Source organism: Methylobacterium sp. FW306-05-D (genome assembly GCF_058782155.1).
In genome coordinates this window covers 55574-98758 of the sequence record NZ_JBYSXL010000008.1, presented here as the reverse complement: position 1 = coordinate 98758, position 43185 = coordinate 55574, and the positions used below count along the sequence as shown (strand labels likewise).

General features: G+C 69.3%; 34 protein-coding genes, 2 tRNA genes and 2 pseudogenes (1 of these 38 running past the window's edge). 18 read left to right on the top strand and 20 right to left on the bottom strand.

Annotation, left to right across the window (positions count from 1 at the left end; genetic code table 11):
• Window positions 1-98: 98 nt before the first annotated feature.
• The 3 genes and pseudogenes from AC3WLN_RS05445 to AC3WLN_RS05435 form a co-directional block, all read right to left on the bottom strand.
• A complete protein-coding gene (locus AC3WLN_RS05445; protein WP_492480060.1) occupies window positions 99-608 on the bottom strand; it encodes a hypothetical protein in 510 nt (169 codons plus the stop codon).
• A gap of 209 nt (window positions 609-817) precedes the next feature.
• A pseudogene (locus AC3WLN_RS05440) lies at window positions 818-946 on the bottom strand (DUF6538 domain-containing protein); the annotation flags it as partial.
• Window positions 947-1045: 99 nt separating this feature from the next.
• A tRNA-Ser gene (locus AC3WLN_RS05435) sits at window positions 1046-1135 on the bottom strand.
• Between the two features lie 262 nt (window positions 1136-1397).
• On the opposite strand from AC3WLN_RS05435, the gene AC3WLN_RS05430 reads away from it, so the two are divergent.
• From AC3WLN_RS05430 to AC3WLN_RS05415, 4 genes are all read left to right on the top strand, one after another.
• Entirely contained in the window at window positions 1398-2453 is a 1056-nt protein-coding gene (locus tag AC3WLN_RS05430) for an HD-GYP domain-containing protein (protein WP_492480056.1), read from the top strand.
• A 210-nt stretch (window positions 2454-2663) separates the two neighbouring features.
• Window positions 2664-3131 carry a MarR family winged helix-turn-helix transcriptional regulator gene (locus tag AC3WLN_RS05425; protein WP_492480055.1) on the top strand — a complete coding sequence of 156 codons (468 nt, stop codon included), beginning with the start codon at window positions 2664-2666 and terminating at the stop codon, window positions 3129-3131.
• A gap of 367 nt (window positions 3132-3498) precedes the next feature.
• A complete protein-coding gene (locus AC3WLN_RS05420; RefSeq protein WP_463773312.1) occupies window positions 3499-3957 on the top strand; it encodes an NUDIX hydrolase in 459 nt (152 codons plus the stop codon).
• Between the two features lie 159 nt (window positions 3958-4116).
• Window positions 4117-4191: transfer RNA gene (locus tag AC3WLN_RS05415), tRNA-Thr, on the top strand.
• Between the two features lie 133 nt (window positions 4192-4324).
• Here the strand turns inward: AC3WLN_RS05415 and AC3WLN_RS05410 are convergent.
• Window positions 4325-6229, bottom strand: coding sequence for a right-handed parallel beta-helix repeat-containing protein (locus tag AC3WLN_RS05410; RefSeq protein WP_492480054.1), 1905 nt, complete (start codon window positions 6227-6229; stop codon window positions 4325-4327).
• A gap of 718 nt (window positions 6230-6947) precedes the next feature.
• Between AC3WLN_RS05410 and AC3WLN_RS05405 the strand changes: the two genes are divergently transcribed.
• The 3 genes from AC3WLN_RS05405 (at window position 6948) to AC3WLN_RS05395 (ending at window position 11092) form a co-directional block, all read left to right on the top strand.
• Entirely contained in the window at window positions 6948-8474 is a 1527-nt protein-coding gene (locus AC3WLN_RS05405) for a GumC family protein (RefSeq protein ID WP_492480053.1), read from the top strand.
• Between the two features lie 25 nt (window positions 8475-8499).
• The gene (locus tag AC3WLN_RS05400) at window positions 8500-9846 is read left to right on the top strand and encodes an O-antigen ligase family protein (RefSeq protein ID WP_492480052.1); all 1347 of its coding nucleotides are present in this window, start codon (window positions 8500-8502) and stop codon (window positions 9844-9846) included.
• 118 nt (window positions 9847-9964) lie between these two features.
• Complete coding sequence (locus AC3WLN_RS05395) at window positions 9965-11092, top strand: acyltransferase family protein (protein WP_492480051.1); 1128 nt, start codon at window positions 9965-9967, stop codon at window positions 11090-11092.
• Here the strand turns inward: AC3WLN_RS05395 and AC3WLN_RS05390 are convergent.
• Window positions 11069-11779 carry an SGNH/GDSL hydrolase family protein gene (locus AC3WLN_RS05390; protein WP_492480050.1) on the bottom strand — a complete coding sequence of 237 codons (711 nt, stop codon included), beginning with the start codon at window positions 11777-11779 and terminating at the stop codon, window positions 11069-11071. The two genes, AC3WLN_RS05395 and AC3WLN_RS05390, sit on opposite strands and share 24 nt — an antisense overlap.
• A 419-nt stretch (window positions 11780-12198) precedes the next feature.
• Between AC3WLN_RS05390 and AC3WLN_RS05385 the strand changes: the two genes are divergently transcribed.
• Complete coding sequence (locus tag AC3WLN_RS05385; protein WP_492480049.1) at window positions 12199-13593, top strand: polysaccharide biosynthesis/export family protein; 1395 nt, start codon at window positions 12199-12201, stop codon at window positions 13591-13593.
• Window positions 13594-13833: 240 nt separating this feature from the next.
• Window positions 13834-15489 carry an acyl-CoA synthetase gene (locus AC3WLN_RS05380; protein ID WP_492480048.1) on the top strand — a complete coding sequence of 552 codons (1656 nt, stop codon included), beginning with the start codon at window positions 13834-13836 and terminating at the stop codon, window positions 15487-15489.
• A 32-nt stretch (window positions 15490-15521) separates the two neighbouring features.
• Here the strand turns inward: AC3WLN_RS05380 and AC3WLN_RS05375 are convergent, their stop codons facing one another.
• From AC3WLN_RS05375 to AC3WLN_RS05360, 4 genes and pseudogenes are all read right to left on the bottom strand, one after another.
• A complete protein-coding gene (locus AC3WLN_RS05375; RefSeq protein ID WP_492480047.1) occupies window positions 15522-18365 on the bottom strand; it encodes an Eco57I restriction-modification methylase domain-containing protein in 2844 nt (947 codons plus the stop codon).
• A 568-nt stretch (window positions 18366-18933) separates the two neighbouring features.
• A complete protein-coding gene (gene typA, locus AC3WLN_RS05370; RefSeq protein ID WP_492480046.1) occupies window positions 18934-20754 on the bottom strand; it encodes a translational GTPase TypA in 1821 nt (606 codons plus the stop codon).
• Between the two features lie 157 nt (window positions 20755-20911).
• Window positions 20912-21700: an MFS transporter gene (locus AC3WLN_RS05365; RefSeq protein ID WP_492480045.1), complete on the bottom strand. Its 789-nt coding sequence runs from the start codon at window positions 21698-21700 to the stop codon at window positions 20912-20914.
• Window positions 21701-21833: 133 nt separating this feature from the next.
• Window positions 21834-22226 (bottom strand): annotated as a pseudogene (locus AC3WLN_RS05360) (MFS transporter); the annotation flags it as partial.
• A 179-nt stretch (window positions 22227-22405) separates the two neighbouring features.
• Here AC3WLN_RS05360 and AC3WLN_RS05355 point away from each other — a divergent pair.
• The 3 genes from AC3WLN_RS05355 to AC3WLN_RS05345 all read left to right on the top strand — a co-directional run bounded on the left by AC3WLN_RS05355 (window position 22406) and on the right by AC3WLN_RS05345 (window position 26538).
• Window positions 22406-23305, top strand: coding sequence for a LysR family transcriptional regulator (locus tag AC3WLN_RS05355; protein ID WP_492480044.1), 900 nt, complete (start codon window positions 22406-22408; stop codon window positions 23303-23305).
• A gap of 242 nt (window positions 23306-23547) precedes the next feature.
• Window positions 23548-24963 carry an aspartate ammonia-lyase gene (aspA, locus tag AC3WLN_RS05350; RefSeq protein WP_492480043.1) on the top strand — a complete coding sequence of 472 codons (1416 nt, stop codon included), beginning with the start codon at window positions 23548-23550 and terminating at the stop codon, window positions 24961-24963.
• A gap of 249 nt (window positions 24964-25212) precedes the next feature.
• Window positions 25213-26538 carry a dicarboxylate/amino acid:cation symporter gene (locus AC3WLN_RS05345; RefSeq protein ID WP_492480042.1) on the top strand — a complete coding sequence of 442 codons (1326 nt, stop codon included), beginning with the start codon at window positions 25213-25215 and terminating at the stop codon, window positions 26536-26538.
• A 4-nt stretch (window positions 26539-26542) separates the two neighbouring features.
• On the opposite strand, the gene AC3WLN_RS05340 is transcribed toward AC3WLN_RS05345, so the two are convergent.
• The 5 genes from AC3WLN_RS05340 to AC3WLN_RS05320 form a co-directional block, all read right to left on the bottom strand.
• Window positions 26543-28048, bottom strand: a complete 1506-nt coding sequence (locus AC3WLN_RS05340) for a hypothetical protein (RefSeq protein WP_492480041.1) — start codon at window positions 28046-28048, stop codon at window positions 26543-26545.
• A gap of 96 nt (window positions 28049-28144) precedes the next feature.
• On the bottom strand, window positions 28145-29437 hold the full coding sequence (locus tag AC3WLN_RS05335) for an ArgE/DapE family deacylase (RefSeq protein WP_492480040.1): 1293 nt from the start codon (window positions 29435-29437) through the stop codon (window positions 28145-28147).
• A gap of 52 nt (window positions 29438-29489) precedes the next feature.
• Window positions 29490-29828, bottom strand: coding sequence for a DUF3325 domain-containing protein (locus AC3WLN_RS05330; protein WP_492480039.1), 339 nt, complete (start codon window positions 29826-29828; stop codon window positions 29490-29492).
• Window positions 29825-31363: a PepSY-associated TM helix domain-containing protein gene (locus tag AC3WLN_RS05325; protein WP_492480038.1), complete on the bottom strand. Its 1539-nt coding sequence runs from the start codon at window positions 31361-31363 to the stop codon at window positions 29825-29827. Before AC3WLN_RS05325 ends, AC3WLN_RS05330 begins: the two co-directional genes overlap by 4 nt.
• The gene (locus AC3WLN_RS05320) at window positions 31360-31698 is read right to left on the bottom strand and encodes an iron transporter (RefSeq protein WP_492480037.1); all 339 of its coding nucleotides are present in this window, start codon (window positions 31696-31698) and stop codon (window positions 31360-31362) included. The genes AC3WLN_RS05325 and AC3WLN_RS05320 overlap by 4 nt, the downstream gene beginning before the upstream one ends.
• Window positions 31699-32113: 415 nt before the next feature.
• On the opposite strand from AC3WLN_RS05320, the gene minC reads away from it, so the two are divergent.
• Window positions 32114-32779 (top strand): septum site-determining protein MinC, encoded by a 666-nt coding sequence (minC, locus tag AC3WLN_RS05315; RefSeq protein ID WP_492480059.1) that lies wholly within the window; start codon window positions 32114-32116, stop codon window positions 32777-32779.
• Window positions 32780-32782: 3 nt separating this feature from the next.
• Here the strand turns inward: minC and AC3WLN_RS05310 are convergent, their stop codons facing one another.
• Window positions 32783-33592 carry an enoyl-CoA hydratase/isomerase family protein gene (locus tag AC3WLN_RS05310; RefSeq protein WP_492480036.1) on the bottom strand — a complete coding sequence of 270 codons (810 nt, stop codon included), beginning with the start codon at window positions 33590-33592 and terminating at the stop codon, window positions 32783-32785.
• 96 nt (window positions 33593-33688) lie between these two features.
• Window positions 33689-34618: a polyphosphate kinase 2 gene (gene ppk2, locus AC3WLN_RS05305; protein WP_492480035.1), complete on the bottom strand. Its 930-nt coding sequence runs from the start codon at window positions 34616-34618 to the stop codon at window positions 33689-33691.
• Between the two features lie 187 nt (window positions 34619-34805).
• Here ppk2 and AC3WLN_RS05300 point away from each other — a divergent pair, with 187 nt between their 5' ends.
• Entirely contained in the window at window positions 34806-34934 is a 129-nt protein-coding gene (locus AC3WLN_RS05300; protein WP_055945825.1) for a hypothetical protein, read from the top strand.
• 120 nt (window positions 34935-35054) lie between these two features.
• On the opposite strand, the gene AC3WLN_RS05295 is transcribed toward AC3WLN_RS05300, so the two are convergent.
• The gene (locus AC3WLN_RS05295) at window positions 35055-36680 is read right to left on the bottom strand and encodes an ABC-F family ATP-binding cassette domain-containing protein (protein WP_492480034.1); all 1626 of its coding nucleotides are present in this window, start codon (window positions 36678-36680) and stop codon (window positions 35055-35057) included.
• Between the two features lie 138 nt (window positions 36681-36818).
• The gene (locus AC3WLN_RS05290) at window positions 36819-38012 is read right to left on the bottom strand and encodes a patatin-like phospholipase family protein (protein ID WP_492480033.1); all 1194 of its coding nucleotides are present in this window, start codon (window positions 38010-38012) and stop codon (window positions 36819-36821) included.
• Between the two features lie 414 nt (window positions 38013-38426).
• On the opposite strand from AC3WLN_RS05290, the gene AC3WLN_RS05285 reads away from it, so the two are divergent.
• Together AC3WLN_RS05285 and AC3WLN_RS05280 are read left to right on the top strand one after the other, a co-directional pair.
• Window positions 38427-39548, top strand: a complete 1122-nt coding sequence (locus AC3WLN_RS05285) for a histidine kinase dimerization/phosphoacceptor domain -containing protein (protein ID WP_492480032.1) — start codon at window positions 38427-38429, stop codon at window positions 39546-39548.
• Window positions 39545-39985: a response regulator gene (locus AC3WLN_RS05280; RefSeq protein WP_492480031.1), complete on the top strand. Its 441-nt coding sequence runs from the start codon at window positions 39545-39547 to the stop codon at window positions 39983-39985. Before AC3WLN_RS05285 ends, AC3WLN_RS05280 begins: the two co-directional genes overlap by 4 nt.
• A 6-nt stretch (window positions 39986-39991) precedes the next feature.
• Here the strand turns inward: AC3WLN_RS05280 and AC3WLN_RS05275 are convergent, their stop codons facing one another.
• A complete protein-coding gene (locus AC3WLN_RS05275) occupies window positions 39992-41848 on the bottom strand; it encodes an ABC transporter ATP-binding protein (protein ID WP_492480030.1) in 1857 nt (618 codons plus the stop codon).
• Between the two features lie 215 nt (window positions 41849-42063).
• Here AC3WLN_RS05275 and AC3WLN_RS05270 point away from each other — a divergent pair, with 215 nt between their 5' ends.
• On the top strand, window positions 42064-42756 hold the full coding sequence (locus tag AC3WLN_RS05270; RefSeq protein WP_492480029.1) for a helix-hairpin-helix domain-containing protein: 693 nt from the start codon (window positions 42064-42066) through the stop codon (window positions 42754-42756).
• 88 nt (window positions 42757-42844) lie between these two features.
• Window positions 42845-43060: a hypothetical protein gene (locus tag AC3WLN_RS05265; protein WP_056178740.1), complete on the top strand. Its 216-nt coding sequence runs from the start codon at window positions 42845-42847 to the stop codon at window positions 43058-43060.
• Between the two features lie 49 nt (window positions 43061-43109).
• Here AC3WLN_RS05265 and AC3WLN_RS05260 read toward each other — a convergent pair whose 3' ends face one another.
• A protein-coding gene (locus AC3WLN_RS05260; protein ID WP_492480028.1) for a GNAT family N-acetyltransferase crosses the window boundary here: on the bottom strand, window positions 43110-43185 show its 3' portion. 533 nt of this gene lie beyond the right edge of the window; the window shows 76 of its 609 coding nt (coding positions 534-609); its start codon lies off the right edge, out of view; the stop codon is at window positions 43110-43112.

Below are 43185 nucleotides of genomic sequence, written 5' to 3'. Positions count from 1 at the left end.
GCACCACCTGCTCCGCACCCGTCTTCTGACCTCGCCGCATGTCCAGCTCCTTCGGTCCTGGCTGATCCTCTCAATCAGCCCGGTCCAAAGCCAGCCAGTCACGTCACTTTCGGAGCCGCGAGGTACACGTCCCTCACCGTCAAAGGGCTCAAGCCGTATGCCGTGCCCATCATCCTGTCGCGCCAGCGAACGACGTCGGCGGTCGTGATGCGCCGGACGTCCTCGGTGCCGACGAAGGCCATGAATTTCCTCAGGATCGGGTACCACCGCTTGACGGTGGCCTCGCTCGGCTGGACCGAACGTCGGCACTCTGCCCAAACGTCAGCGAATTTGAGGGGTCCCGCCGAGGTGAAGGGCAGCGGGAAACGCTTGGCATGCTCGTCGGGCGTATAATCGCCCTCGGCGTTCCGCAGCAGGCTTCCGTGCGCCAATCCGTTCGCTTCCGCGGCGGCGAGGATGATGCGCCGACGGTCGCCCTCCGTGACGACGAGGCCCTTGTCCGAGATGATCTTGTCAGTGGCTTGCCCGTAGCGCGCCCGCACCAACGCCTCCGCCTCGGACCAACCCGTCGCGAGCCGCAATGCCGACGGACTGCCAGAGGTGCGCATCCGGAGCTTTTCAGCCCATTGTCCGCCACAGCCTCCCGACACCATTGCTCGGCTGCGCCCGAATCGTCTGCGTGTTCGGCGACCTTGCTGCAATAGATTTCGCCGGCAATGGCCTGGACCTGGCGATTGGTGAGCGGCTGCAGGCCCTTCCTCAGGTTGGCCCAGCGCTCCTCCAAGGCGGTGTTCTCGGCGAAGTGGCGGGCCCTGGCCTCGGCCGGGTCCTTGGTTTTCAAGGAAAACTTCACCTCCACCTTGCCAACGAGCTTCACCAGGTCCTCGGGTACGCGCCTGCGGAGTTGGTAGACGCCGGTCTTGGCATGCTTCGTGGGGCGGGGCATGGGCAACGGCACTGTGTACCACCTGTGTGTATCACCAGGCGGATAAAAAAGCCTTACTTGCCAATAGGTTGTGTAGGATCAAGCACTTAGGTAGGTGTGTGGCGGAGAGGGGGGGATTCGAACCCCCGATGCCCTTGCAGGCATGCCGCATTTCGAGTGCGGTGCATTCAACCGCTCTGCCACCTCTCCGCGAAGGCGCCTCGATGAGACGGGCGGTCACTAGCACGAGTGGTTCGGCTTTCACAAGCGGCGGATCGCGGGAAAGCGTGCTCGGGGTAGGGGACACTGAGCGGGGACGGTCTCACTGGTCCGCTCCTCCTGGGTTGCCCCTTCGGGATCGCGGGGCCTTCAGCGTTGCTTAACCGGACCGGTGCGACGCTCGACGCGCGGGAATCGGAACTGGTCGGTGCCGGGGCGGCGGCGGGCGGAATCCTGAACTGGGAATCGAGGGATGGCATTGGACGCCGGCACTGCCCTGATCGCCATCTTGGCCGGCTCCGCTCCGCTGCACCTCATTCGCGCCCTGTCGACCCTCGACTGCGTGATCCGGCCGATCGTCGGGCCGTCGCCGGATCTCGCGCCCCTCCAGGCCTGCGACCTGATCCTGGTCGAGGCGGGCGTGCAGGCGCACGGGGATGTCCTGTCGCTCGTCGCGCGCGTGCGCGCACTGACCGAGCATGCCCGGACGCCGATCCTGCTGGTTGCGGCCGAGGACGCCGCACAGGTCCGGCGCGAGGCCGCGGCCGCGGGAGCGACCGATATCATGGTCGACCCGGTCGATGCCTTCGACCTCAGGATCCGGGTCGGCAACCTGCTGGAACTCGCCCTCGCCCGCCGGGCCGCCGAGCACCAGGGTCGCCTGGCAGCCCGCACCGTCGAGCGGGCGGTGGTCGAGGCGGCCGCCCGCGAGCGCGAGATCATCCGCCGGCTGATGCTGGCCGCCGAGTTCCGCGACGATCAGGCCGGGGGCCATCTCACCCGCGTCGCCGGCTGCGCCATCGCGATCGCCGAGGGCCTCGGCCTGTCGGAGCAGGAGGCAAACGACATCGCGTTTGCCTCGACCATGCACGACATCGGAAAGATCAGCATCCCGGACCACATCCTGATGAAGCCGGGCGCCCTCACCGAGGCCGAGCGCGAAGAGATGAAGCAGCATGCCCTGCGGGGCTATCGCATGCTCAACGACAGCCCCTCCCACCTGCTGCAGCTCGCGTCCGACATCGCCCTGACCCACCACGAGCGCTGGGACGGCAAGGGCTATCCCCAGGGATTGCGGAGCACGGAGATTCCCCTGGCGGGCCGGATCATCGCGGTGGCCGACGTGTTCGATGCCCTCATCTCCGAGCGAGTCTACAAGAAGGCCTGGTCCCTGGAGAAGGCACGCCAGCACATCGAGACGCATGCCGGCACCCACTTCGATCCGGACTGCGTGGCCGCCTTCGTTTCGCGCTGGACCGACATCGTGGTGCTGATCGCGGAGCATCCGCCCGAGAGCGTCGCGGCCTGAAGCCGGCCGGAGACCGGCGCACGTACAGGCAGGCGGATCCAGAAGGTCCGGCACCCGGCAGAACGCCGTGATCCTGTTACCGCTGCGGCGAAACAGGCATATACTAGAGCCCTCTAGGTCCGCTATCCTCGATTGCCCGCATTGGGTTCCTGGTCGTCATCCTGGGACGCTGCGGCCGCGGGCTTCGGGAATTTCAGTGGCATGGCATGCATGACGGACGCTCCCCGCGAGACAACTACGCCTCTCGTCGATCCGCTGCTGCTCGACAATCAGCTTTGCTACGCTCTCTATGCTGCCGCCCATCGGATGACGAAGTCCTACCGGCCGATGCTGGAGCGCATGGGTCTGACCTACCCGCAATATCTCGTGTTGCTGGTGCTCTGGGAAACCGATGGCATCACGGTCTCGGAGATCGGACGGCGTCTGCGTCTCGATTCCGGCACCCTGACCCCGGTGCTGAAGCGCCTGGAGGCGGCGGGCTTCCTCGTGCGCAGCCGCCGTCGCTCCGACGAGCGCGAGGTCGAGATCGCGCTGACGCCGCATGGACGGGACCTGCGCGCAGAGGCGAGCGCCGTGCGGGAATCCGTGATGTGCCAGCTCAACATGTCGGAGCCGGAGGTCCAGGCGATGCGCGCCGACTTGAACGCCCTGATCGAGAATCTGAGCGCGGCCGGTTGATGCGCTGCGACGGCGTCGATCGGGTGTCGCCCGGGGCTACTCCTTGCCCCCTGCGCGAGGCTGAAACTTTGCCGGGTAAGTTTCACTTGTCTGAGACGGGATGGTCCCGGTAAGGCGGTACGTTCCGACGCGTCGTGACGCGGACAAGCCCTCGTTCACACCTGTACGGGATTGAGCGTAACGTGGATGCCCATCGATCGGTCCAGTTGGCTCTCGCGACGCCATTCCGTCTCGACGCGAGCGATGGCCGGACCGTCCTTCTGACGGCTGCGCCGAACCGGAACGGCGTCGCGCGGAGTGCCGTCGACCTTTGTGGTGTCGTCCTGGCCGACGTCGAACTCGCCCGGGCTCAGGGCGTTTCCGATCGATGAGTGCGCATGCGGGCGAAGCGGATCTGGCCCCGCGGCGGCAGGTTGGTGTTCTGCCGTTCCGGCGGATGCCCGACGGCAGTTTCATGGTCATGCTCATCACCTCGCGGGAGAGCCGGCGCTGGGTGATCCCGAAGGGCTGGCCCATGAAGGGGCGCAAGCCCTACGACGCGGCCGCGCGCGAGGCCTACGAGGAAGCCGGCCTCCTCGGCACCGTCGGCAAGCGCCCGCTCGGCTTCTACCTCTACGAGAAGCGCCTGAAGAGCCGCGATGCGGTGCTGTGCCAGGTGAAGGTGTTCCCCCTCGAAGTGCGCAAGCAGCTCAAGCACTGGCCGGAGCGTCACCAGCGCGAGGATCGCTGGTTCCGGCCCTCGGAGGCGGCAGATGCCGTGGCGGAGGCGGGGCTCGCCGCGATCATCCGGGCCGCCTGCAAGCGCGAAGCCGGGGCCCTCGCCTGAGGTCGCTCGGCAGCCGATCTGCCGGCGGCATCGGGATTCGGACATCGGCCCGCGAGAAACCCAGACAATTCGCTGCGATGCGATTGCCAAGGGCATGATGATCGGCTAATTGCCCCTCCGTCCGGTTCGCACGGCCCTTGCCGCAACCCAGGACGTTTGGCTGCTGTAGCTCAGTGGTAGAGCACCTCATTGGTAATGAGGAGGTCGACAGTTCAATCCTGTCCAGCAGCACCACTCTCCTTCTCGATCGACACCGATTTGGGGACGGCGGTGCCCGCTTCGAGCGGCGCGATGTCCCCGGTACATTCGACCACGCGGCGCCATGCGCCCCCGGGCCTTCCCGGATTTCGTTCGGTCTTCTTCCGCGTCAGCCCCGTGGCACGATCCTGGGAACGGGAGCCGAGGGAAGCGTCGAGCGGCGCATCCGGCCGACATCCAGCCGACCGGCATTCGCGGCGGGGGGTGAGGCGAAGGAAGCCGGATCGGTACCCGCGCCCGGCGGATGGTCCGGCGTCACGACGACGTTGCGCTGGACGGTCTGGTCGCTCGCGCGGGCCGGAGGCTCGTATCGGAACGGGTCGCTCAGCCAGAACACGTTGTCGGTGATCCGGTTGTCCCGAGCTGCCCCCGGCGTTCGCTCGAGGATCTCCGCCAGGTTCGGGTAACGGCGGCGCCATAGGGGCGAGGACACGGGCATCGCGGCGAGCGCCGTCCGGATCTCGGAAGTCGAGTCCATCACTGAGCCGGACGCCCAGTCCAGACCTCGCGCGTCGATGTGGACCGCCGGACTCGATGCCACGAAGGTGTTGCCCGTGATGGCATTGTCGCGCCCTCCACCGACGAAGACCGGCTGCTCCACCCGCAGAAAGAGATTGCCGGTGACGGTGAGGCCGCTCGCCATATCGTCGAGGTAGACGCCTTTCACCTCGTGACCCGGGTCGGTCGCGAGGTCGTGCAGAAAATTGCCCCGGATGGTCGATCCGCGGGCGGTCCAGTCCCGCCCGGCATAGATCGCGCCGCTATCCGTCGCGCCCTGGAGCAAGCGGGCGACCTCGTTATCGGCCACGAGGTGGTCGTTGCCCCGCAGGTGCACGGCGTAGTCGAGGGCGTCGTGGATGTAGTTGCCGGTGACCTGCGCTCCCACGCCGTCGAGCTCGACGGCGGGACTCTGGGTGCGGGACAGCCGCGCGTAGCGTGTGATGCGGCTGTCCTTCAGGAAGAGCCCACCCGGCCGGAGGGACGGCCTGTCTCCGCCGGAGAGGCGGACCGCCCCGAATCCCGTATCGGCGATGCTGCAGGCCTCCAGGCCTCCGCCCTCGATGTCTTCGAAGACCGCCGCGCGAAGCCCGCTCCAGGCCAGCGCGCTGTTGCGCACGACGACGTCGTGCCCCCCGCGGGCCGTCAGCAGATCGCCACGACTGCGCGCGAGGTGCAGGGTCTCGATCCGGACATGGGCGGCCCCCTCGAGGGTCAGGAGCGTATCGGCGACGGCCACTTCGATGGCCCCCGCCCCCTCGCGCGGCCAGACCAGGAGCAGGTTGCGCGCACGGTCGCGCCACCACTCTCCGGGCTCGTCGAGTTCCGCCAGGGCATGGACGACACGCGCCCGCGCACCGTCGCGGATCCCCTCATAGGGCCGCGTGCCCAGGCGCAGGGGCATCGCCCGGCCCGAAATCCGCAGCGGGATCGTCTCGAACAGCCAGTCCCACCGCCAGTACCCCTCGGCCCATAGATCCGTCTCACCGAGCCAGCGCTCGGGCCGGGCTCCCACGAGGCGGAAATTCGCGCCATCGCCGCCCGGACCGGCCTCGACCCGGGCGAAGCCGCCGTTCGGCCAGCGCGCCGGAGTCAGCGCACCGCGCTCGTCATAGACCTCCAGCGTGAGCGGCGGCGGCGGCGGACCGAGGAGGCGCTGGGATCTGATGGGCGCGTTCGGCACCACGCCGGCCGGCAGGCGGTAGGCCCGGACATGGCGGCGGGCGATGGCGGGCAGTCGGTTCGCGAGCTCAGCCGGCACGGCCGCGGGCGAGACCGGGACGCTCCCGACGAGGTGCGTGCTTCCGTCCGGGGCCCCGCGAAGCACCAGCGGCGCACCCGGCGTGCCGCTGTGCTCGGGGCCGATCCGCAGGGCCGCGGGCAGATGATAGACCCCGGATGCGAACTCGACGGCCAGCGGTTGCCCGGGCTGGCGGGCACGCATCGCCGCGACCCGCTCCAGCGCCTCGGCCGGACCCGAGAGGGCGCCGGGGCCGGGCGGCGGAACGCGGATCACCTGCTCGGCCGAGGCTGGAGTTCCATGTGACGCGACGACCGGCACGGCGGCGGCAGCCAGGACGCGGACGAGTCCGATCCCGACCGCAGCGTTCCGGATCGACGCAATCCACGCGCCCAGGTCCCTGTACGGCCGCGCAAGACCGGCCGAGGCGAGACGACGGAGCCGACGGGCAGCCGGGTCGCGGACAGGCATGACGGGAACACCGAAGACGAGCGCCTGACGGCGTGACAGCGGACGGGAGCCCGACTGGCGCGGCGACGTTGCCGGAACCTGCCCCGATCCACAAGCGGGTGCCGCGCCGCCATCGCCGGGCGCAGCGACCTGGGCCGCTTCCGCCGCCTCGGCCCCGATGCCAGTCTCCGGGCATCCGCTTCGGGCGAAGCGCCCTTAGATCGTCGACGAGGTTAGCGGGGATAACACCCGGGAGAGGTGTTCCGCGCTGGGACTCCCATCCTTTTCCGACCCGGAATTAACGGGGCTCGAAGGTTCGCCATGCTCTCGAATGAGGGCTGACCCGTATTCCGCCGGGGTTGCGCGACGGCGGATTTGCGGAGGGCTCGGGGGCGGGCGCCCGGGAGTTGCGGGTCCGTCCCGAAATGGCACGGACCGGGTGGCCACGACCTTGCAGCGCCCGGGACACACCCGCGTGGAATCGGATGAGGGTGGCACGGACACACGCACAGGGGGGTGCTGTCGTGAGATCGCAGGTTTCGAGATGACGAACCACCCGATGGCGCACGGCCCCGTGCCGCTGCATCCGATCGAGTGGCAGGACGACTCCGCTGGGCGTGCGCGCACCATCACGGCGAGCCAGGCCGTCGCGCTGGTCCGGCGCCGGAGCTGGATCGTCGTGCTCGGGCTGATCCTTGGCTTCGCCGGGGCGGTGTTCTTCGTCGCCTCGTCCGAACCGCGCTACATCGCGACCAGTCAGGTCATCATCGACCCGCGCGGCCTTCGCGTCGTCGAGCGGGAGGTCAATCCGAGCACCGACAACGCCGACGGTCAGGTCGCGACCGTCGAGAACGAAATGCGGGTCTTGAAATCGAGCGAGGTTCTCGATGCGCTGATCACCCGCCTCGGGCTCGACAAGGACCCCGAATTCGTCGGCGATCCGCCGGGGGCCCTGGGCCGACTGAAGAGCACCGTCCTCGACCTGTTGCGGACCCCCTCCACGACGCGCGAGCCGGCACCGCGCATCGCCGCGTTGCAGGCCCTGGACCGCAAGATCGCCGTGCGCCGCGCCGAGCGAAGCTTCGTGGTCGAGGTTACCGTGGCGAGCCGCGAGGCCGAGAAATCGGCCCGGATCGCCAACGAACTGGTGGCCATCTACATCGAGCAAGCGAACAAGACGCGGGCCGAGTTGGCGCGCCGCTCGGGCGTCTCGCTGGACGGCCGCCTCGCCGAGCTGCGCGCGGCGGCACGGGAGGCCGAGGACCGGGTCGAGGCCTTCAAGGTCCGCAACGACCTGGTCCGGGCCGACGGCGTCCTCACCCGTGACCGGCGCCTGCGCGACCTCAACGAGCAGCTCGTGGCCGCTCAGTCTCGTGCAGCCGAAGCGCGCGCGCGCCTGGAACAGGTGACGGCACCGGGCGACAAGCTCGGCGGCTCGCCGGAGGCGATGCAGTCCCAGACGGTGACGCAGTTCCGCGGCCAGATCGCGGAGGCCAAGCGACGGCGGGCCAACCTCGCCAACCTTCTGGGCCTTCGCCACCCGGAGCTCACCTCGCTGAACCAGGAAATCACCGAGCTGCAGGAGCAGCTCGACCAGGAGCTGCGCCGGATCGTCGATGCCGCGCGGGCGAATTACCAGCGGGCGAAGCAGGTCGAGGAGAGCCTGCGCAAGGCGGTGACGAACCTGTCGCAAGCCTCGTTCACCGACAGCCGGGCCCTCAGCCAGCTCCAGGACCTGGTGCGGGAGGCCGAGGCACGGCGCACGCTGTTCACGCAGTTCCTCGTCCGTTCGCGCGAGCTTGCCGAGCAGACGCGGGTCGACGTCAGCAACATCCGGCCGATCAGCTCCGCCATCCCGCCGACGGGCCCGGCGAACCTGAGCAAGACCATCGTGATCGGCCTCGGGACCCTGATCGGACTGGCCGCCGGGCTGATGGCGACGCTCGTCCTCGGACTCCTGCGCGGCGAGCCCCGGCCCGGAACCGATCCGGCCGCGCGGCGCCTGCAGGCCGCGGCGCCACCGCTCCGCCGGCCCGCCGGCCCGGGTGAGGTTCAGGGCCGGGCTCCGTGACGCCGCGCCGCCGAGGAGACCCAGAATGATCCCGCCATTCCTCTCGGCCGCGGCACCGGGCGCGCCGACGCGGGCGCCGGCGGAGCGGACCCGCGATCTGTGGAACACCCTCTTCGTGGTGTTCGCGGTGCTGATGAGCGTGAACGCGTTCTACTCGGTCTTCGCCGGCGGCGGCGAAAGCTTCGGGAACGACAAGTCGCACGTCCCTTCGAACCGCGGCAATCTGATCTATGTCGGCCTCTGGCTCGGGCTCTATGCCCTCTCCGGATGGGTGATCTTCCGCGATTCGCTGCGCAACGGGCTCGATCTCTGCCTCATCGCCCTGGCGCCGCTGGCCGGCTACATCCTGCTCTCGTCGACATGGTCCGCGGATCCATGGGCGTCGCTGGTGCCGGCCGGCATGCTCGCGCTGAACATGGTCATCGCGGGAGCGCTCGCGGCGGCGGTCCACCCGGCGCGGTTCCTGCGCCTCTTCGCCTGGACGAACGTCGCGCTGGTGGGGATCTCCCTCGTCATGCTGGTGCTCGATCCCGACGGAGTCCGGACAGACGTCACCCGCCCGGGTCTGCTCATGACCGGCGAATTGTTCGGCGCCTATGCCAACAAGACCGTACACGGCATCTCGGCCTCCATCGCCATCCTGATCCTGCTGTTCCTGCCCGATGCCAGCGGGCGCGGCCGGCGCTGGCCGGCGATCGCCCTGCTCACGCTCGGCCTGATCCTGGCCAACTCGATGGGGTCGGTCGCCGGAGCGATCGTCGCCGGAGCGGCACTGCTCGCCGCCAGGCTGCTGCCGCGCCTCAGCATCCCGGTCTTCGCGGTGGCGACGGTCTTCGCGATCGTGTTGGCCCTGACACTGCCCCTGATCGGAATCGGCGACCTCGCGCTCGCCCTCGGCCGCAGCGCGGATTTCACGGGGCGGAGCACCTTCTGGCCCTACGCCTTCGACGCCATCCGGGAGCGCCCGCTGTTCGGGGCGGGCTACCTCAGCTTCTTCAACACCGACCCGTTCTCGGGGGCGTGGCGCGTGTGGGAGCACGAACTGTATTTCTTCACGCCGGACTTTCACAACGCGTTCCTCGACATCCTCGTCGGACTGGGGATCGTCGGCGGGGTCCTCTACGTCCTCCTGCTGTCCGTTTCGTCGTGCATCTTCGCCCATCCCAGTCTCGATCAGCGCTGCGCGCTGGTGCTGTCGGCGATCCTCATCGTCTTCATCCTGAACAGTGCGACCAATTTCGTGTTCCTGGCGCACAACCGGATGTCGACGATCTTCCAGTTCTACTGCCTGTTCGTCCTCGGCCGGCACTATGCCGGACCGGCCCTCGGCCAGATCCGGCTCGGCGCGGGACCGCGGACCGCCGCAGGATGAGGCCCGCACCCGAAGCCGGGCTTCTGTCCTGGTTCCCCGGTTTCCTCCGCCCACTCGAAGGCCCGGGCGCCCCGACTCCGGCGCGGCCCGTCCGGCCATGGCGATGCGGACGGCAGGCATGAGACCGGACCCGAATCCGAAGGGCGGTGGCATGCCCTACCTGCCCCAACTGGACGGCATCCGCGCCCTCGCGGTCGGACTCGTTTTCCTGTCCCATGCAGGCCTCGGGCATATCGTGCCGGGGGGCCTCGGGGTCACGATCTTCTTCTTCCTGAGCGGTTACCTGATCACCACGCTGCTGCGGTGCGAGGCCGGACGGACCGGAAGCGTCAGCCTGCCGGCCTTCTACCTCCGCCGTGTCTTCCGGATTTTTCCGCCTCTCTACCTGACCCTGCTCTTCGCGCTTGGTCTCTACGCCGTGGGTGCCCTCAAAGGTCCCTACGATCCCTTCGTGATCCTGACCCAGGCGACCTTCCTGGTGAACTATGTGGGCCCGCTGGGGGGCGACATCGGCCTCGCGCTGCCGCTGCCGCTCTGGTCCCTGGCCGTCGAAGAGCATTTCTATCTGCTCTTCCCCGTCGTCTTCCTCGTCGGACGCGCTTCGCCCCCCCGGCTCGCGCTCGCCTGCCTCGCGGTCTGCCTCGTGGTGCTCGGCTTGCGGATCGCCGCGGTCCGGCTGCTGACGGATGCGAGCGACACCTACATCTGGACGCACACCCGTATCGATTCGATTCTCTTCGGGTGCTGTCTCGCCCTCTGGCGCAATCCCCTGCTCGACGGAGCCAAGGCCTACCGGCCCGGTGATCTCCAGGCGGCCCTGGCGTTCGGCGTGCTGTGCGGCACGATCCTGCTGCGCGACGAGACGTTCCGGCAGACCCTGCGCTACACCATCCAGGGCGGTGCCCTGTTCGTCCTGTTCGCGGCGATCCTGCGACCCGCGGACGGCAGCCTCTGCGGCCGGCTGGCGCGACACCTGTCGGGAGCGCTCCTGCGGCGGATCGGCCTGTACTCCTACACCATCTATCTCGTGCACGCGGCGATGATCGAAGCCGTGACGGGCTTCATCGGCTTCGATCTCCTGCAGATCGTCGTCGCCCTCGGCCTGACGCTGGCCTACGCGGCGCTGATGCACCGCTTCGTCGAGCGCCCGTTCGCACGTCTGCGGCGGCGGCTCGACACCCGCGATGAACCCGGGGGAGCCCTCTCCCCGCTGCCACCGGCCCTACCAGCCGCGCGCGACCAGTGAGTCGTGCACCACCCGCGCGACGACGGCCTGGCCGGCGTCGTTGAGGTGAATGTGATCCTCGCGCAGCGAGCGCGGCGGCACGTCCCGAGCCAGATCCGCACGATCGGGACCCGTCGGCGCGATCCCGGCCAGCGCCAGGCCGGAATCGATGAGCCGGGAGCGGATGTCGACGTAGTACGGGCCGTGGGCGGCCCGGAGGGCGTCGTTGAGATCCACGATGATGCGGTAACCGGAATCGCCCCGCCGCTCTTCGGACGTGTCGGCATTCAGGATCGACAGGACGAGGACACGCTTGCTCCTGACGGCGTCCACCATGGCTTTGACGTCCGCCCGTACCCGCCGGACGTCTTCGTAGTTGTTGCGGCCGGCCCAGATGATCGTCACCGCATCGTGGGACCGCGTGTCAGCCAGCATGCGGGCGGCGATCTCCGAACTCGATTCCCCGCCCACGCCCGCATTGCGGACGCTGCGCATCGGCGTGAAGAGCCGCCCCAGAACGACCGGATAGCGTGCCGCCACCGTGCGGGCACCGGTGCCGTAGGTCAGGCTGTCGCCCCAGGCGACGATCGCGGGGGAGACCGCCGCCTGGGTTCGTGTCGCCCAGCAAGCCGCGAACAGGCCGAGCCCGAACGCACGGCGATCCGGCATCCGAGCGATGGGACGGGGAGGCGCGGGCTCGAGAATCATGTCGACGAACGTCTCGGAATAGGTCTGCAGGGAACCACACGCAGGTGCGACGGACCGCCCGAACCTTATGTTCGATCGACGGGCTCGTCTCGCGGGGATTGAGCACGCTTCGACCCGATCGCTCGCTATGCCGAAGGGACGCGAAGAGGCTCACGACATCGGCTTCGCGCGTCACGGGACGGCGCGCCCGGACTGCCGCGTGACGCCTGGGCGGGGATCGGCACGGGGCAGAGGACCGCCGAGCCCCCGTAGGTCCAGTCCCGTCCTCTCGACCATGGCACTTCGGCACCTTGATGTGAACGGAGTTACATGTGAGCGTGCGCAGGGTTTAAATGCTCCGGGCGATGTGACCGCAGCGGCTGCGCAGTGATAGTTAAAGCAACCGAATCCAGGGACGCACAATTGGTCGATCACCGGCCATGAAAAATAAGACAGATCGCATCTGTATTTATAAATATCGTTCCGATTGGTGTCGGGATTCGCGTTCGAACGATCGCGGCACCTCACCATTCAGGCTGGGCAGGCATGTATTTAAGGTCAGACGACGGCGCATGAAGAGAGAGACTTCGATGAAATGCTGGATTTTTGTCCTATGTCTTTCGGTCGCCGTGTTCCTGCGATCACCGGTCCAGGCGGACGAGTATCGTCTCCACATCGGTGATACGCTCGATTTCTCGATCGCGGGCGTATCCCTCCAACGGACGTCAACTGTCGATACGGACGGACGGGTGACGCTTCCCCTCGTCGGCCCGATCGACGCCAAGGGAAAGACCCTGGGAGAAATCCTCGCCTACCTTCGGCGCGAACTGCCCAAGAAGTCGCTGAACCTGCGGACGCCCGAGGGACGGGACCAGATCACGATCATCGACCCCCAGGAGATCACGCTCTCGATCTCCGATTACGTTCCCATCTATGTGAACGGAGACGTGAGCCGCCCGGGGGAACAGAAGTTCCGGCCCGGCATGACCGTGCGTCAGTCGATCTCGCTGGCCGGAGGCTACGACGTCGTCAGGTTTCGGGTCGAGAATCCGGTGATGTCGAACGTCGACCTGGAGGATGAACTCCGGGCCAAGTGGATGGACGTCGAGTATGCCTACGCGCGCCGGGAGTTCCTGCAGAAGCTCCTGGATCGATCCAAGGAGCCCGCCCAACCCTTCGCTCTGCGCTCGCCCCTCGCCAAGGGCCTGCGCGATCAAGCCGCCAAGTCCGAGACCGACCAACTGCGGGCCAGCCTCGAGACCTTCAACTCCGAGCGCGCCGCTCTCGAGCGCAAGATCTCACTGCTCAACGACGGTCTCGACGCGCTGGACAAGCAGAAAAAGAGCGAGGACGAGAACGCCAAGCTCGACAGCTCCGAAGCCGCCCGGATCGCCGATCTGTTCGCCAAGGGGACGCTGCCGGCCCCGCGCGTCGCGGATGCGCGCCGCCTCGCCCTGCTGTCCGCGACGCGGTCGCTGCAGGTCGGGTCCCAGATCGAAATGGACCGGAGAGTGCGCAGCGATGCGCAGCAGGCTCTGCAAAGGCTCATCAGCGACCGGTCCGAGCAGCTCTTGAAGGACCTCAAGGAAACCAACGACGCGATTTCGAAGAGTCAGTCCCGGATCAGTGCCCTGACCGAGAAGCTCGTCTACACGAGCGCCCTTCGCTCGCAGCTGCTTGGATCGGGGGTGAATTCCCCTCAGATCTCCGTCGTGCGTCAGGTCTCCGGCGCCGCGAAGGTGATCCAGGCCGAGGCGGACACCGCTCTGGAGCCGGGCGACGTGGTGGAGGTGAAGATGACCCTGACCGCCAACACGCCCCCGATGGCAAACTGATCCGGCCACGGGCGACGGGCGGTGCCGAAGATCGTCCTCGGCTCGCCCATGGCTGCGGAATCCGCTCGAGGAGCGAGACGCACGGGCACGCCGCGGCCCGGAGCGCGAGGGCGAGCGTCGGCAGTTCCGGCGCGGTCACGAGCGTGGGGGCCGGCCTGAGGCCGACCTCCGGGGTGCAGATCCGGAATGATTTGTCGGATCGCCCCGGCGGAGTACTCTTCCGGCCAGGGAGATACGCCGATGACCACCGCGACGACGGCCGGCAGGGCCGCACCATCGATCTACGACCGGGATCTCGATAAGAATCCGGCGAATTACCAGCCGCTGACCCCCTTGAGCTATCTCGACCGTGCGGCGCGGGTGTTCCCCGATCATGGCGCCGTCTTTCACGGCTCCCTGCGGCGCAGCTATGCCGAACTCTACGCGCGGTGCCGCCGCCTCGGCGCGGCGCTGGCGGCGCGGGGCATCGGGCGCGGCGACACCGTCGCGGTCATCCTGGCCAACACGCCGGAGATGATCGAGGTTCATTACGGGGTGCCGATGACCGGCGCCGTCCTGAACACCCTGAACACCCGCCTGGACACCGCCGGCCTCGCCTTCTGTCTCGACCACGGCGAGGCCAAGGTGCTGATCACCGACCGGGAGTTTTCCAAGGTCGTGGCTCCGGCACTGGCGCAGGCGCGGGTGAAGCCCCTGGTGATCGACGTAGACGACCCTGAATTCACCGGTCCCGGCACGGCGGTCGGCAGCCTGGGCTACGAGGCGCTCCTGGCGGAAGGCGACCCGGCCTGGGACTGGGCGATGCCCGCCGACGAGTGGGACGCGATCTCGCTGAACTATACGTCGGGCACCACCGGCGACCCGAAGGGGGTAGTCTACCACCATCGCGGCGCCGCCCTGCTCTGCCTCGGCAACGTCATCACGGGCAACCTTGGGCAGCACCCGGTCTATCTCTGGACCCTGCCGATGTTCCACTGCAACGGCTGGTGCTTCCCCTGGACCCTGTCGGTGGTGGCCGGCACCCATGTCTGCCTGCGCCAGGTCCGCGCCGGGGCGCTCTACGAGGCGCTGGCCGAGCACGGCGTCACCCATCTCTGCGGGGCACCGATCGTGATGCAGCTCCTCCTCAACGCATCGGAGGCCGAGCGCCGTCCCCTGCCCCGCCGGGTCGCGTTCCTGACGGCCGCCGCGCCTCCGCCCCAGGCGGTCCTCGGCGCGATGGGGGCCGCCGGCTTCGACGTCACCCACCTCTACGGCCTGACCGAGACCTACGGCCCGGCCGTGGTGAATGCCTGGCACCGGGACTGGGACGCCCTGGACGCGAATGCGCGTGCGGAAAAGATGGCGCGCCAGGGCGTGCGCTACCCGGTTCTGGAGGGCTTCGACATCCGCGATCCCCAGACCTGCGAATCCGTGCCCGCCGACGGCGAGACCATGGGCGAGGCGATGTTTCGCGGCAACGTGGTGATGCGCGGCTACCTCAAGAACCCATCGGCCACCCAGGCCGCCTTCGCGGGCGGCTGGTTCCGCTCCGGCGACCTCGGGGTCAAGCACCCGGACGGCTACATCCAGCTCAAGGACCGCTCGAAGGACATCATCATCTCAGGGGGCGAAAACATCTCCTCGATCGAGGTCGAGGACGCCCTGTTCCGCCACCCCGCCGTCTCCGCTGCGGCGGTCGTCGCCCGCCCCGACGCGAAATGGGGCGAGACCCCGATGGCCTTCGTCGAACTGAAACCCGACGCCACCGTGGAGGCAGACGCCCTAATCGCCTGGTGCCGCGAGCGCCTGGCCGGCTACAAGCTCCCGCGCCACATCGTGTTCGGCGAACTGCCCAAGACCTCGACGGGCAAGGTGCAGAAATACCTGCTGCGGGAGCGGGCGAAGGCCGAGTGAGCAGGATCGAGGCGGGCGCACGCCGCGAGTCCTCAATTGCCCCCGAAGCGCCGGTTGACCAGGACCGCTTCGGCCGCGGTCAGCTGGTAGATCGCCTCGATCGTCCGGTCGAGGCCAGCCCGAATCTGGGCGAAGCGCTGAATCGCGTCCGTTCGGACCCTCTCGCTCGGGCTGGCATGGATCTGCCCGCCGATCTGCATCAGGCGACCGACCTGCGCGACGATCGCGGCGTGTGTGCGTGCCTCGCCGTCATCAGCGAGGTCGAGCAGCCTGATCGGGAGGGCGGCGAGTTCGTTTGTCCCGACATTGTTGTTGGAGCTGGTGAGCTGGAATCGCCACTGCAGCAGGCGACTGTTCAGGCAGGCGAGGATGTATTCCGGCGACAGATCACAGGTCGGATCGACGACCACCGCGTTGGTCGAGTCGGCGAAGTACCACCCTGGCTCCGAGAGGGTGGCGACGATCCGCTGCTTCTCGTCAACGCCGGTGATCCTCTGGGTCACGATGCGCCGGACACCGACGGCATCCGGTGTGTTGCGGGTCCGCTCGTACCGCACACGGTCGAACCATTCGACCCGTCCCTGGCTCAAGGTACGACGGATCGCGTAGGCGGAGACCTCGACGCCTTTCAGGAGCCGGCTGTGCCGCGGGTCATCCGTGATGTAGGCGCGGTAGATCGTCTGATTGATCTCGCCGCGGGAGATCCGAATGCCCTCGATCCCGTCGAGACGCGCGACCGAATTCGATCGATGCAGCTTCTTGGCCAGCTCCCACGAGGCCTGATCGGCGATCGGGATCGGCAGGCCCAGAGGATCGATGGCCGCCAGTTCGCTCCGCTGCATCGTGGTGTCCCGGGAGGGATCGTCGAAGGAGGCCCGGGGATAGACGTGGAGGCCGATGCGCGGATTGTGCCTGCGCCGGGAGGGTGAGCGTTTGCGGCCTCCGACGACCACCGTCGACAGCTTGGCATCGTAGAAGACGCGATGCTGCCGGATATCCTTTTGCGGGAAGGCCCAGGCGTTGAGACCGTCGACCTGATCGAGGACCGAGAGGCGCGTCGTCCTGCAGCTGAAGTCGGCCAGGAGTGCCATGGGCACGATCATGCCCAGATAGCCGTTGTGCCGGACGAGTTGCAGGCTCTGAATCAGGAAGAACCGGAACAGGTTCAGTTTGCCGCCCTTTGCGGCGTCCAGGCGGTCCGTCCGGTCCAGGTAGGCGCGGAAGACGTCGTGGGGCCAGGAGGCCGCACCGCGTTCCTTCTCGATCACGTCGTAGGGTGGGTTGCCGATGACGGCGTCGAACCAGCCCCGTGCGCAGACCTCGGGAAACGCCAGATCCCAGGAGAACGGCCTCGCCTCGGCGACCCGCAGCTCGGCCGGCAGCAGCGCGTAGGCATCCTGTCCGACGAGGCTGTTTCCGACGTGGATGTTGCCGGAGAGGTCCGGCAGAAAAGTCTCGTTCGGGAACAGCACCTTCTGCCGCCCCAAGGTGGATTGGGTCTCGCCCTCGAGGATCTTGAGATAGATCGACATCTCCGAGACCTCGACCGCCTGGCGATCGATATCGACGCCGAAGATGCAATCCTTGGCGATGCGCTTCTTGAGTTCACTGGTCAGCTTCAGGTCGCCGTGCGCGTCGATGTAGACGGATTTCCCGTCCCGCTTGTCCACGTTCAGATGGTAGTAGTGGATATGGGCCTGGAAGAGCTTCTCCAGCGCACGGATCAGGAAGGTTCCGGACCCGCAGGCCGGATCGAGGATCCGGATTCGGCGCATCTGTTCCGGCGTCCTGCCCTCCAGGAGTGGCGCCAGAGCGCCGTCGACGATGTGGGCGACGATGTGTTCGGGCGTGTAGAAGACGCCGCCCTGCTTCCGGATCTCGGGCTTCGGGGTCACGTTCCCCTGTTCGTCGATGAGCGAGCCAAGGAAGCGCTCGTAGACGGAACCGAGAATCTCGATCGGCAGGGTGCTGAAGAGATAGGGCGATTCGTCCCCGGCCAGATGATCGATGAAATCGGCGAGCCACCGGTCGTCGACCACGCAGGACTCGACGAAGTGAGACGGCGTTCCGGCCCGTCCATAGAGTCCACCGTTGAAGGCCGCCCGCATGTTCGCCTGATTGCCGACGATCACGCTCCAGAGTTCGCCCTTCCGGCGTCCGTGCCGTTCCCAGAGCGTCAACGCCTGCCGGAGCGTCTGGAAGGTATCGATGTCGCGGTCCTCGCAGACCCTCTGGAAGATGAGCCGATCGAGGATCACCTGGACGGCCTCGTTGATCGACTCCCCATCCCAGTGCAGGGCTGGATTATGCCGGATCAGGGACTTGGCCAAGCGCGCACGCTCGCCTTCGAGGTACTGCAGGAAATCGGTATCGACGGCCCGGTTGCGGTCCGGCTTGATCAGCCAGAGTTGCCGGTCCGTCCGGGAGATGACCTTGGGCAGGTCTTGGATGAAGACTTCCAGGGATCCGGCCGCGACGGCTTGCCGGGATAGCAGGTCCCAGATCTTGGGCGCCGCAGCCAGATAATCCTGATAGCAGAGGCGCCAGCCCGGCACGACGCTGAACGGTTTCTCCCGACTCGGCTTCCCCCCGACGACGAACAGGTTCAGCTCGTCGAAATTCGTCGTCAGGCCGATCCAGAGACGCAGGTTGTAGACGTAATTCTGCAGCTGGAACCGATGATTCTCCAGCTTCTCGGGAAACTTCTTCGCCTCGCAGACGAACCGATCGAACCCGCCGATCCGAAAAACGTAATCCGCCTTGCCGTTGACGACGCCGTCATAGGCCCGGTACTCGACCCGCACGTCTCGCATGAAGGGCGGATCGTCCTTGGTATTCCTGACGTCCCAGCCCAACGCCTCGAAGAACGGATCCAAGTACTCGTTTCGCAACGAATATTCGTCCAGCCCCTTGCGATATTCAGACCGGTATTTCGCGAAGCGCTGGCACAACCGATCCAGGACTTCCAGAAATCGATCGAACTCGCGTCCTCGCTGCAGGTCCATTCGACACACTCCGGCGCGTCCGCATCAGCCTCGATCGAGCGTTCCGGCCTCAGCCGATCGCCGGATACGCACCGGCGCAAAGGCCGGCTGGCCCGGCCGCCATCTGGGCTTTCTCTCCAGCGGGCGGGGGGCGGCATGGCGCAGGCCTCACCGGCGTGCGTCCGAACCGACCGGGCAAACTCGAAGGGGCCCGCCCCCGGCGGGGGTGCGACCCCATCCGGAGTTGGGTCGCACCTGCGAAGCTCGCGAGGTCAAGACGATCAGTGGCGGAAACGCTGAGCATGACCAAACCTAACGTTGGATCAAAATTTATTCTAGGTGTTATTTTTGGACCCTGTCCAATGCTGTCGGAGGCGCGGGCAGTCAGACGGCCGAACGAAAAAAGGCCGGGCTTTCGCCCGGCCTTTCGTCGTCCTGTGAGTGTCGTGGACGGGTGCGCTTACGCGACCCCGCCCGAGCGCTCGAAGCGCTTGCGCTCGTTCGGGTCGAGGTAGGTCTTGCGCAGGCGGATGGATTTCGGGGTAACCTCCATCAGCTCGTCGTCCTGAATCCAGGCGAGCGAGCGCTCCAGGGTCATGCGGATCGGCGGCGTCAGGCGCACGGCCTCGTCCTTCGAGGTGGTGCGGATGTTGGTGAGCTTCTTGCCCTTGAGCACGTTCACCTCGAGATCGTTCTCGCGGTTGTGCTCGCCGATGATCATGCCCTGGTACACCTTGGCGCCGGGCTCGATCATCATCGGGCCGCGATCCTCGAGGTTCCACATGGCGTAGGCCACGGCCTCGCCCTTGTCGTTCGAGATCAGCACGCCGTTGCGGCGGCCGGGCATCTCGCCCTTGTAGGGCTCGTAGGCCTTGAACAGACGGTTCATGATCGCGGTGCCGCGCGTATCGGTCATGAGCTCACCCTGGTAGCCGATGAGGCCGCGGGTGGGCGCATGGAAAACGAGGCGCAGGCGGGAGCCGCCCGACGGCTTCATCTCGATCATCTCGGCCTTGCGCTCGGACATCTTCTGCACGACGACGCCCGAGTACTCCTCGTCCACGTCGACCACGACCTCCTCGACCGGCTCGAGGACGTTGTCGTTCTCGTCCTTGGAGAGCACCACGCGGGGACGCGAGACGGCGATCTCGAAGCCCTCGCGGCGCATGGTCTCGATCAGGATGGCGAGCTGGAGTTCGCCGCGGCCCGAAACGAAGAACGAATCCTTGTCGGCCGCCTCCTCGATCTTGAGCGTGACGTTGCCCTCGGCCTCCTTGAACAGGCGGTCGCGGATCATGCGGCTCGTGACCTTGTCGCCCTCGGTGCCGGCCAGCGGCGAATCGTTGACGATGAACGACATGGTGACGGTGGGCGGATCGATCGGCTGGGCCTGGATCGGGGTCTCGACCTGCGGATCGCAGAAGGTGTCGGCCACGGTGCCCTTCACGAGGCCCGCGATGGAGACGATGTCGCCGGCCTCGCCGACGTCGATGGGGGCGCGCTCCAGACCGCGGAAGGCCAGGATCTTCGAGACGCGGCCCGTCTCCACGAGCTTGCCCGTGCGGTCCATGACCTTGATGGCCTGGTTCGGCTTCACGGTGCCCGAGGCGATGCGGCCGGTGATGATGCGGCCGAGGAACGGGTTGGCCTCCAGCAGGGTGCCGAGCATCCGGAACGGACCCTCCTCCACCTTCGCCTGGGGCACGTGCTCCAGCACGAGGTCGAACAGCGGCGCGAGGCCCTGGGTCTGGTCGCCGTCCGGCGCCGTCGCCATCCAGCCGGCGCGGCCCGAGCCGTAGAGGATCGGGAAGTCGAGCTGCTCGTCGGTGGCGTCCAGTGCCGCGAAGAGGTCGAACACCTCGTTCACCACCTCGGTGATGCGGGCGTCCGGACGGTCGACCTTGTTGATCGCCACGATCGGCTTCAGGCCGATCTTGAGGGCCTTGCCGACCACGAACTTGGTCTGGGGCATCGGGCCTTCGGCGGCGTCGACGAGCACGATCACGCCATCCACCATCGAGAGGATGCGCTCCACCTCGCCGCCGAAATCGGCGTGGCCGGGGGTGTCGACGACATTGACGCGGGTGTCCTTCCAGACGACCGAGGTCGCCTTGGCCAGGATGGTGATGCCGCGCTCCTTCTCGAGGTCGTTCGAGTCCATGGCGCGTTCCTCGACGCGCTGGTTCTCGCGGAACGATCCGGACTGCGACAGCAGCTTGTCGACGAGCGTCGTCTTGCCGTGGTCGACGTGGGCGATGATGGCGATGTTGCGAAGCTTCATAGGGTATCCGGAAGCGAGAAGAGCCCGTCACGCGACGGGCCGCAGGAATGCGGCCGGCTGCGCCGGGTCACGGGATCGAGCTATCGCGTTGCAATATAAGGTGTGGGCCTCCGGGGCAAGGGGCGACCGCCGCCGGGGCGAGCATGCCCCACCCCCGTCAGGCGCGGGCGGCCTCGAGGAGAGGGGTGCGCGCCCGGTAGCGGCCGAGCGCGGTGACGCAGACGAACGAGATCGCCGCGAGGGTGGTGCCGAAGACGGCGATCGGCCACCAATGGCCCTGGAAGCGCTCGGCCAGGATGGTGCCGACGATCGGGGTGAGCCCGCCCGCCACCGCGCCGCAGACCTGATAGGCCACCGAGATCGCGGTGTAGCGCACCCGGGTCGGAAAGGCGCCGGCCACGTAGCCGGCGATCACCGCGTAGAAGGTGGCGCTGCCCACCACGTTGAGGGCGAGCCCCAGCATCAGGGCCGGTACCGAGCCGAGATCGACCAGGAGGAACAGGGGATAGGGCGCCAGCATCGCCCAGATCAGGGTGCCCTGGAGGAACAGCCGCTCGTTGCGGATGGCCTCGGCGATCCGCGCGCCCACCGGCGTCATCACCAATTGGACGCAGGCCGCCACCAGCAGCGCGTCGAGGATCGTCGCCCGGGGTAGGCCGAGATATTGCGTGGTGTAGGTGATCATGAAGGTGTTGAAGAGGTAGACCGAGCCGATCGCGAAGGTGTTGGCCCCCGCCGCCAGGGCCAGCGGCGTCAGGCTGGTGGCCAGAACCTCGCGAATCGGAGCCTGGGCCGGGGCGGCGGTCCGGCTCGCGGCGTCTCGATCCTCTTGGAAGTCGGGTGATTCGCCGACCCCGAGGCGGATGAACAGGCCCACGAAGAGCAGGACGATGCTGACGAGGAAGGGCAGGCGCCAGCCCCAGGCGAGGAAGCTCTCCTTGTCCATCAGCCCGGCGAGCCGGAAGGCCAGCAGCGACAGGATCTGCCCGGCCGGGCTGCCGAGCTGGTGCGAAGGAAGCGAAGAAGGTCGAGCGCCCCTTCGGCGCGTGCTCGGCCGCGAGCAGCACCGCCCCGCCCCACTCGCCGCCCACGGCGATGCCCTGGAGGATGCGCAGGCACACCAGCGCCACCGGCGCCCAGATCCCGATGCTGGCATAGGTGGGCAGCAAGCCGATGCCGGTGGTGGCCAACCCCATCATCACCAGGGTGACGACGAGGGCCCGCTTGCGCCCGAGCCGGTCGCCGACATGGCCGAAGACCAGCCCGCCGAGGGGCCGGGCAAGGAAGCCCACCGCGAAGGTGCCGAAGGCCGCCAGCGTCGCCACGAAGGGCGTCGCCTCGGCGAAGAAGAGCGGCCCGAACACCAGGGCGGCGGCCGTACCGTAGATGAAGAAGTCGTACCACTCGATGGTGGTGCCGACGAAGGCGGCGATGGCGGCCCGGGCGGGCTGGCGCGGCGCGGGGGCCGGCATCGGGGTCGTGCGCATGCGCCGCTCTCTCGGGTTCGGCGGAGGATACCAGGACGCCCAGCAAGGGCCGGACCGGGCGGGAAACGGCCCTCGGCAGGCCCCACCTTGCCGCGTCGCGCGCACGGATGCGAGAGTTCGCGGCCGGCCCTCGGAGCGAGCGGGGGCGGGGCCGAAGGACGACGATGGAACTCAAGTGGATCGAGGACTTCATCAGCCTGGCCGAGACCCGCAGCTTCTCGCGCTCGGCCGAGGCGCGGTTCGTCACCCAATCGGCCTTCAGCCGGCGCATCCGCTCCCTGGAGGTCTGGCTCGGCACGGTGCTCCTCGACCGCAGCACCTACCCGATCACCCTCACGGCGGACGGACGCCAGTTCCTCGAGACCGCCGAGGAGGTGCTGCGCCTCCTCACCCTCAGCCGCGCCGATTTCCGCAATCGCAGCGAGCGCTCCAGCCTGCCGGTGGTGACGATCACGGCACTCCATTCCCTCTGCCTCTCCGTCCTGCCCCGCTGGTTGAACGGCATCCGCGAGGCGGTGGGGCCGATGGCGAGCCGGGTCCTACCCGACAACTTCAACATCTGCGTCCAGGCCCTGGTGGAAGGCGGCTACGACCTGCTGCTCACCTACCATCACCCGGGCATCCCGATGCCCCTCGACCCGGAACGCTACCCTCACCGGGTCATCGGGCGCGACAGCCTGGTGGCGGTGACCGCCCCCGACGGTCTCCCGCCCGACCGCGACGGACGGCTGCCGCTGCTGCAATATTCCCGCGGGTCCTTCCTCGGCCTCCTCGCCGCCATCGCCCAGTCCCGGGAGGGCGCGCCGGTCACCTACCCGATCCACACCAACGAAAATTCCATGGCCGAGGCCCTGCGCTCCATGGCACTGGCCGGCCACGGCGTCGCCTGGCTCCCCGTCAGCCTGGTGGCGGGCGAGATCGACTCGGGCGCCCTGAAGGTCGTCAGCGCCGAGATGCTGATGGAGATCCGCCTCTACCGGAGCGCCGAGCGTGCCCGACCGTTCCTCGACGCCGTCTGGGCCGCCGCCGCCCTGGATGAACCAAACTATGCATTGCAGGAATAAACGCTGTCGAAACGAGCATTGGCGGCGCGCGACGCGCGGAGCTAATCCCCTCTCAGCGGCGATCTGAGCCGCAGTTGCCCCGCAGCGAACCGCGGGCGCACCCCATCCCGACCCTCCACGAAGACCCGAGGCGAGGCCGCTCACGCGGCCGCGCCGACGCATCCGCGTGGCCGCTGCCCGCCCCGCACGCCGTGTCGGATCGCATCCGCACGCCGCTCGCCCCGGAATACGAGGAGAGACCTGTGACCGACCATCCGACCCGCACCGAGCACGACCTTCTGGGCGACAGGGAGGTGCCGGGGCAAGCCTATTACGGCGTCCACACCCTGCGGGCGGTCGAGAACTTCGCGATCACGGGCCGGACCCTGGCCGACTGCCCCGACCTCATCAACGCGCTCGCGGCGATCAAGCAGGCGGCGGCGCTGGCCAACCGCGAACTCGGCCTCCTCGACGCGCCCCGCACCGAGGCCATCGTGGCGGCCTGCGAGGAGATCCGCGCCGGCGCCCTGCACGAGCAGTTCGTAGTCGACCTGATCCAGGGCGGGGCCGGCACCTCCACCAACATGAACGCCAACGAGGTCATCGCCAATCGGGCGCTGGAGATCCTCGGGCATCCGCGCGGCGCCTACGAGCACCTGCACCCCAACGAGCACGTCAACATGGGGCAGAGCACCAACGACGTGTACCCGACCGCCCTGAAGATCGCCGCCACCGGCGCGATCCGGCGGCTGATCGAGGCCATGGCCGGCCTGCGCGCCAGCTTCTCCGTCAAGGCGACCGAGTTCTCCGATGTCCTCAAGATGGGCCGCACGCAGCTGCAGGACGCGGTGCCGATGACGCTGGGCCAGGAATTCGGCACCTACGCGCTGATGCTGCGCGAGGACGAGGCCCGGCTCGGGGAGGCCGCCCTGCTGATCCGTGAGATCAACATGGGAGCCACCGCGATCGGCACCGGCATCACCGCGCATCCGCTCTACGCCGCCCTCGTCTGCGCGCGCCTCTCGGAGATCACCGGCATCCCCCTGCAGACGGCCGAGGACCTCGTCGAGGCGACCCAGGATTGCGGGGCCTTCGTGCAGCTCTCGGGCGTGCTCAAGCGGGTGGCCGTCAAGCTGTCGAAGACCTGCAACGACCTGCGCCTCCTGTCCAGCGGCCCGCGCGCCGGCTTCAACGAGATCAACCTGCCGGCACGCCAGGCCGGCTCCTCGATCATGCCCGGCAAGGTCAATCCGGTGATCCCCGAGGTGGTCAACCAGGTCGCCTTCGAGGTCATCGGCAACGACGTGACCATCACCTTCGCGGCCGAGGCCGGCCAGCTCCAGCTCAACGCCTTCGAGCCGGTCATCGCCTACAGCCTGTTCAACAGCCTCACCCACCTGCGTGCGGCCTGCATCACCCTCGACGTCCACTGCGTCCAGGGCATCACCGCCAACCGCGAGCGCCTGCGCGCCAGCGTGGAGCAGTCGATCGGCATCGTCACGGCCCTCAACCCCTACATCGGCTACCGCAACGCCACCGCGGTGGCCCTGGAAGCTCATGCCACCGGACGCGGCGTCTACGAGCTCGTGCTCGAGAAGGGCCTCATGGCCAAGGAGCAGCTCGACGCCGTGCTCCAGCCGGACCGCCTGACCCGGCCGCAGGCGTTCTCGGTGGCCTGAGGGCTCAAGTCTGCTGACCCTTGGTGCGCATCCCCCTCCCCCCTCTGCGGGGGAGGGTTGCTCGCGCGTCAGCGCGGGTCGGGAGAGGGGTGCGACGGTTCCGGAGAGGTCGCCCCCTCTCCCGGTCGCTCCGCGACCACCCTCCCCTGCAGAGGGGTGAGGGAAACGCTGCACCTGACCGGGTCACGCCATGACCCGCGATCCAGAGCGCCGACACGGCGCCAACAGCATTCATCGGGAGGAAACACCATGACCAAAAGCGACATCAAGGCGGACGGCAGGAAACCCGGCCGGCTCACCCTCTACACCGGTATCGGCCTCGTCCTCGGCATCCTGGTCGGCGCGATCCTGCACGGGGCGGCGGCGGGGCCGGCAGAAGCCAAGGAGATCGCTGGGTACTTCACGCTCTGCACGGACATCTTCCTGCGCCTGATCAAGATGATCATCGCGCCGCTGGTCTTCGCCACCATCGTGTCGGGCATCGCGAGCTTCGGCGATACCCGCACGGTGGGCCGGGTCGCAGCCCTCGCCATGGGCTGGTTCCTCACCGCCTCCGTGGTGTCGCTGACCCTCGGGTTCCTCGTCGCCAACCTGTTCCAGCCGGGGGCCGGCCTCGCCCTGCCGCTGCCGGAGGCGGGCGCCCAGACCGGGCTGAAAGGCGCCTCGCTGAACCTGCGCGACTTCCTTACCCACGTATTCCCGACCAGCATCGTCTCGGCCATGGCCACCAACGAGGTGCTGCAGATCCTGGTGTTCTCGATCTTCTTCGGCTCCGGCCTCAGCGTGATCGACCGGCGCTATGCCGACCCGATGGTGCACATGATCGACGGCCTCGCCCGGGTGATGTTCGCGGTCACCGACGCGGTGATGCGGCTCGCTCCACTGGCGGTCTTCGCCGCGATCGCGGCGGTGATCACGGTCCAGGGCCTCGGCGTCCTCATCGACTACGGCAAGTTCATCGGCGCGTTCTACCTCGGCCTCGCCGTGCTCTGGGTGATCCTGATCGGCGCCGGATGGCTGGCGCTGGGCACCCGGGTGGTGCGGCTGCTGGATCTGCTGCGCGCCCCGATGATCCTCGCCTTCTCCACCGCCTCGAGCGAGGCCGCCTTCCCGCGCACCGTCGAGGTGCTGGAGAAGTTCGGCGTGCGCCCCCGCGTCACCGGCTTCGTGCTGCCGCTCGGCTACTCGTTCAACCTCGACGGCTCGATGATGTACCAGGCCATGGCGGCGCTCTTCATCGCGCAGGCCTTCGGCATCCATCTCGGCGTCGCCGAGCAGTTCACGATGCTCCTCGTCATGATGGTGACGAGCAAGGGCATCGCCGGCGTGCCGCGTGCCTCCCTCGTGGTGGTGGCCGCGACCGTGCCGATGTTCGGGCTGCCGGCGGCCGGCATCCTGCTCATCATGGGCGTCGACCAGATCCTCGACATGGGCCGCACCGTCACCAACGTCCTCGGCAACGGCCTCGCCACCGCCGCCGTCGCCCAGTGGCAGGGCGAGATGGGCGCGGAGACGGATCTGCCCGCGGAAGCCGGGACCGACGCGACGGCCGCCCTGGCCCCGGCCCGGGCCTGAGGCGCTACTTCGCCGCCAACGGCCGCACCGACCAGGTGGCCCAGTAGACCGGACGGCCGAACACGCTGGATGCGTTCGCGCCGCCCGGTCCGGGCGCGAGCCGGTCGAGCCATGTCAGGAAGCCGGCCTTGGCACGGTAATTGGTCGGAGTCGCGAGGTTGCCGTAGCGGTCGGTCATCCAGAAATGCTGGCTGCGTCCGAAACGGCCCGATCCGTCGCCGCCCGAGCGCAGGCCGAGATAAGCGGTGGAGCGCATGATCGCCTGCGGCTCCGAGAACCACGTCAGGGTCGCGAGGGAGCTCGGCGCGAGATCGGCGGTGTACTGCACGCAGATGTCGGCGACGGGGCCGTCCATGGTGTTGGCGGGCCGGTTGCAGCGATAGGCCGCCACCCAGCGATCCATGTCCCGGGCCTTGGCGACCCGCACGAGGCTCTGGCCCGGCAGCGGTTCGGCGATGGTGCGGGCCGGCGACCAGACACGGTCGGCGGTGAGGTCCCGGCTCGTGCGCAGGTAGAGGCCCATGCGTCGGGACGCGGACGGCTCGTTGCAGTCCGAGGGCAGCACGTCGGTATAGTAGTAGTGGTAGACCTGATCGACCACGCTGATCGCGCCGACGAGGTCGGTGCGGTCGAAGCCCTGGCCGGCGCAGTTGCCGATGATCGCCGCCCCGGTCTCGTCGAGGACGGCGCTCGGGCTCGGCGCCTCGGGCGTCCGCGACCGGCCACGGCGGGAGCGCCCCTCCGGACGGTCCCCGCCGAACGGCGTCCAGACCGTTCCCGCCTCGGAGCGTCCGCGGATGTCGAAACTCGCGAAGTCCAGCGTGCGGGCCTGGAGCAGCGCGTGCCGGTTGCCGGCCTCCGTCGGCACCGCCGCGAGGAAGAACACATAGCTGTAGGCGTCCCCGCCCCAGGCGCGCCCCGCGACCGTCATCGGGTGACGGGCCGCGATGCCCTCGCCCGCCGGATCGGGCGTCGGGGGCGCCTCGGCCTCGGCCCGGCGACGGCCGCGCCGGCCACGCTCCCGGCGCCCCTCCTGGCTGCGGGCGACCTCGCGGGCCATCTCCCACAGGCGTCCCTGGGTCGGCGGCATCGTGGTGGCAAGCTGCTCCGGCATCGCACCGGAGCGGACCGAGCCGCCGTCGAGGGGATCGGTGGCCCGGCGCGCCGCGCAGGCCTCGGCCGCCTCGCCGCGTCGGGACTTTCCGGGCGCTGACGGGGTCTCGGCTTGGTAGACCGCCTGGAGCGGCCCGGTGCCGGGCGTCGTGCGGAGAATCTGCACGCTGCTGGCGGATTCGCAGGCCCGGGGCGCGAAGAACACGCCCTCGGCCTCGCTTCCGCGGCAGATCTCCAGGGTGCCGCCACCGGTGACGTAGCAACTCGTATCGGTGGTCTGCGCGCCCGCCCCGCCGGGCGCGAGCCCCAGAAGGAGCGACAGGCACGCGGCCAGGGGAGCCGGACGGCGAAGGACGCCGGGCGGCGCGGCGGGGGAAGCGGTACGCGGATGTGTCACGGGGGAGAGGGTTAGCGGAGCCCAGCGGTTCGGCAAGGCTCCACCGGGACGCCATCCACACCGCCGGTTCTCACAATGTCGCGGATGGCCGCCGGGTCAGGCGGCGTCCCGGGCCTCCGTCCCGCACCATTCGGCGATGAAGAGCGCCATCGCGGTGGTGATCCGCTGCACGGAGGCGAGGCTGACGCGCTCGTCGAAGCCGTGGATGTTCTGACTGATCGGCCCGTAGCAGAGCGCCGGCACCCGGTCGTAGAGTGCGTAGACCCTGGTATCGAGATAGCTCGGCGACATGAAGCTCTGCAGTTCCGCACCGGTCGCGGTCCGGTGGGCGCGGCCGAGAACCGCCTCGGCGTCCGACCCCTCCGCCAGGACATAGCCCTCGGAGAAGAAGCCGTTGAAGGCGACGCGGGGCGGCGTGTTCGACAGGAAGGCATCGTCCCGGGCGAAATCGGCGATCGCCTGCTCCACCGCGCGGGCGGCCTCCCCGGCCGAGACGCCCGGATAGAGGGCGATGCGGCAGTCGATCCGGCACCAGGCCGGCACCGAGGAGGCCCAGTCGCCGCCCTCGATCCGGCCGACATTGAGGTTGATGGCGTCGGGCTGGTCGGCGAAATGGGGATGGGCCGCCTTCTCGGCGTTCCAGCGCGCCTCGAGGGCCCGCAGGGCGCCGATCACCCGGTAGGTGGCGTCGATGGCGTTGGCGCCGGCCCCCATCTCGCGGACATGGACCGGGCGGCCGCGGACCTCGACGGTGAACCACAGCACGCCGACATTGGCGCGCACGAGCTTCTCGTCCTCCGGCTCGGGGATCAGCACGGCATCGGCACGGTAGCCGCGCAGGTGGGTCATCAGGGCGCCGTTGCCGGTGGATTCCTCCTCGACCACCGATTGCAGGGTGACGGTGGCGGCCGGCTGCAGGCCGACCCTGGCCAGCGCGTCGAGGGCGAACAGGTTGGCGGCGTGGCCCGCCTTCATGTCGGCGGCGCCCCGTCCGTACATCCAGTCGCCGTCGATGACGGGCTCGAAGGGCGGATGGGTCCAGAGGTCGGGAGGGCCGGGCGGCACCACGTCGACATGGGCTTGGAGGATCAGCGAGCGCCCGGTCTCGGCCCGGGGCCGGTGGATGCCGACGACGAGGGGCGCCTGCGAATGCGTCTCGGACATCGCGGCCCCGCCAGGATGGGCGGCGAGGGCCGCCCCATCCATGGTGAAGCGGTCGAGGGCGTAGCCCCGCGCGCGGAAGGACCGGAAGACGAAGTCCTGGATCGCGTGCTCGGCGCCCCGCGTCGAGCCGAACCGCACCAGGGCTTGCGTGTGAGCGACCTGCTCGGGGAACCCCGCCGCGACGGCCTCGGCGATGCAGGCGGCAAGGGCGGGATCGAGGGGCATCGGCGCTCCGGCTCAGGCTGCGGCGGCCGCCAGGATAGCGACGCCGGCGCGTTCAGGCGAGCAGGGCCGCCACGAGCGCCAGCGGCAGGGCGAGCAGGGCCGCCGGGCGGATCCAGGCCGGCCGGTAGGAGACCAGCCCGACGACGACGAGGGCGGCGCCGGTCAGCGAGCCGATCCACTGCACCGGACCGAAGTTCCAGTCCGAGGTCACGACGGCGGCCGCGAAGGAGGCCGCGATGGCGGCCCAGCCGGAGAGGCGCAGGGCCCGGGCGCGGGTCCGGCTCTGATCGCGCCCCACGATGGCCCGGTGATGCCGATCCATCGCGAGGCAGAGGGCGGCGAGCCCGGCGAAGCTCAGGGCGAGGTTGAGGGCGATGGAGAGCGGCGTCATGCTTCGACGAGACCTTCGGGCGACCGGCCCTGGACGGGGCGCACCGATTTCGCGGACCGGCGACGCTCCTCGAAGCGGGAGACCTGGCGGGCCCCGAGGGCCAGGACGAGGCCGAGCCCCAGCATGGCGGCGTCGAAGGCCAGGAAATCGAGGCCGCGATCCGTGGTCAGCGCGCTCACCACCGGCACGGCGGCGAACAGGAGGCCGGCGGCGAGGCCCGTCTCGGTCCAGGCCCGGCGGTACGGCCGCACCAGGGGCACCAGGGCGGCGAGCGCCCAGGCCCCGAAGAACACGGCGCCCTCCCAGGTCGCCCGATGGGCGAGGTCGACGGGCAGCAGGCGGTTGCCGAGGAGGAACGCCGCCATGCCGATGGGCAGGCCGAGGATCGTGCCGATGTTCAGGCCGCGCACGAGACGCAGGCCGAAGCCCGGCACCTCGCCCGCCTTCGGCGCCCGGGCGACGGTCCACAGGATGAGGCCCGTGGCGATGGTGGCCGCGCCGAGCAGGCCGCAGAGGAAGAACAGCGCCCGAAGCGCGGAACTTGCGAAATGCGCCTCGTGCAGGCCCATGAAGCTGGTGAAGACGTGCGCGGCCGGCTTCATCGTCGTTACCCGCTCGACGACGGCGCCGGAGGCGGCGTCGAAGGCGATCTGGGGATGCTGGTGGGCGAGCCCGTGGGGCTCCTCGAACACCGCGACCACCGTGGCGTTGGCGTCGCCCGGGTTGTTCACGATGACCATCTCGAGGGGCTCGGAGACCTCGCCCTGGGCCCGGGCCAGGAGCGGCGCCAGCGGGACGGCCTCGGCAGGGCGCCCGGCGGCCGGACGCCAGGTCGTGGTCTGGGCGGCCTCGACGTAGAAGCGCAGCTCGTCGCCCTTGTAGGCCGCCGTGACGCCCCAGGGCATGTACATCACGCCGAGCGTGACGATCCCCGTATAGGTGATCATCAGGTGGAACGGCAGGGCGAGCACGCCGGTGACGTTGTGCGCGTCGAGCCAGCCGCGCTGGGCCGACTTGTCCCGCCGGAAGGTGAAGAAGTCGGCGAAGATGCGCCGGTGGGTGACGATGCCGGAGATCAGGGCGACGAGGAGGATCAGCGCGGCGGCCCCGACGATCCAGCGGCCGAGTCCCGGCATCATCTGGAGCTCGTAATGGAAGCGGTAGAAGAAGTCGCCGCCGTGGGTGTCGCGCGCCCTGGTCGGCGCGCCCGTCTCGACGTCGAGCATGGCCTGGCCGAGGGGCGCATCCAGGCTGTCCATCCAATAGGCCCCGATGACCGGGCGGTCCGGCTGCGGCACCGAGACGTACCAGGCCATGGCCTTCGGGGCGTGGGCCTTCAGGTAGGCGATGCCGCGTTCGGCGGCCGGGACCGGATCGGTGGGGCCGGCGTGCAACTCCGGGCGCATCCAGAGCGAGATGTCGGTGCGGTAGTAGGTGGCGGTGCCGGTGACGAACACGGCGAACATCACCCAGCCGGTGACGAGCCCGGCCCAGGTGTGGAGCCAGGCCATGGACTGACGGAATCCCTGCCTCATGCGGGCGGTCCCATCGTGACGCCGTCGAGGGCGAGCCAGAGGCCGAGGCCCACCAGCGCGATCGGAACCCCGAGGCCGAGAGCGGCGCGCATCAGCGTACGGGCGGCGAAGACCCAGATCACGGCTCCGGCCAGGATGGCGAAGCTGATCAGGGTCGCGGTGGCCACCGCTTCCGAGCGCACCATCGGCAGGGTCAGCGACAGGAAGGCGGTCGCCAGCCCCGCGAGCGCGTAGCCGCCGAAGGCCGCCAGCCCCACGCGCGCGGCCACCGCCGCGCGGTAGCGCCAGCCTAGTCGCAGGCGGCTCCTGTCGGGGAGACTGGAAACATCCGTCACGGGCAACACCTTCGGGACGAGCGTGGGCGAGACGAGCGCGGAGCCGAACCCCGCAACGGCAGGCAGATCTGGCAGTCACGGCCGGGACGATCTCTCGGCCGCCCCCCGATCTCACGGGGATCGTCTCGCTATAGCGATCCTGGTCTTGGGCTCGCAAACGCTATGTTATGGAATCATTCCAATTCGACTTTCCGACGCTGCCCTTCACCCTGCGACCTCGTCGGGGTGCGGACACCGGCTCGCCATCGGAAATCGTGTTGACGGGCCGCAGGTCGCGCCCTGTGCATCCCGAACGCGGGTTAGGATAAGGTGACGCCCAGCGCCCGCTTCCCGCGAACACCGCACGAGAACAAGACACCCGATCGTGACCGCAAGCTCCTCCCGTCCCCCGATCCGCTTCCGCGGCCGCTCGTTCATGGCCCTGGTGCTCGCCCCGGTGCTGCCCGTCTCGGACTGGCTCGACGAACTCGACGCCCTGGCCCAGCGCTCGCCGGCCTTCTTCGTCGGGCGGCCGGTGATCCTCGACGTGGCCGGGCTCGGACTCGAACGGGAGGCCCTGACCGCCCTGGTGGCGGACCTCGCCGCCCGCGACGTCGCCGTGATGGGCATCGAGGGCGCCGATCCGGGACAGCTCGGCCCCGGCCTGCCGCCGCCCCCGGCGGGCGGGCGCCCGGTCGACGCCGTCCCGGCCCCGCAGGCGACGCCGGACGCCGAGCCCGACACGCCCGTAGTGCCCTCGGCGCCGGCCCCGTTCCGCTCGCTGATCCTCGATGCGCCGGTGCGCTCCGGCCAGACCATCCTGCATCTCGAGGGCGACATCACCGTGATGGGCTCGGTGGCCTCCGGCGCCGAGGTGATCGCGGGCGGCTCGCTCCACGTCTACGGCGCCCTGCGCGGCCGGGCGATCGCGGGGGCGGCGGGCAATCCGGAGGCCCGCATCACCTGCCGCCGGTTCGAACCCGAACTCATCGCCATCGACGGCCTCTACCGCACCGCCGACGACCTCGGCCCGGTCCAGCGCGGGCTGCCGGCCCAGGTCCGGCTCGAGGGCGATGCCATCAAGGTGGCCGGGCTGGACTAGGCGCTACCGGCCGGTCCAGGCCGGAGAGCGCTTGGCGAGGAACGCCTCCATGCCCTCGCGAAAATCGGCGCTGGTGTAGCAGAGGCGGATGAGGTCGTCGCCGGGACGCTCGGCCCCCGTCTCGTCCGCGTCCTGGAGGCGGCGCAGGCCTTCCTTGGTCGCCCGCAGGGTGAGCGGCGCGTGACCGGCGACCAGGGCCGCGAGTTCCGTGGCGCGGGTCGCCAGGGCCTCGGCATCGGGCAGGACCTCGCCCACGAGTCCGATGGCCAGGGCCTCCTCGGCCCCGACGAGGCGGGCGGTGAAGATCATGTCCTTGACCCGCGCCGGGCCGATCAGGGCGGAGAGCCGGCGCAGGTTGCCGAGGGAGAGGCAATTGCCCAAGGTCCGGGCGATGGGGAAACCGAGCCGGGCGTCCCGGGTGGCGAGCCGCAGGTCGCAGGCCGCCGCGATGGCCGCCCCGCCCCCGGTGCAGGCGCCGGCGATCGCCGCGATGGTCGGCACGGGCAGGCGCTCCAGCGCACCCATCACCCGATCCATGAAGCGCTCGTAGGCGATCGCGTCCTGGGCGTTCGAGAAGCTCCGGAACTGGGCGATGTCGGTGCCGGCCGCGAAAGCCTTGTCGCCCGCCCCCGTGATGACGAGGGCCTTGATGTCCCCATCCGCCTCGATGCGCGCGCAGGCATCGATCAGCCCCTGGTACATGCCGAAGGTGAGCGCGTTGCGTGCCTGCGGCCGGTTGAGGGTGAGGCGGGCGATGCCGCCCTCGACCGTCAAGAGAAGGTCCTCGGTAGGGGTCTGGTCGGTATCGGTCATGCCGGGTCCCTGGGCGCGCAGGCGCGGAAAGCCTGCGCTAACCCTCTCGCCCATCGGGGCCGGCCGGGGCAAGCGGCCGGCTCGCGTCCCTCCGTCTCAGAACACCGCGGGCACGAACATCTCGGGCGGCACGGGGTGGCGGGTGTAGTCGTCGTGGCGCTCCCGGTCCGGCAGGTGCACGGGCGGATGCTCGACGTCGCCGTAGGGGATCTGCGCGAGGAAGTGGCTGATGCAGTTGAGCCGGGCGCGCTTCTTGTCGACGGCCTCGACCACCCACCACGGTGCCTCCGGGATGTGGGTCCGGGCGAGCATGTCCTCCTTGGCCTTGGTGTAGTCCTCCCAGCGGCGGCGGGACTGCACGTCCATCGGCGAGAGCTTCCACTGCTTCAGGGGATCGTGGATGCGCATATGGAAGCGGAAGGCCTGCTCCTCGTCGGTGATCGAGAACCAGTATTTCAGCACGATGATCCCGGAGCGTGTCAGCATGCGTTCGAATTCGGGAACGGAGCGGAAGAACTCCTCCACCTCGTCGGCCGAGCAGAAGCCCATCACGCGCTCGACGCCGGCGCGGTTGTACCAGGAGCGGTCGAACAGCACGATCTCGCCGCCGGCCGGCAGATGGGCGACGTAGCGCTGGAAATACCATTGCGTGCGCTCGCGCTCGCTCGGGGCGGGCAGCGCCGCGACGCGGCAGACGCGCGGGTTGAGCCGCTGGGTGATGCGCTTGATCACGCCGCCCTTGCCGGCGGAGTCGCGCCCTTCGAAGATCACGACGACGCGCAGCTTGTGGGCCTGGACCCAGTCCTGCAGGCGCACCAACTCGTGCTGGAGGCGGAACAGCTCGCGGAAATAGACCTTGCGGTCGAGGCCGGGCGGACGGGAAGGACGGCCGAGTTCGCCGGCGAGGCGCTCCAGGCGCTCGTCCTCCATCTCGAGCTCGAGCTCCTCGTCGAAGTCGTCGGCGACCTCCCGGCGGATCGCCTCGACCTCCGCTGCCCGTCGCCCGCCGTCCATGTGAAAGTCCATCCCTGCCGCCTTAACGGCCAAGGTTAGATCACGGCTTCATGACAGGCTTGATACGGCGCGGCGGAGCGACCGACCGCCGGAGGGAACGGGGACCGCGTCCCGCGGGTTGAGAGGGAAGCTGCGCCATTTCGTTCGCGGGCCGCGAGTCCGGCCCGCCTGGCGCCCCATACTGCAAGAGGGTCCACCCATGAGCCTGATCGGACGCATCGTCACCAAGCTCCTCGGCAACGAGGACCGTCCCGTGGTCCGCGACGACCGCAACTACGATTCCGGCACGCCGCTCGGCCGCCTCGTGACCAAGATCCTGCGCAAGTAGGAAGTCTGGCGCAGGGAACGGTCCCATCCACCGGTCTCCGCGCGCCGGGCGGCCCAGGCCGCCCGGAACTTCGGTTCCTTCGCGATCCGGGCCCTTCCGGCGCCCGGACGCCCTCGCGGCTCAGGCCGCCCGGCGCTTCGCCTTCTTTTCGCGTCCCTGCCCGGGCGCACGCTGGCCGGCGCGAGTCCGGTCGAGAACGAACTTCGCGTAATCGTCCATGTCCCCGGCGAAGGGCTTGACCGTGTTGTCGGCCGCCAGCCACAGGCGATCCGCCACCAGCTCCATCAGCGAGCGGTCGTGGGTGATGAGGATGACCGCCCCGCCGTAATCGTTCAGCGCGTCGAGGAGTGCCCTCCGGCTGTCGATGTCGAGGTGATTGGTCGGCTCGTCGAGGATGAGCAGGTGCGGCGCCTGCATCGCCACCAGGTTGAGGAGCAGCCGCGCGCGCTCGCCGCCCGACAGGGCGTCCACCGTGGTCTCCTGCTTGTCGAAGGCGAGGCCGAAGCTGGCCAGCTTGGCGCGCCGCGCCGATTCGCTGTCGTCGGGCCGCTCGCGCCGGATGATGGCCAGCGGCGTGTCCTTCGGGTCGAGGGCCTCGATCTGGTGCTGGTGGAACCAGCCGACCTGCACCCGGCCCTCCCGCACCATCCGTCCGTCACGCACCTGGAGCGCACCGGCCGCCATCTTGGCGAAGGTCGACTTGCCGGCCCCGTTGACGCCGAGGAGTCCGATGCGGTCGTCGACGTCGAGGGTCAGGTTGAGGTCGCGCAGCACCGGCGCATCGTCGCCATACGCGATGGTGGCGTTCGTCAGATGCATCAGGGGCGGCGCCAGGGGGCGCTTCGGCGAGGGCAGGTGGAACGGCGCCACGTGTTCTTCGATGGTGGTGGCGATCGGCTCCAGCTTGGCGAGGCGCTTGACGCGGGACTGCGCCTGGGCCGCCTTCGAGGCCTTGGCCTTGAACCGGTCGATGAAGCTCTGGAGATGCGCGCGTTCGGCCTCCTGCTTCTGCTTGGTCGAGGCCTGGAGGCGGGCCTTCTCGGCCCGGCGCTTCTCGAAATCGTCGTAGCCGCCCGCGTAGAGTTCGAGCTTGCCGCCGGCCACGTGCAGGATCGCGTCCACCGAATTGTTCAGGAGCTCGCGGTCGTGGCTGATGATCAGGGCCGAGTGCGGGTAGCGCTTGAGCCGCGCCTCCAGCCAGAGGGCCCCCTCGAGATCCAGGTAGTTGGTGGGCTCGTCCAGCAGAAGCATGTCCGGCTCGGCGAAGAGGGCGGCGGCCAGCGCCACGCGCATGCGCCAGCCGCCGGAGAATTCCGCCATCGGCCGGGTCAGGTCCTCCACCGAGAAACCGAGGCCGGCCAGGATCTCGCCGGCCCGGGCCGGCGCCCGGTCGGCGTCGATCTCGATGAGGCGGGCATAGATCTCGCCCAGGCGCTCGGGCGCGGCGGTCTCGAGCTCGGCGTTCAGGGCCTCGCGCTCCACATCCGCCGCCAGGATCGTGTCGATCAGGCTGACGGGCGTCGCGGGATGCTCCTGGTCGACCGAGGCGACGCGCGCCGTCTTCGGCAGCAGGATGGCACCGCCGTCGGGCTGCAGTTCGCCCAGGATGATCTTGAACAGGGTCGACTTGCCGACGCCGTTGCGGCCGACGAGCCCGACCTTGGAACCCGGCGGTACGGCGACGCTGGCGCGATCGAAGAAGCGCCGGCCCCAGGCGCTGAAGGTGAGGTCTTCGATCTGGATCATGCGGGGGACTCGTCGGGGGCGGACACCGGACGGACCCGGACGCTGACGGGACTCTACCGCACCGCACCATCCGGCGCGAGGGGTGCCCGGCGCAACCGGCCCCCTCGCTCCACGCGTTCCGCCCGACCGGTCGCCGGTCTATTGCGCGGCGACGACCGAGGCCTTGACCAGCGGCGCCACCGGCACGTTCTTCTGCCAGAAGGTGCCGGTGCGGCCCGTCTGGTAGCCGGCCTCGTAGAGGCTGCGCATGTAGCCCGTGTCGAAGCCGCGCGCGGTCGAGGTGTTGGGCGCGGATTCGTCGATATAGGCGAGGTTGAAGCCGATGCCGTTGGCGCGGGTGAAGGCGTAGGTCGAGGCCAGGGTGGCGCGGCTGCGGGCGCGGCTCGCCGTGGTGAACGAGCGCTCGACGATGGAGAGCGTGTTGTTCTGGGCGAGATCGAATTCCGGCTCCAGCCGCCCGTTGATGATGACGTAGATGTCCGACTTGGCGCCCGCCTTGAACCGGCGGTCGCGGAGCAGGAACGATTGCGGGAGGGTGAACACCGGCGTCACCACCGAGCCGTCGACATGCATTTCCTGGAAGGTGCGCTGCGCCGCCTGGACGTCGATGAGCTGGGGCGGGAACACCGCCGGGATGCTGGCCGAGGCGGTGAGCACGTCGGTGAACAGGTCGATCGCCGCGGGCCCGCCGCTGGCGGCGATGGCACCCATGTTCCAGATCACGGCGCGCTGGGCGTCGAGGTTCGTCGTCACCACGAGGAGGCGACGGCCCTTGGCATGCTGGGCGGCGACCGCGGCGAGGAGGTCCGGCGTCACGTAGCGGCGCACGAGGCCGCGCAGCCGTCCGTCGCCGAACAGGCCCGAGCCGAACAGAACGTTGGCGAAGCTCGGCGACTGCACCAGCGTCGAGGCGACGCCGCTGGTGTAGATGTCCTTCAGGACGGCGTCGTATTCCGGACCGACGAAGGCGAAGGGGGCGATCAGCGCACCGGTGGACACGCCGGAGACCAGGGAGAATTCCGGACGCTTGCCGGATTCCGTCCAGCCGTTCAGCAGGCCGGCACCGTAGGCCCCGTCGCCGCCGCCGCCGGACAGGGCGAGGTAGGCGAACGGCACCTTGCTGTTCTCGGGGCGCGCCGACATCTCGGTGAAGGTCTTCTCCGAGGCGTCCGCATAGGCGCGGACGTTCGGATCGAGCCCGGGCAGGACCGCGGCGGCCGCCTCGCTCGCCGTGTAGGGAGTGCGGGGTGTGGTGCCACAGGCCGCGAGCTGGCCGGCGGCGAGCAGGGCGAGGAGCCCCCGAGTCCACCGGAGACGACGCATGTTCGACATGTTCACTGCCAAGATTCCGGAGCCCGACCCCGATGCGACCCTAGCACGGAAACGAGCTTGGCCTTTGCCGTGTTCCGGCTACGCTTCGCGAGGCCTCACCGGTGTGGCATTCGGGCAGCAGGCGGCTCGATCCCGTCCGCTCTCGCGAACGTCTGTGGATCTCGCGGCCGTCGCGTCCGGTTGCAACATCAAATGAACTTCCCGCACGCAGGTCCGTTGGAGCACCATCCTGTGACGGTTGCCCGTCGCATCGATGGTCCGACATCCCGTTTCCCTCGCGAAACCCGCTCTCGCCGACCGATCGCGCCCGCGCGGACCGGCCGCGCCGTCCGCATGGGCCGCCGACGGTCGTGACGATGTCGGCGGCGGCGGGCCGGCCGCGCGGGTCGGTGTAGCGAGGAGGAGGCAGAGGCGATGGAACGAGACGACGCGTGGCACATGACGGACGACCTGATGGTCGAGGACGGCAAGGGCGATCCCTTCGCCGCCGCCATCCGGGCGACCCGGATGCCCATGATCGTCACGGACCCGCGCCGGGCCGACAACCCGATCGTCTTCGTCAACGATGCCTTCCTGCGCCTCACCGGCTACGAGCGCGAAGAGATCATGGGGCGCAACTGCCGCTTCCTGCAGGGCCCCGACACCGATCCGAACGCGGTCCGGCAGCTGCGTGAGGCGGTGGACGCCCGACGCGACATCGCCGTCGACATCCTGAACTACCGCAAGGACGGCACCCCGTTCTGGAACGCCCTCTACATGAGCCCGGTCGTCACCATGGCCGGCGACCTGCACTACTTCTTCGCCTCGCAGCTCGACGTCACCGACCGGGTCGACGCGCAGATGCGGACGCAGAACGAGAAGGAGCATTTCGAGCGCGAGGTCGCCAAGCGGACCCGCGAACTCTCGGATGCCCTGGCGGCCAAGACCATGCTGGTGCACGAGGTCGACCACCGGGTGAAGAACAACCTGCAGATGGTCGCCTCCCTCCTGACGATGCAGACGCGGAGCATCTCGGACCCCACCGCGCGCGAAGCCATGAAGTCGATGCTGACGCGGGTCGAGGCTCTGGGCACGGTGCACAAGCGGCTCTACCAGTCCCACGACGTCGAGCGCTTCGACGTCGCCGAGTTCGCCCGGGAGCTGGCCACCGACCTCGTGCGCGGCTCCGGCCGCTCCGAGATCAGCCTGCATCTCGACCTCGAGCCCGTCGAGGTGCCGGTGGAGAAGGCCCCTCCGGTGGCGCTGATGATGAACGAGCTCATCACCAACGCGCTCAAGCACGCCTTCCCCGACGGCCGGTCCGGCCGCCTCTCGATCCGGGTCCAGCCTGACGGGCGCTACTTCGGCATCCGGATCATCGACGACGGCGTCGGCATGCCCCAGGAGGTGGTGGGGACGCGCTCCTTCGGCAAGCGCCTGATCGAGAGCCTGGCCCGTCAGCTGAACGCCAGCATCGCCTGGCATCCGGGACATCCCGGAACCTCGATCGATATTCGCCTGCCGCGCGAGTCTCCGGGCGCGAAGGACGGCACGTGAGCGAGCCTCTCCGGGTCCTGATCGCGGAAGACGAGGCACTCATCCTGATGCAGCTCGAACTCCTCGTGGAGGATGCCGGCCACACCGTCGTCGGCACCGCGGCGACCGCCGACGAGGCGATCGGCATCGCCCGCGCGGAGCGGCCGGACTTCGTCTTCGTCGACCTCCAGCTGCGCGGCGGTTCGTCCGGCATCGACATCGTCCGGGCGCTGCGGGGAGATCCCGCGATGGCGATGGTCTTCGTGACCGCCAATGCCCAGCACCTGCCGGAGGGGTTCGAAGGGGCTGCCGGCGTCATCGCCAAGCCCTTCACCGAGGCGGTCATCCTGGACACGATGGCGTTCTTCACCGCGTGCCTGCGCGCGCCGCCGCCCCGCGCGCCCGTGCCCCTCGGTCTGCGCCTCGCACCGGCCTACCGTGAGGCCCTCGGCGTCTAGGCGGGCTCAGCGGTAGCCGGCGGCCTGCAGTTCGAACAGTTCGGCGTAGCGCCCGCCCAGCGCCTGCAGCTCGGCATGGCTGCCCGATTCGATCACCCGCCCGCCGGCCAGCACGAGGATGCGGTCCGCCATGCGCACCGTGGAGAAGCGGTGCGAGATCAGCACCGCCGTGCGCCCGTGGCTCAGCTCCCGGAAGCGCTGGAACACCTCGAACTCGGCCCGGGCGTCGAGGGCGGCCGTGGGCTCGTCGAGGATCAGGATCTCGGCCTCGCGCATGTAGGCGCGGGCGATGGCGATCTTCTGCCACTCGCCCCCCGACAGGTCGACGCCCTCGGCGAAGCGCTTGCCCAGGGGCTGGTCGTACTGGAGCGGCAGGCGGCCGATGACGCCGTCGGCGAGGCTGCGCCCGGCCGCCCGGACGACGCGGTCGCCATCGTCGCGCGCCTCGATCCGGCCCACGGCCACGTTCTCGCGGGCGGTGAAGCTGAAGCGCACGAAATCCTGGAAGATCACGCCGATGCGGCCGCGCAGGTCGTCGAGGTCGTAGGCGGAGAGCGGCAGGCCGTCGAGGAGCACGCGGCCCTCGGTCGGATCGTAGAGGCGGGTGAGCAGCTTGACGATGGTGGTCTTGCCGGCGCCGTTCTCGCCCACCAGGGCCAGCACCTCTCCGGCCGCAAGGTGGAAGCTGAGGTCGCGCACCGCCCAGGTCTCGGTTCCGGGATACCGGAATCCCACCGCCTCGAAGACGATCCCGCTCCGGATCGGACGCGGCAGGGGCCTCGGATCGGCCGGCGAGCGGATCGTCGGAACGACGGCGAAGAACGAGAACAGGTCGTCGAGGTACTGCGCCTGGGAGGCGATCTGCGAGAAGCCCAGGAGCAGACCCTCGATCAGGCCGCGCAGGCGCTGGAAGGAGCCCGCCAGGAAGGCGAGATCGCCGATCGAGAACTGGCCCGCCGCGGTACGCCAGACGATGGTGGCGTAGGCGAGGTAGTAGGCCAGGGTGCCCAGAGCCGCGAAGGCCCCGCCCCAGCCGGCCCGGCGCAGGGCCAGGGCGCGGTTGTCGGCCACGAGCTTGGCCGCGAGCCCGCGGTAACGCTCGGCGATGTAGCCGTTCAGCCCGAACAGCTTGACCTCCTTGGCGGATTCCACGCTCGCCCCGAGGAAGCGCAGGTAGTCGATCTCGCGCCGCTCCGGCGTCCGGGTCCAGGCCAGCCGGTAGCCCTCGCGGTTGAAGTAGGTCTCGTTGAGGAAGGCCGGCACCAGAGCGATCACGAGGAGCAGGATCAGCCAGGGCGCGAAGGCCACGAGGCCCAGCGCGAAGGCCACCAGGGTGATGAGGTCCTGCCCCTGGCCGAAGAGCTGGAACAGGAGGTTGGAGCGGCCGGTGACCTGGCGCCGGGCCCGCTCGAGCCGGTCCTGCTGTGCGCTGTCCTCGAACTGCTCGAGGTCGAGGTCGGCGGCGTGCCGCATCAGCTTCAGGGTGGCGGCCGTGCCGTAGAGGTCGGCCACGAGGCCGTCGACCAGGGTGCTGGCCCGGCCGAGGAGGTCGGCCAGGATGGCGAGGCCGAACTCCGCCGCGACCAGCAGGGCGAGGTGCCGCAGGGACGGGTCCGCGAGCCAGGCCTCGGGCCCGAGGCCGCCGGGATGCGGCCGGGCATGCTCGGCCACGATCGCGTCGAGGATGAGCTTGGCGAGGTAGAGCATCACCACCGGCAGGCTCGCCCGCGCCAGGCGCAGGCCGAGGCTTGCAACGAGCAATCGGGGGCTGGCGGCGTAGACGAGGCGGGCGAGGGCCGGCAGGTGACGCAGGGCGCCCAGGCGCTCGGACAGGGCGTTCAGGGGAGAGGAGCGGTCGGGCATTGGCCGGGACCATGACCGGGACCGGGACGCCCGTCGATGCCGCAGACGCCGCACCCGCACCCGCGCCCGCGGCGGTCGCATCGTGGTCGCGCAGATGTCACCGCGCGAGCGGCCGAGGCCTTCAAGCTCTTGAGGACAGGCGGCTCGCCGGCGAGACTTCACTTTATCGCCCATGTTAGGCCTTCATCTTCTCAACAGGCGCGAGGCCGCCCTCAATGCTCAGCGGTTCGGCAGTCCTGCGGGTCGGCATTCTCATCGTGGTGGCGGCCATCCTGGCCGGCCTCGTCCAGGTCCTGCGGCCGCAGGACGGCGGACAGGCGGATGCCCCCATCGTCCGGACGACCCCTGACACCGGCCAGGCCGGCACCCAGGCGGCGCTGCCGCCCGCCGCCACGCGGCCGGTCTCCCCGGTGACCCCGGCGCCGGCACCGCAGGCGCCCCCCGCTCCGGCGCCGCAGGCCGCCATCCCGTCGGCCGGCACGCCCTCAGCCAACACGCCTCCAGCCGCGATGCCCCCGGTCGCGCCGGCGCCTTCCACTCCGGCACCTTCCACTCCGGCACCTGCCCCGAACGGGCCGTCGTCGAACCTGACGCCGAACCTGCCCACGCCGAGACAGGCGCCCTCCGCCCCCGACCGGAGCTTCGCGGATGCGGCCCGTCCGGCGACCCCGTCGGCCGGCGAGGAGGCGATCGACAACGCCGCCGAGACGGCCGGGCCGCGCGGCGTCGCGGTGATCGACCTCAACACCGGAAGCGTCGCCGAACTGAACGGCCTGCGGGGCGGCGGCATGATCGGGCGCGCCATCGTGCAGAAGCGGCCCTACGCCTCCGTCGGCGAGCTCCTGTCGAAGCGCGTCCTGAGCCGGGCGGTCTACGAGCGGATCAAGGATCAGGTGACGGTGCGCTGAAGCCGTTTCGGGTAGCGCGCCGCGCCCCGGCTGCCTAAGATGCGGCTTCAGGAAGCCGGAAAGTCGCTTCGATCACCAGGGACGAGCCATGTTTGCGCAAGCCGGGGGCGTTACCTTTCGCGAGGATCTCGGCGTCGAGGAGACCACCGAGACCGACAACATCGTCCGGTGGGACGGCGAAAAGCTCTACGTGGAGCACGACATCTACCACAACGGCCAGCTGGTCCACCGCAAGTATCGCAAGAACGTCAGCGAGGCGGTGGCCCGGGCGCTGCAGGCGCTGATCAACCGCACGCAGCAATAGGGGCCTCGGTCCGGCGCGCCCCGCGCGGCCGGACCGACCCAGGATCTCCCTACTTCCCGATCCAGTCGTGCCCTGCCACCACCGCCTCGACGGGGCGGGTCCAGGTGCCGGGCTGGTCCGTGGAC

Coding starts and splice junctions, on each gene's coding strand:
- AC3WLN_RS05445 (WP_492480060.1), bottom strand. CDS start 608: ATGCGCACCTCTGGCAGTCCGTCGGCATTGCGGCTCGCGACGGGTTGG.
- AC3WLN_RS05430 (WP_492480056.1), top strand. CDS start 1,398: ATGGCATTGGACGCCGGCACTGCCCTGATCGCCATCTTGGCCGGCTCC.
- AC3WLN_RS05425 (WP_492480055.1), top strand. CDS start 2,664: ATGACGGACGCTCCCCGCGAGACAACTACGCCTCTCGTCGATCCGCTG.
- AC3WLN_RS05420 (WP_463773312.1), top strand. CDS start 3,499: ATGAGTGCGCATGCGGGCGAAGCGGATCTGGCCCCGCGGCGGCAGGTT.
- AC3WLN_RS05405 (WP_492480053.1), top strand. CDS start 6,948: ATGACGAACCACCCGATGGCGCACGGCCCCGTGCCGCTGCATCCGATC.
- AC3WLN_RS05400 (WP_492480052.1), top strand. CDS start 8,500: ATGATCCCGCCATTCCTCTCGGCCGCGGCACCGGGCGCGCCGACGCGG.
- AC3WLN_RS05395 (WP_492480051.1), top strand. CDS start 9,965: ATGAGACCGGACCCGAATCCGAAGGGCGGTGGCATGCCCTACCTGCCC.
- AC3WLN_RS05390 (WP_492480050.1), bottom strand. CDS start 11,779: ATGATTCTCGAGCCCGCGCCTCCCCGTCCCATCGCTCGGATGCCGGAT.
- AC3WLN_RS05385 (WP_492480049.1), top strand. CDS start 12,199: ATGAAAAATAAGACAGATCGCATCTGTATTTATAAATATCGTTCCGAT.
- AC3WLN_RS05380 (WP_492480048.1), top strand. CDS start 13,834: ATGACCACCGCGACGACGGCCGGCAGGGCCGCACCATCGATCTACGAC.
- typA (WP_492480046.1), bottom strand. CDS start 20,754: ATGAAGCTTCGCAACATCGCCATCATCGCCCACGTCGACCACGGCAAG.
- AC3WLN_RS05365 (WP_492480045.1), bottom strand. CDS start 21,700: ATGGACAAGGAGAGCTTCCTCGCCTGGGGCTGGCGCCTGCCCTTCCTC.
- AC3WLN_RS05355 (WP_492480044.1), top strand. CDS start 22,406: ATGGAACTCAAGTGGATCGAGGACTTCATCAGCCTGGCCGAGACCCGC.
- AC3WLN_RS05345 (WP_492480042.1), top strand. CDS start 25,213: ATGACCAAAAGCGACATCAAGGCGGACGGCAGGAAACCCGGCCGGCTC.
- AC3WLN_RS05335 (WP_492480040.1), bottom strand. CDS start 29,437: ATGCCCCTCGATCCCGCCCTTGCCGCCTGCATCGCCGAGGCCGTCGCG.
- AC3WLN_RS05330 (WP_492480039.1), bottom strand. CDS start 29,828: ATGACGCCGCTCTCCATCGCCCTCAACCTCGCCCTGAGCTTCGCCGGG.
- AC3WLN_RS05325 (WP_492480038.1), bottom strand. CDS start 31,363: ATGAGGCAGGGATTCCGTCAGTCCATGGCCTGGCTCCACACCTGGGCC.
- minC (WP_492480059.1), top strand. CDS start 32,114: ATGGCCCTGGTGCTCGCCCCGGTGCTGCCCGTCTCGGACTGGCTCGAC.
- AC3WLN_RS05310 (WP_492480036.1), bottom strand. CDS start 33,592: ATGACCGATACCGACCAGACCCCTACCGAGGACCTTCTCTTGACGGTC.
- ppk2 (WP_492480035.1), bottom strand. CDS start 34,618: ATGGACTTTCACATGGACGGCGGGCGACGGGCAGCGGAGGTCGAGGCG.
- AC3WLN_RS05300 (WP_055945825.1), top strand. CDS start 34,806: ATGAGCCTGATCGGACGCATCGTCACCAAGCTCCTCGGCAACGAGGAC.
- AC3WLN_RS05295 (WP_492480034.1), bottom strand. CDS start 36,680: ATGATCCAGATCGAAGACCTCACCTTCAGCGCCTGGGGCCGGCGCTTC.
- AC3WLN_RS05290 (WP_492480033.1), bottom strand. CDS start 38,012: ATGTCGAACATGCGTCGTCTCCGGTGGACTCGGGGGCTCCTCGCCCTG.
- AC3WLN_RS05285 (WP_492480032.1), top strand. CDS start 38,427: ATGGAACGAGACGACGCGTGGCACATGACGGACGACCTGATGGTCGAG.
- AC3WLN_RS05275 (WP_492480030.1), bottom strand. CDS start 41,848: ATGCCCGACCGCTCCTCTCCCCTGAACGCCCTGTCCGAGCGCCTGGGC.
- AC3WLN_RS05270 (WP_492480029.1), top strand. CDS start 42,064: ATGCTCAGCGGTTCGGCAGTCCTGCGGGTCGGCATTCTCATCGTGGTG.
- AC3WLN_RS05265 (WP_056178740.1), top strand. CDS start 42,845: ATGTTTGCGCAAGCCGGGGGCGTTACCTTTCGCGAGGATCTCGGCGTC.